This is a genomic window from Methylococcales bacterium, assembly GCA_030949405.1.
In the GTDB taxonomy this organism is placed as follows: domain Bacteria; phylum Pseudomonadota; class Gammaproteobacteria; order Methylococcales; family Methylomonadaceae; genus WTBX01.
Genome location: JAUZSN010000002.1, coordinates 2822526 through 2880196, shown reverse-complemented (window position 1 = coordinate 2880196; position 57671 = coordinate 2822526). Strand labels below are relative to the sequence as shown.

Below are 57671 nucleotides of genomic sequence, written 5' to 3'. Positions count from 1 at the left end.
ATGTTGAAAAACAAGGCTGGAAAACAGAGCTTATTGCTGAAAACCGAGGCGATCATGGCGGGTTTAAAGAAATTGTCTTACGCATTTCAGGACAAAATGTTTATTCACAATTTAAATTTGAATCAGGAACCCATCGCGTTCAACGTGTCCCAGAAACTGAATCGCAAGGTCGTGTTCATACGTCTGCTTGTACGGTCGCTGTGATGCCTGAAGCAGAATCTATTGATGCCATTGAAATTAATTCAGGGGATTTGCGGGTTGATACTTTTAGAGCGTCGGGTTCTGGGGGGCAGCATGTCAATAAAACAGATTCGGCGATTCGGTTAACGCATTTACCTACAGGGGTGGTGGTTGAGTGTCAAGATGAACGCTCGCAACATAAAAACCGTGCGCGAGCGATGGCGTTATTGCAATCTCGATTACTTGCGGCTGAACAAGAAAAGCAGGATACAGAACAATCTGAAAAGCGTAAATTACAAGTCGGTTCAGGGGATCGTTCTGAAAAAATTCGTACCTATAACTACCCTCAAGGGCGGCTTTCGGATCATCGTATTAATTTAACCTTGTATAAATTAGACGATATTATGCAAGGCGCGTTAGACCAAGTTATTGGCCCTTTAATTCATGAGCATCAAGCCGAACTATTAACCCAATTAGGTGAGAGTTAATGCCCTGTATTGATGGCGCATTAACCACAGCGACATTAAAACTTAAAGCAACGTCGGACTCGGCGGTATTGGATGCCGAGGTTTTATTAGCCTTTGTTCTTAAAAAAGAGCGGTGTTATTTACGTGCATGGTCAGAAAAAAAATTAAATGACGCTCAAATTTTTGATTTTGAACAGATGTTAAATCAACGTATTAAAGGCATTCCTATTGCCTATTTAATCGGCGAGCGGGAATTTTGGTCACGGGAATTTAAAGTCACGCCTGATGTATTAATTCCCCGCCCTGATACTGAGCTTCTCATTGAACTGAGTTTAGCGTTGATTCCTGAGGATCGACCCTATCAGCTCTTAGATTTAGGCACAGGTTCAGGTGTTATTGCCATTACCTTGGCGGCAGAACGTCCTAATATTACGGTTATAGCAACGGACATTAGTTTGGCCTCATTGAAAATAGCGAAAGAAAATGCCCAGCGTTATCATTTAAGTAATCTCTATTTTCAACAAAGCCGATGGTTTGATACGATAAAACCGAACTTATTTGATTTAATTGTCAGTAATCCGCCATATATTGCTGAAAATGATCCTCATCTACAGCAAGGTGATTTACGCTTTGAACCCCAACATGCGTTAATTGCAAAAAATAATGGCTTGGATGATCTTTCAATCATTGCCGCATCGGCTTTAACATATTTAAAGGCGAACGGAACCTTGATGTGTGAACATGGTAGCCAACAACAAAAGGCTGTTCAGGGTATTTTCCAACAATTTTTTTACGAATCCATTCAAACACATACCGATTTATCGCACTTACCTAGGGTCACGTCAGGACAAAAAAAATGCGGTTAAGGTAAGCATTGTATTCTATGATATTGATTCCGTATTACTTAAATTATTATTAATTTAGCCCTTGAATCCAACGCACTCGTTAGTTTGGTTTAAGTTAATTATTAACGATTAAAAGGATAAAGTAATGATAGAAATTAGGCCAGAGACAGAGAATAATCTATTAGTCATTCAGATGACTGAAAAAGTAACGACGCAAGATTATAAAGAAATTTTAATTCCACGGTTTGAACAACACCTACAAACACATAAAAAAATCAGCACGGTCGTTTATTTACCTTCCGATTTTCAGGGTTGGGAATTAGGCGCAATGTGGTTGGATGCTAAGTTTGGTTTTCAACATAAAAATGAGTTTGATAAAATTGCGATTGTAGGTAATCAACGATGGATTAGAGGGCTTGTTAAAATGGCCGCCTGCTTAATTTCAGGGGTCGTTAAGCTGTATGGTGAGACGGAACTTAAGACCGCCATTGAATGGGCTAAAGACTAACTTAACTGGCATTCTTCATTTAGTTCAAAAGTAGTTTACACATTATTCTTAAAAAATAATGCGGAGTAAAGCCGCGTTAACTATTTTCGTAACTCGCCAACAGCTAACGCGACTGGGTTCCGATTTAAAGGCTACGAACCTATGACGAGACACTATGGAGCGAGGCTTAACCTTAAGTTGGTAGCCGATTTAAACTGTAAACCAAAAAATGAAGGGCGTCACTTAATCATAGAAAAAACAGCTTTTTAAAAACTAAATTTATTTTAGACCTAATTTTTAGGGGAATGTGAAAAAATAAATAGAGCGGCTAAATAATAAAAATAGTCTATGACGTGCATTAAATTTTACTTTTAAGGGAGTATCGTATGAAACGACGGGATTTTATCAAAACAGCGAGTCTTGGTGGGTTAGCAACAAGCGCAAACTTACTTGTACCATCCATTGCTGAGGCTAAAGCGGAATTTAAATGGAAAATGGTCACGGCTTGGCCTAAAAACTTTCCAGGTTTAGGAACCAATGCTAATTTATTAGCCAAAATGATTACGGAAATGAGTAATGGACGCATTTCTATCAAAGTTTATGGGGCAAACGAACTGGTTCCCGCCTTTGAAGTCTTTGATGCGGTTTCGAGTGGAACGGCTGAAATGGGTCATGCGGGGGCTTATTATTGGAAAGGTAAATCAGAAGCGGTTCAGTTTTTCTCAGGGATGCCTTTTGGTTTAAATGCCCAAGAAATGAATGCTTGGCTGTATTATGGCGGCGGTATGGAATTATGGCGCGAAGCTTATAAACCTTTTGGTATTATTCCAGCGGCAACAGGTAATACAGGCGCTCAAATGGCGGGCTGGTTTAACCGTGAAATTAAGACAATGGAGGATTTAAAAGGTCTAAAAATGCGAATGCCTAGCTTGGGGGGTGAAGTCTTACGCCGTGCAGGTGGAACGACCGTTAATATTCCAGGTGGGGAATTATTTACCGCGTTACAATCAGGGACATTAGATGCGGCCGAATGGGTGGGGCCTTATAATGATTTAGCCTTTGGTTTTCATAAGGCGGCAAAATATTATTATTATCCTGGTTGGCACGAACCCAGTTCAACGATTGAAGCGATGATGAATGAAAAAGCCTTTCTAACGCTGCCTAAAGATTTACAACAAATAGTGTTAGTGGCGTGTAAAGCCGCTAATATAGATATGCTTTCAGAATACACCGCACGTAATTATCAAGCCTTAGATACGTTAATTAATAAACATAAAATCAAGGTTTTGCCATTACCGAAGGCGGTTTTGAAAAATTTAAAAGCGTTGTCTGAAGAGGTGGTTTTAGAATTGGCCGCAAAAGACCCGTTATCGAAAAAAATCTATACCTCAGTGAGTCAGTTTCAAACTCAGGTTTCTAAATGGAGTAAAATTTCTGAGCAGGCTTCTTTTCAATCACGCGACTTATAACGGATTGTTTTAATCTTTACTCCTAAATCCATATTTTACGCCTTATTTACAAAAAATCATGTCCTCCTTTCAATATCTAGTGGGTATAGACCTCGGCACAACACATACTGTCGTTGCCTATACTCAAGCGACTAAATCGTCTAAAGACATTCATATCTTTGAAATTGAACAACTTGTTGCTTTAGGGCAAGTTGATGCTAAGAAACTTCTGCCTTCCGTTCGTTATCATCCTGCAAAAGGGGAGTTATCCGCCAGTGATATTAGTTTTTCACCCGCAGGTGAAGAGGCGATTATTGGTGAGGCGGCTCGTTTATTGGGTGCAAAAACACAAGGTCGCTTTGTCACCAGTGCAAAAAGTTGGTTATCACACCCTTCTGTGGATCATACCGCCGAAATTTTACCGTGGGGAAGTGATGAAGAAACCCCTAAAGTCTCGCCTTTAAACGCGAGTGCGAGTTATTTGGCTCATATTCGAAGTGTTTGGCGGCATAAATTTCCCCACGCGCCTTTAGAAGACCAATCTATTGTAATTACCGTTCCTGCGTCTTTTGATGAAATCGCTCGTTCGTTGACGGTGGAAGCGGCTCACAGTGCAGGTTTACATAACATTCGCCTTTTAGAAGAACCTCAAGCGGTTTGCTACGATTGGTTACGTCGCCATAGCTCGGATCTTCAACAGGCATTAAAAAAAGTCCATTTATTATTAGTTTGTGATGTCGGCGGGGGAACAACGGATTTAACGTTAATTAAAGTAGAGAAGGGTGAAAATGAACCTAAATTAACCCGTATTGGAGTGGGCGATCACTTAATGCTCGGAGGCGATAATATTGATTTAGCCTTAGCTCATTTGGCCGAAAGTCGTTTAGTCGCCACGGATAAAAAGCTTTCAGCCGCCGATTTATCTCAACTATTAGAGCAATGTCGTTTAGCGAAAGAAAAATTATTAGCCGATGATGCCCCTGAATCATTTAGTGTTACGTTATTAGGCGGCGGGTCCCGTTTAATCGGAGGATCACGGTCTGCAAAATTAGAACGTGAAGAAGTTAAAGCGATTGCCTTAGATGGATTTTTCCCTCTGTCGGCGTTAAAGGATTTGCCCGATAGAAAGCGCAGTGGTGTTGTTGAATTTGGACTGCCTTATGCCGCAGAACCTGCGGTCAGTAAACATATTGCTGCCTTTTTAAAGCTTCATTGTCAAGCGGCTAAGGAGGCGTTAGCGACAGAAGATTATGTACCTGATGCCTTGCTGCTTAATGGCGGTGTTTTTCGTAGTCAACCGATTACCCAGCGTGTTGTTGAATTATTAACGTCATGGAAAGATAAAAAACCGATACTCTTAGAAAATAAACACCCTGAATTATCCGTTGCTTTTGGCGCAGTCAGTTACGCCATTGCACGCCGTGATAAAAAAATTAAAATTGGGGGCGGGGCCGCTCGAAGTTATTTTTTACGGGTGGATACCGAGACAGGGGATAAACAACAAGGTATTTGTATCTTACCTCGCGGTAGTGAAGAGGGGGATGAAATTAAGCTTGAACATAGAGAGTTTGCATTACGCTTAGGTCAACCCGTCCAGTTTCACCTTGCCTCAACAACAGGGGATAAAGCCTATAAAGCAGGGGATGTCACGGATATTGATAACGATTATTTTCATTCATTACCCCCCTTAGCAGTCGCTTTTGATGATCTTAGTCATTCTAATGTTGAAATGAATGTCGAGCTGGTTGCCACTCAAACGGAAGTAGGTACCCTAAAAATTCAATGTATTTCCACCGCAGATAACAGTCAATGCTGGGATGTTGAATTTCAAATTCGTAAAAAATCTAAAAAATCCTCTCAGACTGAATTACCGGCTCATTACTTTGAAGCTGAAGAAAAAATTCGGGCTGTTTTTGGAACGCGTTCGAAACAAATTAATCCGAAGGCGGTTAAAAGTTTACGCGTCGAGTTAGAAAAACAACTTAATTTGTCGCGTAATGAATGGAATACTCCCTTACTTCGTGCTTTTTTTAGTTGTCTCTTAGAGGGCGTTAAATACCGTCGGCGTTCAGAAAATCATGAACGAGTGTGGTTAAGTTTAATCGGCTTTTGTTTACGTCCTGGTTTTGGTGTGCCGCTGGATGATTGGCGTGTGGAACAAGTTTGGAAGATCTATCCCCAAGGCCTTCAATTTGTTAATGAATCTCAAAATTGGAGTGAATGGTGGACCTTATGGCGACGTATTTCAGGTGGGTTATCAGAAGAAGCCCAAGCGACTATTTTTAATGATTTGAGTCGGTTTTTAAATCCTGCCTCCGCTCGACAGGGAGGGATTGAAAAACAACTGAAAAAACGTAGTTATGAAGATATGGTGAGACTTGCGGCGGTCTTAGAACGCTTACCCGTGGATAAAAAAACGCAAGCAGGTGAATGGTTTTTAAAGCGATTACAAAAAGGCAGTGAACCCCGACAAACATGGTGGGCTTTGGGTCGTATGGGGTCGCGTATTCCTTTTCATGGGAGTAGCCATAATGTTATTTCCTCGGCAACAGCCGCCGCATGGTTAATTCAACTGATGCAACAAGATTGGAAAAAAAATCCACAAGCAAGTTTTGCCGCCACTTTAATCAGTCGAAAAAGTGGTGATCGGGTCAGAGATATTGATGATGATTTACGCGCTAAAGTGATTGCTCAACTGAAATCAAGTAAAGCCCCTGTTTCATGGGTTTCAATGGTTGAGGAGTTTAAACAGTTGGATGAAAAAGAAGAGAAACAAATTTTTGGTGAAGCGTTGCCACCTGGGTTAAAGTTATTATAACGGCTTTGTGTTTTTAGTTGGGTTTAACGTAATTAAAAAGTAGGGGGCATGGCACTTTGTTTATGCCCCCTATTTTTTAATTTACGCAGGAATACTCATGCCTTTTTGAACCGCAGCCCGTTGGCTCACCAGCGTATGCCAGCGTTTCAGGTTAGGGTAGCTTTCAAGCAACGTTAAGTCGTTAATTGTTGGAAAAATAGCGATGTCGGCGATACTGTAATCAGCCCCTGCAATAAATTCATTATCAGCTAATTGAACATCAAAGTTTTTATACAATTCAAAAATACGTTGATTTAAAAATTGTGCCGCGGCTGGTTGAACAGGATCACAACGCTTGCTTAAGAAAAAGCTATCAAACATCGTGGGTGAAATATCAGTCGCATGAAAAAATAACCATTCCATTACTTTTGCTCTAGCCGCTGTTTCTTGCGGTAAAAATTTCCCACTTTTTTCAGCTAAATAAAGTAAAATTGCCGCAGATTGAGTCACAATTAAGCCTTCGCCTTCCTCATTATCCACAATAGCAGGAATCCGGCCTGAAGGGTTAATTTCTAAATAACTCGCTTTTTTCTGTTCGCCTTGGGCTAAGTCAATTTTATGGACTTGATACTCAAGCCCTGTTTCTTCCAACATGATGGCGGCGCGTTTACCATTCCACGTTGCGGAAGTATAGAAATCAATCATTATTTTCTCCGAAGAGTAAGAGTTATAACAAACCATTCAGTTTGTCAGTAAAAACATTAGCAGAAGCTAATGCGGATTATTAATTTTTAACACGCTAAGCGACCTTAGATGAGATGACGTTTATCTAACATGCTTCGTTTTAAAGCGTTTAGGTTTTAAAGCGCGGCGTGTATTGAGCTTTTGTTTTTTAAAGGTTCCTTTCGGTTGAAAAGAAGGCACAAGATGGTGTTTTCCATTCCCAATTAAATTCGCCTTTCCCATTGATTTTAACGCCTCACGCAATAAAGGCCAGTTTTCAGGATCATGATAACGTAGAAACGCTTTATGCAGCCGCCGTTGTTTGATTCCCTTGGGAATATTAATATTTCCCTGTGTGCGGTTAATTTTATGTAAGGTATCTTTACCTGAATGATACATTGCGGTTGCAATTGACATCGGTGAGGGTAAAAAAGCCTGAACTTGATCGGCCTTAAACCCATGACGCTTTAACCATAACGCTAAATTCATCATGTCTTTATCGCTTGTCCCAGGATGAGCGGCAATAAAATAAGGAATCAAATACTGTTCTTTATTGGCTTCGTTTGAAAATTTATCAAAAAGGGTTTTAAAACGATCATAAGTCCCCATTCCTGGCTTCATCATTTTTGATAAAGGCTCTGATTCGGTATGTTCGGGCGCAATTTTTAAATACCCGCCGACATGATGGGTGACGAGTTCTTTTATGTATTCAGGTGACTCAACCGCTAAATCATAACGCAAACCCGAGGCAATAAATATTTTTTTAATCCCTTTTAATTTACGAGCGCGTTGATAAAGTTTAATTAACGGCGCGTGATCGGTATTTAAATTAGAACAAATGCCTGGATAAACACAGGAAGGCTTACGACAAGAGGCTTCTATTTTGGGATCTTTACAGGCAAGGCGATACATATTTGCTGTTGGCCCCCCTAAATCCGAAATATGGCCTGTGAAATTAGGGGAGGTATCACGAATAGCCTCAATTTCTTTAATAATTGAATCTTCTGAACGACTTTGAATAATTCGCCCTTCATGTTCCGTGATTGAGCAAAAGGTACAGCCTCCAAAACAGCCTCGCATAATATTAACGGAATGCTGAATCATTTCAAAGGCGGGAATATTCGCTTTTTGATAATGACTATGCGGCAAGCGAGAGTACGGTAAATCAAATACCCCATCCATTTCTTCCGTGGACAGTGGAATCGGTGGCGGGTTTACCCAAATATGTCGTGAACCATGCTGTTGAATGAGCGGTAAGGCGTTACCTGGGTTTGTTTCGCCATGCATAACGCGTGACGCATGGGCATATAAAATAGCATCATTTTTTAAGGCTTCGTAGGCAGGTAAACGAATAACGGTTTTATCTCGCTTATCGGGCGTTATTTGTTTTGAAAAATAAATCACCTGTTCATTGTTAGCCGACTTATCGGGCTTAGTGTCACAACTGGGTTCTGCTTGATAAGGGTCTATAGGCGGATTAATTTTTGCAGGTTTATCAATTTCTGTGGAGTCTTTAGTGAGCCAGCCAACAGGGACTTGTTTAACAAAATGAACCGTGCCACGAATCCCCTTTAAATCCGTTATTTTTTCACCTTTCCCTAGCCGTTGAGCCAGTTCAACAATTTGACGTTCTGCATTCCCATAAACTAATAAATCGGCTTTAGAATCCATTAAGACCGATTTACGTACATTATCAGACCAATAATCATAATGGGCAATACGACGTAAACTGGCCTCAATGCCGCCGATAATAATAGGTACATTTTTATAGGCTTCTCGACAACGGTGTGAATAAACATTCACCGCCCGATCAGGACGTTTCCCACCTTCGCCATTTTGAGTATAAGCATCATTAGAGCGAATTTTTTTATCAGCGGTATAACGATTCACCATTGAATCCATATTTCCCCCTGTGACCCCAAAAAATAACTTAGGACAGCCCAGTTGTTTAAAATCCTCCGCACTTTTCCAATCAGGTTGAGAAATAATACCAACTCTAAAGCCTTGTGCTTCTAATAAACGCCCAATTAAGGCCATTCCAAAACTAGGATGATCAATATAGGCATCGCCTGTGACTAAAATAACATCACATTCATCCCAGCCTAATTGATCCATTTCATCACGACTCATGGGTAATTCAGAAGCCGTCCCCAATCGCTGCGCCCAGTATTTTCGGTAACTAAATATATTTTTAACCTTGGTCATCATAAGATAGGCCCTGTTTGAGTAAGCTGTTTTTGAATGGTGAGAGAAGGGGTTTTAAAGGGGGTGTCTTTATTGTGTTGGGGGGTTAGTTTCATCTTTATTGTTCCAAAATGTCCAAGCCTAGGGAGTCAGAAGCCTCATAATCTTGACCTGTTTTTAACCCCGTGAAATCAAATAAATCACGATCGGCTAATTGTGAGGGGGCAATGTTTTGTAAACTGCCAAATATAGATTCCAAACGACCTGGAAATTGTTTGTCCCATTGATTGAGCATCACTTTCATCGCTTGACGTTGTAGATTAGCTTGTGAACCACATAAGTTACAAGGAATAATAGGGAAGTCTTTATACGATGAAAAACGCTCAATATCCTTTTCACGGCAATAGGCTAAGGGACGAATAACGATATTTTTTTTATCATCACTTAATAATTTAGGCGGCATTGCTTTTAATTTTCCACCATAAAAAATATTAAGGAAAAAAGTTTCTAAAATATCATCCCGATGATGCCCTAGTGCAATTTTAGTCACGTTATTTTCAGCCGCATAGCCATATAAACTCCCCCGACGTAAACGCGAACAAAGACTACACGTTGTTTTTCCTTCAGGGATAATACGTTTTACAATGCTATAGGTATCGTATTCTATAATATGATAAGGCACGGACAGCGATTTTAAATAATCAGGAAGAACCTGTTCAGGAAAATCAGGTTGCTTTTGATCTAAATTTACCGCGACAATATCAAAATCAATCGGAGCGGTTTTTTGTAAATTTAAAAGAATTTCTAATAAGGTATAGGAATCTTTTCCGCCTGATAAACAGACCATGACTTTATCACCCGCTTCGATCATGCTGTAATCAGCAATGGCACTACCGACTTGATGACGTAACCGTTTTTGTAATTTATTAAGTTCAAGGCGGGATTTTTTAGCAGAGTGGGGCATAAATAAAACAAAGATAGTAAAGACAAGCGGTTAAGAATAACACAGTCATCTCATTTGACTTAACAATCACGATCAAAATTAATTGGAAATCAATTGAAATTTAAATACCCTTTATTTACTCAGTTTTTTAGTCAATGTCCTCAGATTAAAGTCCCGCCTCTGCTAAAAAATAAATTTATAACCCTTATGATTACCTTAAAATTCAATACATTGAGTTTTCGACTGCTCTTTTCGACGGGTTTGGTAATGGCGGCTTTTTTTATACTTGCCTTACTCGTTTTAGAACGGGGATTTCGTAATAGTGCTGAACAAACCTTAAAGGAAAAATTACAAATTCAAGTTTATGCCTTGTTATCGGTTGCAGAAATGAGTCCTTCTGGAAAGTTAAAAATGCCGCAACATCTCCAAGAATCTCGATTATCAAACCCCAGTTCAGGTCTTTATGCTGTCATACGACGCTCTAGCCATAAATTAATTTGGAAATCAAAATCAGCTATTGCTGTTGATGTTATGCCATTAACGGATTTTAGTGCCGGTGAAGCTGTTTTTTTAGAAGATAAACAACAACGCTTTGTCTTGCATTATGGATTTATTTGGGAGAAAAAACAGGGGCTTCCTAGAAAATATGTTATTTCGATTGCAGAGGATGGTTTTTTTGTGAGCCATCAAATTGAACGTTTTCGCTCAACACTTAGAGTCTGGTTTTTTTCAGTCGGTTTAGTGTTGGTTTTAATTCAATTTACCGTTCTACACTGGGGATTAAAACCACTTAGACGCATTGTGAGCGATTTAGCGGCTATTGAAGCGGGGGAAAAAAATAGCCTAGATGGTTACTATCCAGAAGAATTATCAGGGTTAACCTATAATTTAAATGTTTTTATTACGAATGAACGAGCGCATTTAGAGCGTTATCGTAATACATTAGCTGATTTATCACACAGCTTAAAAACGCCGTTGGCCATTTTAAACAGTAGTGTGGAAACAAATAATTTGCCTAAAAAAGTCATGCAATTTCAAATTTCAAGAATGAATGACATTATTGAATATCAATTACAAAAAGCTGCTGCTAAAGGACAAAAAAAATTAACAGGGGCGATTAATACCCATAGTATTGTTAAAAAAATTGTCACTTCTTTAGATAAAGTTTATTTTGATAAAAAAATTAGTTTTGAATTTGAAGTTAGTGGCTCACAACAGGTTTATTGTGAAGAGGGCGATATGTATGAAATTGCAGGAAATTTATTAGATAATTCAGCTAAATGGTGTCAGGGACGTATTAAGATTCGCTTATTTTCTTTAAATAAAAGGTTAACACAAGACTATTCTTTTTTATTGCAAATTGAAGATGATGGCTGTGGTATTGCCGAAGATAAGCTTTCTGAAATTTTAAAAAGAGGGGTGAGAGCCGATGAGAATATTGATGGTCATGGAATAGGAATGGCGGTTGTTTATGAGTTAATTGAATTATTGGGGGGAGAGTTATTAGGCGGAAGGAGTGACTCTTTAGGGGGGGTGAGGTGGCAAGTTTATTTTCCTTAGTTTCATTGGGCTGAGATCGCTTTAAACGACTTATTTTAAATGAGAATAATCACGCTTTGTTTGAAAATAAATGAGTAAAATCATTTTATGACAGGCAATAAAAAAGGCTTAGCAAAAAAATTGCTAAGCCTTTTAAATTATGGAGCTGATGATGGGACTCGAACCCGCGACCGGTTGATTACAAATCAACTGCTCTACCAACTGAGCTACATCAGCAAAGATTGACCATTATACTGATTTTTTTTCATTTGAAAAGTGTTTTTTTATTTATTTTTAAAATAACTTTATTTTTAAGGTTCTTTTAAAAATAAAATTCCATAAAAAAGGGCTTGATAACCAAAGCTACCAAGCCCTTTTCTAACACTACAACTTAGAGCTGAATAGAAGATGTTGAGCTAGAAACTTTTTGTTTTGAGCCATCTGGGTCATCCATACATCCTGATAAACCAACAATCATTAATGTCATTGCTAAGAGCGATAATACTTTTTTCATAATGTTCTCCAAAAGGTTTTTATATTTATTATTAAATGTACTGTGTTAAGCACAGGGTAATTTATATCATGGCTGATGGGAAAGATGCAATCATAAAATTAATTTTAAAGTGAATTGATGTCTTTAGGTGCTGTTATTTTAATCTCTCCTTGATGCCATTTAGCCGTTCCTATTGTTTTCCATTTCCCCGATAAATTATTGTTTAATAAGTTCTTAACCCAAATAGAAGGGGCTTGTATTTTTTTTAATTTAAGATTAAAAACAACCGTATTCAGCTCAAGTTCAGATTTTACTCCCCAGAAAGCGGTGACTTTCATAATAAATTTATGCAAGCGTTGACGGTCTATATTGGGGGTTATTGCGATGTTTGCCCACATAGAATGGACTCGCCCCCAATTAGGCGCGGCTAATCGGCCTTCTGGCGTTACAAAGGGTAGCCAGTGTTCGTTCCCTTTCTCATCTAGGTAGGTAATCGCCAAAATATGATTATAGCCCTCAAAATGGTCATGTAGATAGAGTGCGTGGGGGGTGATACCAACAAAACTCTGACTAATCATAATTAACGAGTTACTAATACCCGCTAAGGTATGGGTTATCGGGGATTTTTTAAGATCAACGTTAAAGCGATAAAGTAACCCATAATGAATTGAACTGTTAAGTTGCAAAATAAACAGAATAATTAATACTTTGGTGACCACACGAAGGCGTTTTTTTAACAATCGTAAATCATCGACACTAAACAAACGATCATAAAGCATGGGCGTTATCGTTGTTAAAGGGATTTCACATGTTTCATCACAGCGAACTCTTAAGCGAGAATCTGCAATTTGACGGTATTTTTTATGGGCTATTTTAAAAACGTGAGGCTGTTTAAGTAAGTAACCTAAGCCGCATAAATATCGCATGTGAATAAAAATTTGAGCATACGTTGCAACCCCTGCATACCGTTGATTGTTATTATCAACCGCATAAAGATCGGTTAATAGTGTTTTTGAGTCGATGGAGTCCAGTGCGGAACAGTGAGCTGCAAAACTTTGCGCCCCCTTAAAATCAATCGTATTTAAAAGATCAAAATGATTCAAAATTAAAATAGTTCGATTGCACAAAGGGCATTGCTCATCATAAAAAACCTGTAAGGACGGTTGTTTTGATTGGAGCCATTCTGCGATGTGTCGATAATAGGAAAAAGGGAGGACTAGGACGTAAAAAATGAGCATACCTAACCCAAACGGGTAGATATTGAAACTAAGGGTGATCCCAAAGTGTAAACCGAAACCGATTAAAAAATAAAGGAGTCGTAGCTTTTTAAATGAAAATAAAAAAATAAAACTAAATTGAAAAACAAGGATCGTATAGCCAATCGTTTTTTGTAGCCATTCAATATTAAGTAACCATGACATGTTAAGGGCAGAAACGTAATAAGGCAAGGATGAGGGCAGCCACGCGCCTAAGCCATTGCGCCAATGTTCTGCAAATAGTTTATGAATAGCCGAATCAACGTATAAAAACCCCAAACAGATAATAATGGGTAAATAATAAGCTAACGCACTGACAACGGGTTTTTTATAGTTTGAATAATGAACAAAAGGCGTTTGTAATTTTTGGCGTAAGGAGTCAATGGCAAAGGCTTTATCAAGTGGCATAAAAATCAAAAAGAAATTTGCCCCAATCATAAACAGATCAAAACCGCCATCAAAATCACGTTGCATTGGGGTGAAATGTACAAATATCACCCAAAAAATATAGTTAGTAATGATCGAAAATTGGCAACGATAGCCAATGATAATAAAACTAGCAATAATAGCCCAAAGACATAAAAAGAAAGGAATCATTGGAAATTCAACGTCTATATAGGGAATAGGGTCAAAAATTAAATGATTGAAATATAATAAAAAAAGGATTTCTTGGAGGGTGACAAGACCAAATAAAAGTCGAAATAGACCAATCCCAGAAGCTGGGGCATTAGTTTGGTGTGTTTTAAGGAGTTTGGAGAACAATAATTTATACATTTTCTATCGCTAACGCGCTGGAGAAAATTATAAATTATAGGGTATTTAGGAAAAGGATAGAATCTTTAAAATAAAGACCGTTACCAATAATATATTGACAACGGTCTCGATATAGCTCGAAAAAGCTAGATCTTACTCTTCTTCTTCTGGCTCTGCAAAGACCCACTTTACGAAGAAATAGCCTGCGGTAATAACGACAAGTGCTCCGACCATACCTTCTGGCTCTTTTAACATTTCTGTTATGTCTAAGATCGCTCCCATGAGTGTCCTACCTTATATTTTTGTTGTAATATGAATAAATGCGCCATTTTATTGGCACTCGAAGGGCTTATGTTACTTTAGAGAGTCCTAATGTCAAGTTAAATTACACTAAAACCTTACTGTATATATAGATTTAAAGCATTTTTAAAATAAAAAATAGTAAGGGATAACCTATCTTTTCGCAGCATTTTTTAAGCTTTATACTTTCAATTCTGAATCATCGCAATATAAGTGTTTGTTAAATGGGCGTACGTAGATTAAACTTAGCGTTTAAGATAAGAGAGTTAAGAATTAGGCTCTATGACTATGTGTTAAACAAATAGGGGGCGTATAAATACAGTCCACCCAAAAAACACACATTAAAATTTAGCGTAACTTTGTTTAACTTTACAGAGGTAACCGTTGAAAATTCAATAGTGTGAGTAGATTTAGTAGTGTGTCTACAGATTATTTTAAACGTTTAGTAGGGGTACTTATTTTAATTTAGGTGCTTTAGATTGATATATTTTTATAACAAAAATAACAAGAGGTAAAGAAAATGGTTTTTGGTGGAATAATCTCTATTTTGATAGCGATATGGATTTTTAGAACGGCAAGGGATGCAAAAACAGGTAACACATTTTATTGGGTTGCAGGAAGTGTGGTCTTATTTTTAGTCGTACAAACGATTATGATTTATTTCAATGCAATGATTATTGAAATTTTTGATGGTGACGTAAGTACTGAATATGATAATGCAGGCGGTCTTAATTCAAGAGATAATAGTGATACAGCAGGACTGCAATCAGGAACAGGCGGAACTTTAATTGGTATTATATTTGAGTTATTACCGTTCATGGTTTCTTTTTTCGTCATTGCGGTACTTAGATTATTGGTTATGTTAAAACAACCTTTTGGGTTTATGTCTTTATTTGGTGGTATTAAAGAAACATTTGTGGGTATTGGTGATAGTTTTAAAATCAGTGACGAGGCGGCAGTGAAAGTCCCTCCATCTGAAAATGAAGATACAAAAGAATAAGTGATTATTTTTTTAAATTCAAAGCCCAAGTGTTTAGCTTGGGCTTTTTTGCTTAAGAACTCGTGATAAAATTAACAATAGACTTGTTCTTCTAAATAAAATATATTAAAATCAATTGCTTATATATACTTGATAACACTCACAATCAGTTGATACAGCCTAATAAATAAACTTTAAATTAAATTATTAAAAATAATAAATAAGCTTTATAATAAATTTCTATAAAAAATAAAAATCAAAGTATAACATGAAAATAAAAGAAATTTTACCAAGAATTTATGATGATAGACAGTTAAGAGCTTTAACAGGATTAAAAACAGAACATTTTATTTTACTATTATCTCTATTTGAAAAGACCCTTATTGAAGATCAAAAAGAAAAACATGAAAATAAAGAAAGAAAATACGGTAGTGGTTTAGATAGCACATTAAAAACACCCGCAGACAAATTATTATTTATATTAAATTATATGAAGTGTTATTCTACTTTCGATCACTTAGGGTTTTCTTTTAATATGAATAAATCATGCGCCCATACTCATGTATACAAATTATTTCCAATTTTAATAAAGACGTTAGATATATTTAATGTTTTACCTGCAACAAGTTTTTCAACCCCTGAAGAAATGCAGCAGGCTTTTGGCGGAGTTCAAACATTGATAATAGATACTACAGAGCGTGCTGTACAACGCCCTAGTGACTATGAAGAACAAAATGAATTTTACAAAACAGCATACAATTAAAAATACCACTATAGCTTCTTTAGGTCATTTAATTTTATATATTGGGGTTAGTTTTCCAGGTAAAAATCATGATTATGGAATGTTTAAAAAAGAATTTAATCCAGAATTAAATTGGTTTAGTAATTTTAATATATTTATTGATTTAGGTTATTTGGGGTTTAATAATGAATATAAAACTAATTCGGTAAATATTCCTCATAAAAAACCAAATAAATCTAAGCATAATCCAAACCCAACATTAACAGAAAATCAAAAAAAAGAAAACAAAGATATGAGTCGTGAAAGAGTCATTGTTGAGCATGTAATCGGTGGAATGAAAAGATATAGATGCCTAGTTGACAAGTTTAGAAATAAAAAAGAAGGTGTAAAAGATTTATTTTCTTTTTTAGCGGCTATCCTATGGAATTTTAACATGATATATTAACTTCTTCTTAAAGAACAAGTCTAATAGCAATTAAGCTGATAATAAAAAAAATAGTCGTTATAATTCCTACAAAAATATAGCTTGATAGCTTACCATTCGTAAAATCCTGTTCTTGATTGGTTTTACTTTGCACCCCAATAAACGCAGCAAGAACGCTTTTAACCACTTGAAAAAAAGTAGATGTTGACATAACTAGTCTCTCCTCATTCAATAATTTTAGAAAATTATAATATATCCTGCTTAAGCCTTTAAGCAACATTTAACTTATCTCCTTACATTCTATAGAGCTTGTACCTTATGACTACTCACGAATTATTAAAAGATCAATTATCCAAACGCATCCTATTTTTAGATGGCGCAATGGGCACAATGATTCAAAGTTATCAGCTCGAAGAAGCCGATTATCGAGGCACACGCTTTAAAGACTGGGACAGTGATCTAAAGGGTAATAATGATTTATTATCCTTAACCCAGCCTGATATCATCAAGGACATTCATATCGCCTATTTAGATGCAGGCGCAGATATTGTTGAAACCAATACCTTTAATTCAACCACGATTGCGATGGCGGATTATTCAATGGCCTCGTTAGCGTATGAAATTAATTTTGAATCGGCACGTTTGGCAAAAGAAGCCTGTGCAGAAGTCACCGCAAAAAATCCCGCCAAACCGCGTTTTGTTGCAGGCGTTTTAGGGCCGACTAATCGTACCGCATCCATGTCGCCCGAAGTGAATGATCCAGGTTTTAGAAATATTCATTTTGATGATTTAGTCATCGCCTACACTGAAGCGGTGAAAGGATTGATTGAAGGCGGCGCGGATATTATTCTAATTGAAACCGTTTTTGATACCCTTAATGCGAAAGCGGCTATTTTTGCCGTCGATCAATTTTTTGAAACCTGCGGGGAAAAATACCCCGTGATGATTTCAGGCACGATTACCGATGCTTCAGGGCGAACTTTATCAGGACAAACCGCCGCTGCATTTTGGTATTCTTTACGACATATTAACCCCATTTCAATCGGTTTTAACTGTGCTTTAGGGGCAACCGAATTACGTCAATATATTGAAGAATTATCGACGATTGCGGATACCTATATTTCAGCGCACCCGAATGCAGGCTTACCCAATGAATTTGGTGAATATGATGAAACTCCTGAACAAATGGCGGCTGAAATTGGCGATTGGGCCGCCAATGGATATTTAAATATTATTGGTGGTTGTTGTGGTACATCCCCTGCCACCATTACTGCGATTGTTAACGCCGTTGAAAAACATCCGCCACGAAAAATTCCAAATTTAGAAAAGCAATGCCATTTAGCAGGCTTAGAGCCGATGAGCATTACGAAAGATAGCTTATTCATTAATATTGGTGAACGCACTAATATTACAGGTTCAGCGCGATTTAAACGCTTAATTATTGCAGAAGACTATGAAACTGCTTTAGAGGTTGCCCGCGACCAAGTGGCCAATGGCGCGCAAATTATCGACATCAACATGGATGAAGGCATGTTAGATTCTAAAGCGGCGATGGTCCGCTTTTTACATTTAATTGCCGCCGAACCTGATATTGCCAAAGTGCCGATTATGTTGGATTCATCTAAATGGGATATTTTAGAAGCGGGTTTAAAATGTATTCAAGGCAAAGGCGTGGTTAATTCCATTTCAATCAAAGAAGGCGAGGCTAATTTTATTAAGCAAGCCAACTTAATTCGTCGCTATGGGGCGGCGGCGATTGTGATGGCCTTTGATGAACAAGGTCAAGCGGATACCAAAGCTCGCAAAATAGAAATTTGTACACGGGCTTATAAAATATTAACCGAACAAGTGGGTTTTCCGCCTGAAGATATTATTTTTGACCCGAATGTTTTTGCCATAGCCACTGGCATTGATGAGCATAATAATTACGGCGTTGATTTTATTGAAGCCACGAAAGAAATTAAAAAAACCTTACCCCACGCCATGATTTCAGGCGGGGTTTCTAATGTCTCGTTTTCTTTTCGAGGCAATAACGCCGTTCGTGAAGCGATTCATGCGGTCTTTTTATATCATGCCATTCATGTCGGTATGGACATGGGGATTGTGAATGCGGGACAACTGGCTATCTATGCTGATATTCCCACGGATTTACGTGATGCCGTTGAAGATGTGGTGTTAAATCGTCATGGAGAAGGAACTGAAAAATTATTAGAGTTGGCTGATAAATACCGAGGTGATGGCACGAGTGCCTCTAAAAAAGAAGATTTAGAATGGAGAACGTGGGAAGTTAATAAACGTTTGGAACACGCGCTGGTAAAAGGCATTGCCGATTATGTCGAAGAAGATGCCGAAGCCGCCCGCTTAGTCTCGGAAAAAACCTTACATGTTATCGAAGGCGCATTGATGGATGGCATGAATGTGGTTGGGGATTTATTTGGCGCGGGTAAAATGTTTTTACCGCAGGTGGTTAAATCTGCACGGGTGATGAAAAAAGCAGTCGCGTATTTAATGCCGTATATGGAAGCTGAAAAAGACGGTAAAATTCGCAGTAATGGCAAGATTTTAATGGCCACGGTAAAAGGTGATGTGCATGATATTGGTAAAAATATTGTCGGCGTGGTTTTGCAGTGTAATAACTATGAAGTGATTGATCTAGGAGTCATGGTTGCCGCTGATACGATTTTGAAAGCCGCGCGTGAACATAAGGTTGATATTATTGGTTTAAGTGGTTTAATTACGCCGTCATTAGATGAAATGGTGCATGTGGCGAAAGAAATGCAGCGTCAGGGGTTTACTGTTCCGTTGTTAATTGGCGGAGCAACCACGTCTAAAGCGCATACGGCGGTTAAAATTGAACCGAATTATAAGGGATCAAGTATTTACGTCACCGATGCGTCGCGCAGTGTTGGTGTGGTGAGTAAGTTATTAAGTGATACTTTAAAAGACGGTTATGTTGATCAGATTCGTAGTGATTATGACAAGGTTCGAGAGCGTCATAAAGGGCGTAAAGCGGCGATTAAACAGCATAATTTAACGGCAGCCAGAGAAAATAAACATAAAATTAACGCCACTGAAATTGTGAAACCTGCTTTTTTAGGGGAAAAAGTTTTTGATAACGTGTCGTTAGCAACGTTAGCTGAGTATATTGACTGGAGTCCATTTTTTCAAACGTGGGAATTATCAGGTCGCTATCCGAAAATTTTAACCGATGAATTAGTCGGTAAAGAAGCGCAAAATTTATTTAATGATGCGCAAGCGATGTTAAAACAAATTATTTCTGAAAAGTGGTTAACCGCACGGGCGGTGATTGGTTTTTTCCCAGCCAATAGTCAAGGGGATGATATTCTTATTTATACGGATGAAAGTCGAGATGAAGTTTCAGAGACGCTTCATCATTTGCGTCAACAAAATATTAAAGCCCCTGGACAAGCAAATTTTTGTTTAGCGGATTTTGTTGCGCCCGTTGAGACCCATAAGACCGATTATATGGGAGGCTTTGCGGTCACCACAGGTATTGGTATTGAAGCTAAGTTAACCGAGTTTGAATTAGATTATGATGATTATAGTTCGATTATGTTGAAAGCGTTGGCGGATAGGTTAGCCGAGGCTTTTGCGGAATATATGCACCAGCAGGTTAGAAAAGATCATTGGGGCTATGCTGATGATGAAACGCATAGTAATGAGGATTTAATTGGGGAATCTTATCGCGGTATTCGTCCTGCACCCGGTTATCCTGCGTGTCCAGATCATACTGAAAAAGAAAAATTATTTGAGTTATTAAATGTAACCACAAATACAAGTATAGAATTGACAGAATCGTATGCCATGTACCCGACAGCCGCAGTCAGTGGTTGGTATTTTGCTCATCCAGAGTCACGGTATTTTAATGTAGGTAAGATTGCAGAAGATCAGTTAAGTGATTATGCGCGTCGTAAAGGCATGACGGAAGACGTAGCCAAGCGTTGGTTAGCGGCACATTTGCATCATTAATTTATACGCCTTCAATCTTAGGATAAAAAATGCACACGTTTAAGAATTTTAAAAACTTTGCTGATGTTGAGATTGATTTATCCAAACCGATGACGCTGTTGATTGGGCGAAATGGGTCAGGGAAGTCTAATTTGATTGAGGGTGTGCAATTATCTGTTTGGCTAATGAATAATGTCGAGCCTTATGAAATTACCGATATTGAGCGAGGTAATAAATTTGAAGTTCGAGGAGGAATACAGGGTTGCTTTCGTCAAGGACATCATACATTTGAAATTGGCTTTAAAGATGAAATTGATAGTAAAAATGTTCGCTATGTTATTCAGGTTAATTTAAAACCTGAGATTTCTCAAGAATCGAGTTTTAAACCAATTGATAATGTAATAAAGGGCATATCAAGCTATTTAGCTGAATACGACCATGTTTTTTTTTATGATTTTTACCCACAACTCATGCGTCAATATTCGCTGACAGGATTAAAGCAACTCAGTAAAAATGGGGCAAATATTTCATCGGTGTTATATCATCTACAAAAAAATACGCCCGATATACTGCAAAGTATTTTAGAACGCATTAAAGAGCTTCCTGAAGAATCTTTTGTTAGTTTTGAATTTATAACAACGTCTGATGATAGTGATGTGTTATTTGCTTTAAAATATCCTAATGGGGAAGTGATTAATGCCAAATTATTATCCGATGGTACGCTTCGCGCTTTAGCTATTCTTACAGCCTTAGAAACTGTCTTCGAGGGTTCACGAGTTATTATTGAAGAAATTGACAATGGTATTCATGCATCAAGAACTCAGGTTTTACTTAATGCAATTTGGGAAACCAGTCATCGTCGAAATCTAAAAACTCTGATTACCACTCACAATTCAGCAACTTTAGATGGCTTAGAAGGTGAACAATTAAGTTCTGTGGTTATTTGTCATTATGATAAAGAGACTCAATCGGCAAAATTAACCCCATTTTTTGAATTACCTCATGTTGAGGTTTTATTACAAAAAGGTAACTTAGGCGGATTAGTCACCCGAAATGTTATAGAGCAATACTTAGATCCAAAGTTTGAAGAAAAACGACAAGAAAAAATGCAAAGTTGGTTGGAGTCTATCGAATGAGCCAGCGAATGTTTGTCATTGATACCAGTTATTTATTGGAATTATTTAAAGTCGGTAAAGATTGGGACGAAGACGCTCATACAAAGATTAAAGAAAAATTTTCAGAAGAGCAACAGGCAGGAAGTCAGTTTTATTTTCCTATTCCTGTTTTATTTGAATTTGCGAATCATATTGCCGATGCCAAAAATCGTTCAACCGTCATTAAAAATTTTAACGGTTTAATCGAACAATGTTTAGATGATGAACTGCCCTTTTTTATTACCCCTTGTAGTAATGCGGATTCAGTTTCAGATTTTATTAAGGATTTATGTCGTGTTATCAATCGGTTTAGTGACGAGTTTGTACAACAGCAACTTGGTTTAACGGATGTAAGCATTATTACTGAATGTGAGCATTTAAAAAAACAATATAAAGTATCAAATTGTAAAATTCATATTTGGACACGACATCAAGCATTAAAAGCGCGTGAACAAGATTCTGAACTTAATGCGTTTGTCCTATAAAAATTATCTCGAACAGTTAAAATAAATTCATGACTAAAATAATCGCGATTAGTAATCAAAAAGGAGGGGTCGGTAAAACTACAACAGCCGTAAAATTAGCCGCTTCTTTAGCATTTGAAAAAAAGAAAGTTTTACTTATAGATTTTGACCCACAAGGCAGTGCTTCAATGGCGTGTGGTGTAGATAAAAACGAAATAAACTACAGCAGTTGTGATTTATTATTAAACGACACGCCTATTTCTAAAATTATCATTACTAATGAGGAACTTGGTTTTTCGGTTATTGCGGGAAATGCTGATTTAACGGATGCAGAAGTCGAGTTAATGAATGTAAAAAATAAAGAACATCGTTTAGCTGACGCGCTCTTACCGATTAAAAATAAATATGATTATATTCTGATTGATTGCCCTCCTTCCTTAAATAGGTTAACTCTCAATGCTATGGTTGCCGCGAAAAGTGTTTTGATTCCGATGCAATGTGAATATTATGCGTTGGAAGGCTTAACCGCATTAATAAGTACCATTAGAACGATTAAAGAAACAATTAATCCTAAGTTACATTTGGAAGGCGTTTTGCGGACAATGTTTGATAACCACAGTCATTTAACACAAAATGTTTCGGCGCAATTAATTGAATATTTTGCTGATAAAGTATTTACGACAACCATTCCTAGAAATATTTGTTTAGTCCAAGCTCCTAGTCATGGGCTTCCTGCTTTAACGTATGATAAAAGTTCACAGGTTACATCAGCCTATCTTGAATTAGCCGTTGAATTAATTAAAAAAGAGAATAACGTTGGCAAGCTGTACAATTAGATAAAAAAGCAATCATGACGATTACATTGATTGAAAACATTCAACGTGAAGATTTAAACCCTTAAGACGCCGCTGCCGCTTTAAAAATTACGGGAGGCCTCTTTATGGTCACATTAACTATTAACCGATACTTTAAATGCCAAGGTGGCTATTTAACATAAAAAATGACACAAAATTTTAGTCATTAGTGATGCAAGCCTTGATGAATGAGATGGAATTTTAGAAAATTTTAATATAACGCCTTAAAAATACCTTATTGCTACCCTATATATGACAAATAAAATAACACCGACCGATAAAATAGAAAATATTCCTGCCGAAATTGATATAGATGGCGCGCAAAATATTAATAAAATTCGTGATATTCTTTTTGGTGCAGAAATGCGTAAAAATAATAGCCGTTTTAGTTCGTTAGAAGTCAACCTAAGCAAGGAATCTGCGCATTTACGAGACGATATGGAACAGCGAATGTCGTCCTTAGAAAACCTGATTCAACGCGAATTTGAAACCTTAAGTGATAAGCTGGATCTTGAGAAAAAAGAACGTCAAAAAAGTTTATCTTCTATGGAAAGTTCGTTGAAAAAAGCGGATGATTTATTGAATCAACGTTTAGATGAATTAGAAAATAAAAGTTTGGATGAGATTCGTAAACTTCGTAATCAAGAGCATGAAAACGTTAAAGGGTTACGTCAGAACTTGCATCAATTACGTGAAGAAACGAATGCTTTAATTGAAAAAGAGTTGGATATTTTGCGAAAAACTAAAATTGATAAAGCCAGCATTGCTTCATTATTTGCTAGTGATAATCTTTAAATTTGTCCTGTGACTGAACAAAACGATGCGAAAATTAAAGAGGAGGAGCTTCCTTTTAATTATCGTATTGAACAAAAAAGTTATGATGTTTTAAAAAATCTGCTAACCTCTGAAGAGGATCATAGGCTTGAGGCGTTAGAATTTTATTTTAAAACCCCTAAAGCACTTGCTAAAAAAATTGCGTTAGCCTTACCCAAAGCAATACGACAAGCGGATAATGAATCATTACGAGATTCCTTAGATGAAGCACTCCATGATACGGTACAAACCTGTTTAATTGAATCGGTTCACCGAGAACCTGAGCTTTATGTGGACGCGCTTTATCCTGTTATTCTGCCGATGATTAAAAAATCAATTGCAGAAGCGTTTAAAGAGGTGATGCAATCTTTAAACTCAGCGATTGAACAAGGGTTATCGATTAATCGTTTCAGTTGGCATTTTCAGGCATGGCGAACAGGAATGCCTTATCGTGAAATCGTTTTACGAAATACATTAGCCTATCGGGTTGAACAAGCTTTTTTAATTCATCGGGAAACGGGTTTATTGTTACGTCATGTGTCTAATGAAGGGATTGATGAAATACGCGATAGTGATGCGGTTTCTGCAATGCTTACCGCTATTCAAGATTTTACCCAAGATTCATTTTCGGTTAATCAAACCGAAAAATTAGATACGGTGGAGATAGGGGATTACACGGTTTATTTAGATCGCGGAGCTTATGCCATGCTTGCTTGCGTGATTCAAGGTATTCCACCTTATTCATTAAGAGATCATTTTGAGACTATTTTAGGCAATATTCACCAACAACACATTCGTTTATTAACTAAATTTGAAGGGGATAGTGAGCCTCTTGAAGTGATTGATGCGGACTTACAAAAATGTTTATTATCTGAACAAAAACAAGGGGATGAAAAATCATCTGTTTCAGGACGTTATATTTTAATTCCGCTCTTATTGATTTTTATAGTCATCGGTTATTGGAGCTATGATAACTGGAAATTTGAACAGCGGCGTGAAAATTATTTACAGTTATTGCAAAAACAACACGGTATTATCGTTACCTATAATGCACTTCAAAATGGAGAGTTATTGATAAAAGGACTCTATGACCCCTTAATTATTCATCCTGATAAACTGCTTGAAAAATCAAGTTTACAAACGGATGAAGTCACCACTGACTGGCAGGCTTATCATTCATTAGCCCCTGCTATTGTTGAGCAACGTTTAAAACAAACGTTACACGCTCCGCCTTTAGTGAATGTACATTTAGACGATACCTTATTAACCTTAACAGGTGTTGCCGATAAAACATGGATTAATAATTTAACCACGATTACCCCCGTTTTAAGTGGCGTAACGGCGATTGATTACCAACAATTACAAAATTACCCGTACTTTATTACACAACAATTGAAGGTTCCTGAAACGGTTAATGTCTTTTTTAATCAAGGCGCGTTAAAATTAGAAGGTATCTCCTCCATTGCATGGCGGAATACCTTAGAGGAAAACATAGCAAAACTGAGTTTTATTACAGATTACAACGTGGATAAACTGGATATTATTGAAGAAAAACAACTTAAAATGTTGACTGAAAAACTTGAAAACCAAGCTATTTATTTTACGGATGGGGCTAAGCTCACTGAAAAACAATCTAAAGATTTACTTAACTCCGTTAACCTAATAATAGAAATGGGTAGCTTAAGTAATCAATTAGATCAAACCATGTATCTTGTGATTACAGGTCATACGGATGGATTAAATTCGACAAAATACAATACAGCCTTAGGACAAAAACGGGCTGAAAAAATTATTAACTATTTAAAACAACATTCAATATCTATTGAAATGATTATTGCTAGTGAGTTATCACAATCACGGCGAGGCAATAAATTACAACGTAAAGTTGATTTTGCGGTCATTTTTACTCAGGAAAAACAAACGAAAAAATGAAAATACTACAGAAAAAAATTTGTGTCCTTGGTGATTTTGGTGTGGGTAAAACCAGTCTAGTCGGACGTTTTGTGAAAAATGAATTTTCGGAAAAATATCTAACCACCGTCGGTGTAAAAATGGATACCAAATTAGTAACGCTGAATGACGCATTAAAAGTTAAACTTATTATTTGGGATATTGCAGGTGAAAATGCCTTTAAAAAAATATCTCAAACTTACTTACGCGGGGCAGCGGGTTTTTTATTAGTCATTGATGGGACTCGACTGAGTACTTTAGAAGCCGCTTTAGATATTAAGCATAATATTTTGCAATTATTAGGGGATATTCCTTTTGTGGCTTTAATTAATAAAGTGGATATAAAAGAACAATGGGAAATCAATAATGAACACTTATCTCGCTTAAATGCCGATGAAACTCAAATTTTTTTCACCAGTGCTAAAAGTGGTGAACAAGTCGAAGAAGCCTTTAACTTACTAAGTAACGCATTAGCCTTATGAAGAACTTACCCTTATCTATACAAAATTATTTATCCAGTTTATGGTTAGGGGCAGGTAAATTTGCCTACATAACTTTTGATTGTCAAGGACATATAAAAAGTTGGCATTCTGATATTGAACATTATGGTTTAAAAAATTTACATCTGAGTGATAATATCAGCGAAAAGTTAATTTTTTTAGAAGGCTGGTTTTCTTGTGATGAGAATGATGATGTTTTTATTTTAGATTTTGTTAATTTTGAAGACGGGGTGGTTGCTGATATTCATATTTTGCCCGCAAAAGATGAAACCTATATCCTTTTTATTGATGTCAGTGAAAAATTTCAACAGCGTCAGGCGTTACAACAAGAACGCCATAATATTGAGTTGTTAAATCTGCAACAATCTAAAAATATTGAATTATTACGGCAAACACAGCAAGAACTCGAAGCCCGAAAAAAACAGGCTGAAATGGCAAATGAGTCTAAAACTAAATTATTATCGTATATCACCCATGATTTACGCACCCCACTGTCGGCTATTTTAGGCTTCGCTCAATTTTTAGAAGCGGGTATTTTTGGCGAGCTTAACCAAAAACAACGGGATTGTGTTAATAATATGTTAGGTGCGGGAACGCATATGACTGGGTTAATTAATGAAATTTTAGAAGTCGCTCGACTTGAAAATGGAAATATAGAACTTTCTACGGAGTCAGTTGCTGTTGATGAAATCACCCAAGACTGTTTAAATTTATTAGAGCCTATTGCTCAAAAACAATCCATTAAACTTATTAACCGTATTCAACATCCTGTAAAAATTCAGGTGGATCGTAAGTGTTTTAAACAGATTCTAATTAATCTAATTAATAATGCGATTAAATATAATCGAAAAAATGGCTGTATTATTGTTCGTTATAAAATTGTAAATGAAAAATTACGAATTTGTATTAAAGATACGGGAATTGGAATTACAGAGGATAAAATAGATCATATTTTTCAGCCTTTCGTTAGATCCTTAGACTCAGAGCAAGAAAAACTAATAGAAGGCGATGGCATTGGGTTAAGTGGTTGTAAACGATTAATCGGGTTAATGTCAGGGTCATTAAGTGTGCGAAGTGAACTCAATATAGGCAGTGTTTTTTATGTTGATTTTCCTTTAAGTTTTCATTGTTATGGTAGGAATAATTATTATACCCCCCAGCGATTAATTTATTTTTATGATGACATTATTCATTTTGAATTATTATGTAACCTTCTAACACCCTATCCAAGTTATGAACTGATTGGCTACCGTCATGGTGAAGATATGGGGTCATTGACGATTGATAATGAAATAACATTCATGTTAATTGATATTGATAACAACGATGTTGCTGGTAAATTAAGACAATTACAGCTATTAGAAAAACACATTAAACCCAAAGCAACACTGGCTGTTTTTGAAAAGCATACAGATGCGTTTGCAATCAAATACGTTTTAGAGCAAACCTATATTGAGGATTATCTTATTCGACCGTTTGATTTTAATCAGCTATTAGATATTCTTGAGCCTTAGTGATGTAAAGTACACATCGCTAAGGCTTATGGGTGACAATGGAATGATTAGCTTTCAATTCCTAAGGTATGCGCCATGTCATGTAAGGTACAAATGAGTAAAACGCCTGTTAGAATTAAGGCAATTTGTTGTAAGGAGGTTTTTATATCGGTTTTCTTATGCAAGGAAGGAATCAAATCAGCCACCGCGATATAAATAAAACTTGAGGCGGCTAGGGCTAAAAAGTAAGGTAATTTATCATGTAAATTTTCCAAACTAAAATAGGCTAAAAGTCCACCAACCACGGTTCCAAGGCTGGCTAACACATTATAAATAATGGCTTTTTTTTTGCTGTAACCACTTTCTAATAAAATAGCAAAGTCACCCACTTCCTGTGGAATTTCATGGGCGGCAACAGCAAGACTGGTCACAATCCCTAACTGCACATCGGTTAAAAAAGCGGCGGCAATTAAAACCCCATCCACAAAATTGTGAATGGCATCCCCAATAATAATTAATGTCCCCGCAGCTTGATGGTCTTTTACTTCATGACTTTCATGACCTTCATTATGAGCGTCACACTCCCCATGATGACAATGCCGCCAAATTAATAATTTTTCTAAAATAAAAAAGCTTAAAATTCCGACTAAAATCGTTGCAGATAAACTTTGAAATTCTGAGGGTTTGAGTTCTTCAAACGCATGAGGAATTAACCCCCAAAAAGCAACCGCTAATAAGGCTCCAATCGAAAAACTAATGCCATGCGGTAAAATACGATTACGTTGCTTATCAGGTAAGAGTAAAAATAAGCTAGCCGCCATAACACTTAAAACGCCTCCTAATGCCGTAAAAATAATAATAAGTAATAAAGTATTCATTTAGTCTTTCCAAATTAAAGTAGCCATACGTCCTGTTTGTTGATCTCGACGGTAGGAATAAAAGCGAGTTGAATCGCAAACGGTACAAAAATGACCGCCATCAATAGCATTAACCCCTTTTAATGCTAAATCAATGCGGGCTAATTGATAAATATCGGCTAAATATTTTTGAGAGGATTTTCGCGTAAATGCGGAACTAAACTGCTTATTTTTAGCCACAAATAAGGTATAGACATCAAGGCCGACTTCAAAACAGCAAGGGCCAATCGCTGCCCCTAACCAGACAGAGACCTGTGTTGTTTGCATTGAATCAAGGGTTTTTTCAATAATGCCCGCTAATAAACCTCGCCAACCCGCATGAATGGCGGCAATTTTATGCCCCTCGTTTGAGCAAAGGAGTATAGGCAGGCAGTCTGCCGTTAAAACCGCACAGACTTTATTTTTTATGGCGGTAAAACTAGCATCCGCATTAGGATTCAGATCAATCGCACCCGCATCAATAACCTGAGTTCCATGAGTTTGATTCAACCAAATAGGCTCACTGGGTAGATTTAATAGCGTTTTAATACGGTTTCTATTGAGGATGACATCCTCCAACGCATCATTGACATGAGTCGCTGGGTTTAAAGACGTATAAGGAGCTGAACTCACCCCGCCTTGACGTAAGGTCATCGCGGCATGAATCGTTGGCGGAAGTCCCCAGTCAGGGATTAAATAACTAGGGTTGTTCATTTTCTGTGAGCGCATCTAATAACGCTTGCATATCATCAGGTAAGGCTTGTTCCCATTCCATATAGTCATTGGTAACGGGATGAATTAACCCTAATTTTACCGCATGTAACGCTTGTCGCTTAAAGGCTCTTAACTGTTTTTCTAAATTTTCACAACAATTAGCAGGGAGTCTAAAATTCCCGCCATACAGAGGATCGCCCACGAGAGGGTAATGTAAATGCTCCATGTGAACGCGAATTTGATGGGTTCGTCCCGTTTCCAGTTTAACGCGAATAAAACTATGGCGTTCAAAACGCTGTACAAGACGGTAATGTGTGACTGCTTCTTTGCCCCCATCTCTAACCGTATAGCGAATTCTATCACGCGGGTGTCGCCCAATAGGTTCATTAACCCGACCACCTGCGGTCATCCAGCCCCGCGCAATGGCTAAATATTCACGTTCAATCGTGCGTGCTTGTAATTGATCGCTTAAACTGTGATGGGCTTTTAATGTTTTAGCCACCATCAGTAAACCACTGGTATCTTTATCTATCCGATGAATAATACCCGCTCTGGGTAAAACATTAAGCTGACTATTATGATAAAGTAACGCATTTTGCAAGGTTCCCGTCCAATTCCCCGCACCAGGATGAACCACAAGACCCGCGGGTTTATTGACAATTAAGAGGCTATCATCTTCAAAAATAATGGATAACGGAATATTTTCAGCTTCACAGGTTAAAATAGTTTCAGGTTCGGCATCTAAACAGATTTGTTCGCCCCCATCTATTTTTGCCCGCCCTTTTAGAGATTGCCCATTCACGGTAACACGTCCCGCTTTTATCCACGTTTGGAGTTTACTCCGTGAATAATCTGAAAAAACTGAAGAAAGGACTTGATCTAAACGCATCCCTGCCATTTCGTCGGGAATCGTTGCTGTTAATATCGCCATGATTATCTCTATAATTTAAGTTATACTCGTACATCAATTTTCAATTTTGCCTAAATGAATAAAGTAGGTGAAAAAAGTCTTTAATCTTACAACGTGTTGTTACTAATATGCGATTTATTTTCGTAAAAATTTTATTTATTTGCTGTTTCATTCTGAGTTTACAAGGCTGTGAAACCCTTAAAGGTTTGGCATCGGAGCGATCCGACTATTCAGATGAATATGTTGATTGGGGGGCAACAAAATTCTATGAAGAAGCGAAAAAAGCAATGGCAGCCGAAAGCTACTCGCGTGCTATTGAACTTTATCAAGCCTTAGAAAGTCGTTATCCTTTTGGTGAATACGCCGCACAAACGCAATTAGATATTGCCTTTGCGTATTATAAAAATGAGGATGCCGAAGCCGCACTTGCTGCCGTTGAACGATTTATAAAAATTAATCCTCGAAGCCCGAGTGCTGATTATGCCTATTACTTAAAAGGTTTGATTAGTTTTAATCGTAATTTAGGATTCCTATATCGTTATGTGCCGACTGATAGCACCCAGCGTGACCCGAGTAAATATAAGGAATCCTACGCGCATTTTGAAGAATTATTAACCCGTTTTCCGACCAGTCAATATGTCGCTGATGCAAAACAGCGGATGATTGCGTTACGCGACTATTTAGCGCGTTATGAGCTGCATGTAGCAAAATTCTATATGAAACGTAAAGCCTATATGGCGGCCATTAATAGGGCAGGGGTTATTGTTGAAGAGTGCCAATCTAAATATCCTGCCCCGTGTACTTCGGCGACCCCTTATGCGTTGCAAATTATGGAAGAAAGTTACACCAAGCTAGGGTTAGATGATTTAGCCAGTGATAGTCGGCGTGTTTATGAACAAAACTATCCCAAGGGTGCGCCTATTGATATTGATGCCAATGAAACATTTGTTGAAGATGTTTGGGATTTTATGGGATTAGATCAAGACTAACCGCCTTAAAAAAACCGTTGCTAACGACATGAAAATACAGCCCCCCTTACTTTTTGTCATCTTAGGTTTATTAGCGTGGGCATGGCTATCAGAAACGTGGGAAGCGGCGGTCTTATTGCTGAGTATTATTCTTTTTAGCCAATGGGGGTCTTTGCGCTGGGAAATTACCCCGCATCAATTTTATCGGTGGGGAGATCTATCATCAACCTTAGTGATCTCAATGGTTGTTTATGTTTATTTGATTGATGTCCCTCAAAACCAGCCTATTTTTAGTGTTTTAAAATGGCTACCTGTTTTATTTGCACCGACCTTATTTGCCCAGCTTTTTAGCCAGCAACAACAACTTCCCCTTGGTACCTTATTTTATTCGATGCGAAAGCGTCCTAATAAAATGATTGATTATCGAATGCCTTACGCGAGCGTAACCCTGTTAAGTGTAGGGGCGGCAAATTATCAAGGTCAGGGTTATTATTTAATGATCGTGATCTTTTTTATGGCGATGTTATGGGAAGGGCGTACGCAAAAAAAATCTAAAATGATTTGGCTGGCCCTCATTATGATCGCCATCATGGGGGGGTATTTAGGCCATCGAGGGTTTAAACACTTTCATTATTGGCTAGAAGATAAAACAGTGGAATGGTTTAGTACATGGGGTAGCAATCCGTTTAAAGGACAAACAGCGATTGGTGACTTAGGCTCGCTTAAATTATCGGATAAAATTGAATTTAGAGTGAAATCTGATCACCCGCTGTTATTACTTCAAGCCAGTTATGATGTTTATTTAGGAAAAAATTGGGTCACGTCACGGCGTGTTTTTAGTTTTGAGAACCCCGTTAAAAACCCTAATCAGCATCCGTTAAAAAAAATTGAAATCACTCAAGAGTTTAACCGTAAAAAAATTCTAGCCTTACCCGATGGCAGTGTTGATATTCAAGGACTCAGTGGTGCTATTTTAGAATATACCGAACTGGGTACGGTGAAACTCAGCAGTGCGCCCAACGTCGGAAATTATCAAGTTTTTTATACGGGTATACGCAATGATCCCCCGCATGATTATGATCTGAAAGTTCCAAAACAGCATGAGGTCGATTTACGCCGCTTTAATAAAAATTTAAAATTAGAGGGATTAAATGCCCAAAAAATGGCGGATAAAATTAAAGAAAACTTTCATAATAATTTTTATTACAGTCTTTATTTAGGTGATGAAAGTGATAGTAACCTCGCGCTTAAAACCTTTATGTTTGATCGTAAAGCAGGGCATTGTGAATATTTTGCCGTGGCAACGGTTTTATTATTAAGGCAAGCGGGTATTCCTGCTCGATTAGCCAATGGTTATGTGGTTGATGAATATAATAGTGGTGAGCAACGTTACATTGTTCGTCGTCGTCATGCTCATGCGTGGGCAATTGCGTATATAGACGGGGTATGGCAAGCGGTGGATTCAACCCCGTCTCAATGGTTAGCGATGGAGTCAACTAATGCCAGTTGGCTGCAACCTATCAATGACAGCCTTTCCAAACTCATTTTAATGTTTAAACAATGGCGAATTCGACGTATAGAAGATGAAAGTACGCCTTTATGGTGGGGGGGCGTTGTTTTATTATTGATTTACCTTCTTTTTCGTATTTATAGTGCTAGGCGACAATTAACCCGTCAAAAAATCGTCGTCGATAATACCTCCTCTCGTCATCAAGGATTGGATTCAGAATTTTATTTAATTGAAGCCCACTTAAAAGATACGCCTGATGCGCGAGATGAGAATGAAAGTTATCCCCAATGGATTAACCGTACGCATTTACTCGAATTAAAACCGCTCGCCTTATTACATTATCAACTTCGTTTTGACCCGTTAGGATTAACCGTTAAGCATCGCAAAGACTTACAACAGGCGGTTAGCTCATGGCTAAATGCCCCAAAATAACGCGCTTATTAAATAAAGGGATAAAAACCAAAGATTCAGACATAAAGGCTCTTAAATTTTCCACTCAACCAGATACATCGGGAACTTTTGATAGTGCATCAGAACCTTATCGTATTGAAGTTAACTCAGGGAATGGGCTTTATTATCTTAAAAAATTATTGAGAAGTCATACGGACACCTTAATATATTTAGCCAGTCTGCCCATTATTATCAAGATGGTAATCAGCCACCCGTTATTAAAAAGAGTAGTTTTTTTTCTGGTACTTTAGTTGTCTTTAGACTAAACCGAGATTACACTTCTACTCTACAAGATGCGTTACGAGAGATTCGTGAGGAAACTTAAAAACTCGACAGATTTTTTATCCAATATACAATTTGAATAATAACAAAATCATCGGAGTTTAAACTTAATAGGAGATAGCACAATATGATTATAAAATTAACCGAACAAGCTGATTCTTTTTTATCAGGTGCAGAATCTGCATTAGAAATTAGAAAAAACCAACTAACACCTGCCATTAAAAAGGGGGAAATCATTGAAATTGATTTTTCAAATATTAGAGGCACAAGTCAGTCATGGATGAATACGTTTTTAATGGGAACATTGCTTGAATGCGGTCTTGATAGTTTAAAATACCTAAAATTTCAACATTGTAATGACTTAGTAAAAGAAATGATTACTTTTGCCGTTCAAAAAGCAAAGCAACGGTCTTTACAGGATGCGTAACTATCACTTAATTCGGCTACCAACTTTAGGCGGGATATTTAAAAATAATTTAACTCTGGAGAAAAGGTAATGAAAAAAATCTTGTATTAGCGATTTTATTGCTCGCATTTAATCTTTACAAACGTGTCAGCCACAAGCGTTTATGAAGTCAAAAATAATTACCCAGCCGATGCAAAAATCTGTGTCAAAGGTGAAACTTATGATGATGGTGATTTCGTTTACACTTGCAATGAGAATGGCGTTTTATGTGCCAGTTATTGCATAGTGAAAAACACTGCTGATGGCGGCTATATAGCTTTAACTAAAGATGAGCGCATTACTTATGACCAAACGGGAGCTTTGCGCTGCGAACTAGACGGAAGTAATCTGGTTCAAGTCTTTAAAGATGTTTCTGCGGTCACGATGAATGAAAGCAAGCCTAGAGATGCAAGCTGTAAATAACAAACATATTTGGATATGAAGCTAAGACGGGACAATGAATCTTTTATTTCACCACGAAGAAGTTGATTTTGCTACCGTCCCGTCTTAAGTTGGTAACCCGATAGATAAATGTATAAAAACCTTAGCAATTTATTAATTACACAAATAAAACTCACTTAGGTAAAAAATTAGGCTTTACAAATGTTAACTCAAATTATTCTATTCATACTGTTATCAATTTTTATCATCGCTTTTTCTTGGAAGCCATTACATAATCCTCGCGCTCACGGATTTTACCGTTTTTTCGCTTTTGAAAGTATTCTCATCTTAATATTAATGAATGATCCATTTTGGCATCTAAATCCACTTTCAATATTACAGATTATTTCTTGGGTGCTGTTATCTTGTTCGATATTATTTGCAATTCAAGGTTATTATTTGCTTAGAACGAGAGGCGGTGAAATTCAACCTCGAGTCAAAAACACCGAAAACATCGGCTTTGAAAATACCACTCAATTGGTCATAACGGGAATTTACCATTATATAAGGCATCCAATGTACGCCTCCTTAATGCTATTAACTTGGGGGGGGCTTTTTTAAAACATATCACTCTTTACACAAGCCTTATCGCACTCATTGCAACTGCTTTTTTAGTTGCTACCGCAAAGTCAGAGGAGTTTGAAAACCTAACATTTTTTGGAACTAGCTATCAAGATTATATGAAAAAAACTAAAATGTTTATTCCATATTTTTTTTAATGAATAACGGGAATCAGAGTCAATGCCTAACCCGACCTACATGGCTGAATGAGGTCTTGAGTACAATTTAAATTTATAAGGAAAAATATGCATATTCATATTTTAGGTATTTGTGGAACATTTATGGGGGGATTAGCTCTCATTGCACGGGAACTAGGCCACCAAGTGAGCGGGTCGGATGAAAATGTTTATCCTCCCATGAGTACTCAGCTAGAAGAACAAGGAGTTAGCTTAATACAGGGCTATCAGGCAAGTAACTTAGACATTGAACCTGACTTAATTATCATTGGTAATGCGTTATCACGCGGAAATGCCGAAGTTGAAGCGGTTTTAAATAAAAATTTACCCTATATTTCAGGGGCGCAATGGTTATCGGAACATGTATTACAAAAAAAATGGGTGCTCGCGGTTGCGGGAACGCATGGAAAAACGACAACGACCAGTATGTTGGCGTGGGTATTAGAGCATCAAGGCTTTCAACCTGGTTTTTTAATTGGGGGGGTTGCGCTTAATTTTAGTATTTCAGCGCGTTTAGGGCAATCAGATTTTTTTATCATTGAAGCCGATGAATATGATTGTGCTTTTTTTGATAAACGCTCAAAATTTGTCCATTATCGTCCACGAACGTTAGTGATTAATAATCTGGAATATGACCATGCGGATATTTTTCCTGATTTAGCGGCAATTCAACGTCAATTTCATCACTTATTACGAACTGTTCCGAGTGATGGACTCGTTATTGCGCCAGAAAATAATAAAGATATTGAAACGGTTTTAAAAATGGGGTCTTGGACACCGATTAGTTATACAGGGATTAATCAGGACAGTGAATGGGATGCGCAGTTAATTAAAGCGGATGGAACCGCGTTTGAAGTATTTTTTAAAGGTAAATCTCAAGGGATTGTTCAGTGGACATTAACGGGTAATCATAACGTTTATAACGCCTTATCGGCGATTGTATCGGCTCGTCATATTGGTATTTTACCGAGGGATGCAATTATTGCGTTAGGTAAATTTAAAAATGTAAAGCGGCGTATGGAAGTTATTGCCAAAATTAAAGGAGTGACGCTTTATGATGATTTTGCCCATCATCCTACTGCGATTAAAACAACGCTGGCGGGCTTACGGAATCAAGTGGGGGATAAACAAATAATTGCTCTTGTTGACCCCCGTTCTAATACGATGAAAATGGGGATTCATAATAAGACGTTAGCAGGGTCATTAAAGGCCGCCGATATTGCTATTATTTATCAACCTGATGCCTTAGATTGGACTTTATCCACGTTGGAAAAAGGGACTCAAATTATTAAAATCTGTAAAACATTGGATGAAGTTATTCGTTGTGTTATGGATCATATTTCATCGGAAAGTTATTGTGTTTTAATGAGTAATGGAAGCTTTGGTGGGCTTCATCAGCGGTTACAAACTGAATTGAGTCTTTAATGCAGAGAAGGGGATATTCTCTAGTTCATTTGTGTGGTTGATCAGAACTTAAAAACGTGATCCCGTCCAAAGCTAGAAATTGGAAGCAAGTAGCCCGTATGAAGCTTGCGCAATACGGGAAACTCGGCATTAACGCTTTATATAAAACGATAATATTTATGGGCATAATTAAAATACCGTGCCGAAACCCCGTATTTCGCTTCACTCCATACGGGCTACGAATTATGGCTCAACCTGCACTCAGAAAAATGATAACCTCCCAAGCTAGAACTTAGAAGCAAATAATAACGATAACCATTGCTATTTGCATTCCAAGTAATTGTTTTTAAAAAGATAGTTTTAAGGGTTGCATTTCAATAAAATATAAACAATAATAATTATGTGGTAAATAACTATTTAATAATTAATGAGGAAAAATAATGGCTTTAATTACTTGGAATGTTGAACAACATGGAACAAATGTTAATTTTGCAGATGATGAGCATAAAATATTGTTTGATAAGTTGAATAAGTTATATGATTTAGCCATAGGAGGTTCTGCTCGTGGTGAAATTGGCGCACAGCTTGATGATTTGATTGCCTATGTTGTGGATCATTTTGCTCATGAAGAAAAAGAAATGGAAGCAAAAGGGTATGGCGCATTAGCCGCTCATAAAGCGCAACATGATGCTTTAGTCGGTATTTGTGCGGACTTACAAGAAAAATTTCATGCAGGTGAGGCGGATGTTACCGAAGAAGCAGGACAAATGGTAAAAAGCTGGTTAGACTCTCATATTCCTGCTTTCGATATGCCTTATGCTGATGCTTTAAATAGTTAACGGTCATTTTATTCCGTATTAAAGGCTTGTGAAGCATGTTTTCACAAGCCTTTTTTATTGGCTTGGTGAAAAGTACTCTAGCTTACCTACGCATCATAGGTTAAAATTACGCGGTTAATTTTTAAATAATTATAAATAGAAAATAGCAATCCGTGTTTTGCTATTTTAACAACTCAAAATATAACGTAGATTACCTTAATACTGTTACTTCTTAAATCCTAAAAAATTATAGAAAGCTCATTGCATAATTTAAAGTTAAGGGCCTAAACTAAAAAATGGGTCTCTTTAGAATCGCGACTTGAGTCATGGAAATGTGTTTATATTTTACACATCGCCTATGACTAATATCATGATTTCAAAGTGCTTTTTTATAAATGAGTTCATCGTAGATGTATAGGTATATTAGTTTATAACTACAAACTGGGAGGCTACTCCGTGAAGAAAACAAAGCAACTATTCGCATACTTGACCCTAATGACACTGAGTCTAGGGTCAGCTGATGCGAGTGATTACACCCTAAACTTAACGAAAGGGGTCACAAAAGTCAGTAATGACATCTATGATTTACACATGTTGATTTTATGGATTTGTGTAATCATCGGCATGGGCGTGTTTGGCGCTATGTTTTATTCGATTTACCATCATCGTAAATCAAAAGGACATAAAGCAGAGCAGTTTCATGAAAATACAACCATTGAAATTATTTGGACGATCATACCGACGTTAATTTTAGTTGGCATGGCGATTCCTGCCACCAAGACGATGTTAGAAATGGACGATGTCACCGAATCTGATATGTCTATTAAGGTAACAGGTTGGCAATGGAAATGGGAATATGAATACATGGATAATGATATTCATTTCTTTAGTAGTTTGGATGAAAAAAGTAACCAAGCACGTCAATTAAGGTCGGGTATTGATCCTCGTTCTATTCCTCATTACCTTTTGAATGTTGATAAGCCGTTAGTTATTCCAATTAAAAAGAAAATTCGCTTTTTGTTTACCGCTGCTGATGTGATTCATTCATGGTGGGTTCCTGATTTAGGTTGGAAAAAAGATACCATTCCAGGATTTATTAATGAGTCATGGACGTATGTTGAAAAAGCAGGCACTTATCGGGGGCAATGTACTGAATTGTGTGGTAAAGATCATGCGTTTATGCCTATCGTTGTTATTGCAATGGAGCAGGCCGATTATGATGTCTGGGTAAACGAGCAACAAGAAATTGCCAACGCCGAAAAGAATTCAGCGGACAAAGAATGGACTCAAGAAGAATTATTTGCTAAAGGTGAAAGCATCTATGCTAATAATTGTGCCTCATGCCACATGGCTGATGGGACAGGCATGGCGGGAACTTTTCCTGCAATCAAAGAAAGCCCTATTGTTACTGGGGATATTGATGTTCAAATTAATATGGTAATGAATGGTCAAGGGATGATGCCCGCCTTTGGAACCATGTTAAGTGCGGTTGATTTTGCCGCTGTAGTCACGTATACGCGTAATGGTTTGGGTAACTCGGTTGGCGATTTTGTACAACCCTCTAAAATTAAATCGCTGCAATCAGCTTTACCTGAAGATGACGATGATGATTAAGCAAACGCTTGCCGTTCTAATCTTTTTAAACTATTAAGAGGTAACTATTATGTCTGCTGTCGCAGCTGAAAATGAACACACTCATGATGATCATGCTCATGGGCCTGCTAAGGGTATTATGAGATGGATTGTCACTACTAATCATAAAGATATAGGGACGCTTTATTTAGTTTTTGCACTCGTCATGTTTTTTGTCGGTGGAACAATGGCCTTGATTATTCGTGCTGAATTGTTTGAGCCAGGAATGCAGTTTGTTGATCCGCAATTTTTTAACTCAATGACGACCATGCACGCCTTAGTGATGGTCTTTGGTGCGGTTATGCCCGCCTTCGTGGGCTTTGCTAATTGGATGATTCCAATGATGATTGGTGCGCCTGATATGGCGTTACCCCGCATGAATAACATGAGTTTTTGGATGTTGGTTGCCGGGGTTTTATTACTCGCTAGCACTTTGTTTATGGAAGGAGGAGCCCCTGCATCGGGTTGGACATTTTATCCGCCCTTAGTTTTACAAACAGGGAATGCCTTACCCTTTGCTGTTTTTTCAATTCATTTATTAGGAATTTCATCGATTATGGGGGCCATTAATATTATTGCCACTATTTTCAATATGCGCGCGCCTAAAATGACCTTAATGAAAATGCCCTTATTTGTTTGGACATGGTTAATTACAGCCTTCTTGTTAATTGCCATTATGCCCGTCTTTGCAGGCGCGGTAACCATGCTATTAACGGATCGGTTTTTTGATACCAGCTTTTTTGATGCCGCAGGCGGGGGTGATCCCGTTTTATACCAACATATTTTTTGGTTCTTCGGACATCCTGAAGTTTATGTAATGATTTTGCCAACGTTTGGTATTGCCTCAACCATTATTCCAGTCTTTGCACGTAAGCCTTTATTTGGTTACGCCTCAATGGTTTATGCAACGGGCGCGATTGCGTTTCTTTCGTTCATCGTTTGGGCGCATCACATGTTTACAGTTGGAATGCCGATCACAGGTGAGCTTTTTTTCATGTATGCGACCATGTTAATTGCAATTCCAACAGGGGTGAAAGTCTTTAACTGGACGGCAACCATGTGGAAAGGGGCAATGACTTTTGAAGCTCCGATGTTATTTTCGATCGCCTTTGTCGTTTTATTTACCATGGGTGGGTTTACAGGCTTAATGATGTCAATTGCGCCTGTTGATTTTCAATATCATGATACTTATTTTATTGTCGCGCATTTTCATTACACCTTAGTCCCTGCCTCTGTTTTTATTTTAATGGCGGGCGGCTATTTTTGGTTGCCTAAGTGGACAGGTAACATGTATGACGAAAAATTAGCGACCTTGCATTTTTGGTTATCGGCTATTTCAGTCAACATTTTATTCTTTCCACAGCACTTTTTAGGGCTTGCGGGAATGCCACGTCGAATTCCTGATTATGCGGTACAGTTTTCAGATTGGAATATGGTTTCAAGTATCGGTGCCTTTATTTTTGGTTTTAGCCAACTGATGTTTGTTTATATCGTGATTAAAACCATTAGAGGGAAAGATTGCGAAAAAGCCAGTGATGAAGTTTGGGAAGAGGCCAGTAAGCATGGTTTGGAATGGCGTTTACCTTCGCCTGTGCCTTATCATACGTTCTCAACGCCTCCAGAAGAGATTCCTTCTGAGCATCTTTAACGGTTTATCGTTTATAACTATTAACAAATTTCGTCCTTTTCTAAAGGGCGAAATATTGGCTTAAAAAATGGATACAAAAAAGAAAAATATTTTAACCGCTGTTTTATTAATTGCCGTTGCCGCAACGATTTATGTCTTTGCTGTTATTAAGGCTGTTTCAGGATGAGTGAGGATATCGCCAAAAAAAATAGTCGTTTAGCTCGTAAATTATTTATCATTGCGCTGGCTATGTTTGGTTTTGGTTATGCGTTAGTTCCGCTTTATGATGTTTTTTGTGACATCACAGGAATTAATGGCAAAACGAATAAAACCGCGATTGTAGAAACCGCCTATAAAATAGATAAAACACGCGAAATTACCGTAGAATTTATTACCGCACTTAACGAATCAGCCCCGATTATTTTTAAATCGGAATTGAAGAAAATAAAAGTGAACCCAGGGCAGTATTATACCGTCAATTTTTATGCTGAAAATAAAACGGATAAGCCGATGGTGGCTAGAGCCATTCCTAGTATTACGCCAGGGCCTGCGGCAGAATATTTTATAAAAACAGAATGTTTTTGTTTTTCAGAGCAGACGTTTAAACCTAATGAAGGTAAAAACATGCCTGTTCGATTTGTAATTAATCCTGAATTACCAAATAGATATAAAACGATTACATTAGCCTATACTTTTTTTGATAATACTGAAAAATCAGTAAAAAAATAACAATAGAGGACACTTATGTCTACAAATAATGAATATTATATTCCACATCAGGCGACATGGCCTATTGTTGGAGTCGTAGGGTTATTAACCCTATTAGCGGGATTTGCCAATTACCTGAATGGATCATCTATTGGTTCGGGAATGATGATTGTTGGGTTATTGATTTTCATTGTCATGTTAGCGGGTTGGTTTACGTTACAGGCAAATGAAAGTGAATCAGGGATGTATAATCATGGTGTGGGAATTTCCTACCGCATGGGAATGATGTGGTTTATTTTTTCTGAGATTATGTTTTTTGCGGTGTTTTTTGGAACACTATGGTACACACGTAACCTATCCGTACCTTGGTTAGCAGATGAGGTCACAGGGGCTAATTTATGGCCTTCTTTTGAAGCCGTTTGGCCAACAAATGGACCGGGTAATGTCGGCGGTGAGTTTGAGCCTATGGGCGCATTTGGATTACCGTTTCTAAATACAGCGTTATTATTAACCAGTGGCTGGACTTGTACTAAAGCTCATCATGGTTTATTAGCTAAAAATCGTGATGTCCTTATTAAATACTTAGCTGCAACCGTTGGTTTAGGTTTTTTGTTCGTCATTTGTCAAGCAGTTGAATATCATGAAGCCTATACAGATATGGGATTAACCCTAGGTTCAGGTATTTATGGTTCTACTTTTTTCATGTTGACAGGTTTCCACGGATTCCATGTTTGCGTGGGGGCTATTATGCTCGCGGTTGTCTTATTTCGTAGTTGGAAGGGACATTTCACGCCAGAAAATCATTTCTTTTTTGAAGCGGCGGCATGGTATTGGCATTTTGTTGATGTGGTCTGGTTGGGTTTATTTATTTTTGTTTATTTAGTCTAAATAAATTTAGAATGAAGATTAAAAAGCGTAATCGTTAGGTTACGCTTTTTTTTTATCTAAAAAAGAGCTATTTCTATGACTATCTATCGTATTGAGCGTTTATCATTTGAATTTTCTCTATGGTATGATAAACCGATTATTAACAGTGTATTCATGATTGTATAAAATGAAAAAAATAAACGTTTTATTTATCTGTATGGGAAATATTTGCCGTTCGCCGACCGCAGAAGGGGTCTTTTCCCATCTAATCGAACAGCAGCAGCTATCAGCCCATTTTCAAGTCAATTCAGCAGGCACTCATGCTTATCATATCGGTGAACAGCCTGATCTTCGCTCACAAAAAACAGCAAAAGAACGCGGACTGGATCTTTCTCAACAACTGGCTCGAAAAGTAATCTATGGTGATTTTGAAGATTACGATTACTTATTAGCGATGGATAAATCGAATTACACCACACTAATGAACGCCTGCCCTGAGAAATTTAAATCTAAAATACATTATTTTTTAGATTACGCCCCTGAGTTAAGATGCCGTGACGTTCCCGATCCTTACTATGGGGGAGAAAATGGGTTTGATAATGTATTTGATATGATCGAGGCCGCGTCAAAAGGTTTTTTACACTCTTTAAAAACAACGGAAAAATTAACATGAAAAAAATTATAACGTTTATTCAGCTTACGGTTTTAACGGGCTTATTTTTAGTCTCACCCGCTCATGCCGCAGATGAAAATAAAGTCCTTACCCATGTTATTGTCGTGTGGTTAAATGACGCAGGTGATGAAAAAGCACGGAATACTTTTGTTAAAGCCAGTAAAAAATTAAATAATTTGCCTGGCATTATTTATCGTAACGTATCGGTTGTTGAAAAAAGTGATCGTTCAATTGTTGATGATACGTTTGATGTTTTAATTACGGTGACCTTTAAAAACAAAGCGGCCTTACAAGCGTATTTAGATCATCCAAAACATAAAGCGGCAGTTAAAGTTTTTAAAACGATGGCAAATCGTATTGTTATTTATAACTCTATTGGCTCATAGAGAATCCTTATGGCAATTATAAGTAATACGGTTAATTACCTGGATGATGAACTTTTATTAGAAGGTTTTTTTGCCTACGATAATACGATTAAAGGGATTCGCCCAACCGTTTTAATCTGTCATGCGTGGGGTGGGCGTGATGATTTTGTGTGTGATAAAGCAGAAAAATTAGCCAAGATGGGTTATTTTGCCTTTGCCGTTGATATGTATGGGCAAGGTATCTTAGGAAAAAGTACCGAAGAAAATGCCCAATTAATGCAACCGTTGATGGAGGCGAGAGAACGATTACAGCAACGAATGCAAGCAGCTTTACGCGCAGTCACTCATACGCCGTGGGCGGATGAAAAGAATATAGCCGCTATTGGTTTTTGTTTTGGTGGTTTATGTGTTTTGGATTTAGCCAGAACAGGGGCAGATATAAAAGGGGTGGTTTCATTTCATGGATTATTATTAGCCCCTGATAACCTTAAGCAGCAGCCCATTAAAGCAAAAGTGCTTGTTTTACACGGTCATGATGATCCGATGATTTCCCCTGAATTACTTTCCTCGCTTCAACAGGAATTAACCGAAAAAGGCGCGGACTGGCAACTGCATAGTTATAGTCATACCTCACACGCCTTTACCAACCCTAATGCGAATGACCCTGATTTTGGAACTGTTTACCAGCCTAACTCAGATAGACGCTCATGGGTAGCGATGCAAAATTTTTTAAGCGAAATTTTTGCCTAAGCTGTATTTACTTTAAATTTCAGGGTGCGGGGAAGTCTTCCTGCATCCTGTTTTTATAAGAATAATAATAAAGAAAGTGACGAATTTTTAGTCATTAGACGGACTTAAAAACGATCGATTTTAAGCTCTATTTTTTAAACCGCCTTCAAATTTTGAAGATTCAATCACAGTTTGTCTATTTCCTCTCAGTTAGCCCCCTTTATTAATCTAAACTAAAGCGATTAATTAAATAAAACCTAATAGGTGGGACGATGTCTAAAATCAAAAAATACTCCGAAGCGGATTTAACCTTGCTTTACGATTTAAAATGCTTTGTCGGTAATGATAAAAGTCCCTTGTTAACCGAATGGCTAGAACACACAAATCCTGTTGCGCTAAATTCAGGGGAACAATATCTTTTTAATTTAATCTTTTTTGATGCCCAAGAAAAAATAAAATGTTGGGATAGAGCGGAATTAAAAATGAAATTTATTGCATTCGTTTTAAAACTAGGTCATTTAATTGATATTCCCCCGTATCATACCTACTTTGAGTATACGGTAGAAGCCACGGTAAACAACCAGTTTTTAAAAATAAAAACAGATTTTATGATTGCAAAAGGAATTTTAAATCAACCACAAAACCCTTATTTTTATTTTCAAATATGGAAAAAATATCGTAATCCTACGGGGGATCCCATAGCGCAATTGTTAACGGCTTTTTTAATTTCCCAAGAAATCAACCAAACTAAACAGCCTTTATATGGTTGTGCTGTCACAGGACGATTTTGGGAGTTTATCATCATGATTGACAAAAATTATTATCTGTCTAAAAGTTATGACTGTACGAATGAAGATGATTTAATGGCTATTATCGTTATTTTACGACAGTGTAAATATTTTTTAAATTAAGCCTAAAAAAGTAACGGTGTTATCGTTAAAAGGGTTAGGCTTCCTCATTTTTAAAACTATTAATTTCAAATCCCTCTAAGGGAATAATTTTTTGCTCATTACATTCAATACCCGCCTCTTTTAAGGCTTGCCGCATACACTGCATTTGTTTATCGGTTTGATGAATATGGTCGAGCATTTTATTAATCGCTTCAACGACAGGGTCAGGCATATTAAGGGTTTCACCGTACGCATCAAAGCCAATTTTAGTCGCTGTTTTTTCACGTAAACTTTGTGGATTTTTGATGCGGGCAGGAATTCCTGTTGCCGTGGTATCCGCAGGAATTGACTTAACAACCACCGCATTTGAGCCGATACGCGCATTATGACCGACCTGAATAGGCCCTAAAATTTTAGCCCCCGCCCCAATGACGACATTATTGCCTAACGTAGGGTGGCGTTTTCCTTTTTTCCAACTCGTTCCCCCTAACGTTACCCCATGATATAGCGTACAATCATCCCCAATAATCGCCGTTTCACCAATCACAATTCCCATGCCATGATCAATAAAAAAACGTTGACCAATTTTTGCCGCAGGATGAATTTCAACCCCTGTAATCCAGCGTGAAAAATGGGAAATAAAACGGGCTAACCATTTAAAACCCTGTTGCCATAAATAATGACTGAGCCGATGAATAAGAATGGCATGAAAACCTGGGTAGCAGGTACAGACTTCAAAAACAGAATGTGCGGCGGGGTCGCGTTCAAATATATAAGCCACTTCTGATTTTAATTTAGCGAACATCCGACTGATCCTTATTATGATTTTGGGAAAAGCGTAAAATACCGCGTAAAATATCCAGCTCTTTGGTATCTAATTGCACACGGTTATAAATTCGGCGTAATCGTCGCATCAGTGAACGGGCTTTAGGCGGTTGTAAAAAATCAATATCAACTAACGTTTGCTGCAAATGTTGATAAAATAATTCCATTTGATTTGCGCTGGCTAACGGTTGATCGCCTTTATCACCAACCCAATCTGGGGCGGTATTTTGGGTTGTTGCGATAAATAACTCATAACAAACGACCTGAACGGCGGCGGCAAGATTTAACGAACTGTAATTTTCATTGCACGGAATACGTAACAAATAATGACATAAATCTAGCTCATGGTTTTTAAGCCCTGAGTTTTCACGTCCAAAAATAAGGGCAATATTATTATCTTTGGGTTGTTGTTGGCATTTTTCAGCATTTTCACGCGGATCAAGCTCAGGCCAGCTAATAGTTCGCGCTCTGGCACTGCAACCGATTACTAATTGACAGTCACTAATGGCCGCCGTTAAATCATTATAAATAACGGCATTGGCAAGGAGATCATCTGCGCCTGACGCTCTTGCGGTCGCGTCGGCATGAGGGAAATTTTTAGGGGTAACGAGGCGGAGTTGCGAAAGCGACATGTTTTTCATCGCACGGGCAACGCCGCCTATATTACCTGCGTGTGACGTTTCTACGAGAATAATTTTAATATTATTTAACAAAGAAGGATGCTCTTTTTGAAAAAAGAACAAATTTTAACAAAAGATTTGTTACCCTAGTGATATTTTATTACTCTTACTTAAAACGATTAACCTATGAACCCAATGCTTAACATTGCCATTCGAGCGGCAAGAAATGCAGGAGACATCATTCAGCGTGCCTCTGAAAACGTCAATCAACTTAAAATCAATTTTAAAACTAAAAATGATTATGTGACCGAAGTTGATCGTCTGGCAGAACAAGAAATCATAAAAACCATTCAGACCTCTTTCCCTGAGCATGGTTTTTTAGCAGAGGAAAGTGGCGAGCATAAAGGTAATGATTACGTTTGGATTATCGACCCATTGGATGGAACCACTAATTTTTTACATGGCTTTCCTGTTTATGCGATTTCTATCGCCTTACAATATAAAAATAAATTGGAATGTGCGGTTGTTTACGATCCACTCAGAGATGAGTTATTTACGGCTGAACGAGGCGGAGGCGCGATGCTAAATAGTCGTAAAATTCGAGTGACCCAGCCGAGTAATCTTAAAGGAACGTTAATTGGAACGGGCTTTCCGTTTAAATCAAAGAAAAATTTACCCGCTTATTTGGGGATGTTTTCAGATTTAGTGGGGGATACCGCAGGCATACGACGTGCAGGCTCGGCGGCTTTAGATTTAGCCTATGTTGCAGCAGGTCGGTTAGACGGCTTTTGGGAAATTGGCTTACAACCGTGGGATATGGCGGCGGGGGTTTTATTAATTCAAGAAGCGGGCGGCGTAGCAACGGATTTTTCGTTTAAAGAATATTATTTAAAATCGGGAAATTTAATTGTAGGCAGCCCGAAAGTTCATCAATTAATGTACAAAGCGATTGAGCCGCATTTGACGGACGATTTATTATAAAATTACTGTTTATCTAACAATTGATATGTTATTCGGTATCCTTTATTTAGCTCAAAAGTAGTTTAGACTTTATTCTTAAAAATAGAGTGTGGAGTAAAATAGCTTTAGCTATTTTCGTGACACGCCAACAGCTAAAGCTATTGGACTCCGATTTAAACTGTAAACTGAAAAATGAAGGATGTCAGTTATTCCCCCCTTATTTTTAAACCATCCAAAAGGTATTCACCATGAGTTTTACTGATTTTATGAGCAATGTTAAAGATAAAATGTCCGATTTAAAAACAGCGGCATTAAAATTTAAAAATAAAGAGTTTCTTAATGCCTCAATGGCAGGGGCGGCTTTAATCGCCTTAGCGGATGGTGAAATTAGCGCGTCTGAAAAACAAAAAATGGTTAAATTTATTGAAAACCATGATGCCTTATCTATTTTCACCACCTCGGATGTAATAACCGCTTTTCAAACTTTTGTCTCTCAGGTTGAATTTGATAAAGACATAGGGGAAGCAAAAGCTTATGAGGCGTTAGGTAAATTAAAAACCAATGAAGAAGCCTCACGATTAGTGATGCGAATGATTATTTCAATTGCGGCGGCGGATGGAAATTTTGATGCTGATGAAAAAGAAGTTGCGATAAAAATTGCCCGTGAATTAAATTTAAATACCAAGGATTTTGATTTATAAAACACCCCACAGAGTAGAAGGCAACTTAACTTAATAACTTTAACCAAATAAGGAATGCGCCCTTATGGCAAACTATAAAATTATAGAACATCAATACGACACCATTATTGTTGGTGCGGGGGGCGCAGGTTTACGTGCGACCTTAGGTATGGCGGAAAAAGGTTTAAAAACGGCTTGTATTTCTAAAGTTTTCCCAACACGGAGTCATACGGTTGCCGCTCAAGGTGGAATTAGTGCCGCTTTAGGTAATGCGGGGGAAGATGATTGGCGTTGGCACATGTACGATACCGTTAAAGGCTCAGATTGGTTAGGCGATCAAGACGCGATTGAATATATGTGTCGTGAAGCGATTCCCGCTATACTGGAACTGGAGCAATATGGCGTTCCTTTTTCGCGTACCGAAGATGGAAAAATTTATCAACGCGCTTTTGGAGGAATGACGACCCACTTTGGTGAAGGCATTGCTCAACGAACCTGTGCCGCCGCCGATGTTACCGGTCATGCTATTTTACATACCTTATATCAACAATCCTTAAAGCATAAAGCCGAGTTTTTTATTGAGTACATCGTCTTAGATTTGGTGATGGAAAATGGCGAATGCAAAGGTGTTTTAGCGTGGTGCTTAGAGGATGGCTCATTACATTTATTTAGAGCGCATGTGACGGTCTTAGCCACAGGTGGCTATGGGCGTTGTTTCTTTTCATGTACCTCTGCACATACAGTCACAGGGGATGGTAATGCAATGGTGTTGCGGGCTGGGTTAGCATTACAAGATATGGAATTTATCCAATTTCATCCAACAGGTATTTATGGGGCAGGGTGTTTAATTACCGAAGGCGTGCGAGGGGAAGGGGGGTATTTAACCAATTCAGAAGGGGAACGTTTTATGGAACGTTATGCCCCCAATGCAAAAGATTTAGCCTCGCGTGATGTCGTCAGTCGTGCCATTACCTTAGAAATTCAAGAAGGACGAGGTGTAGGGGAACATAAAGACCATGCCCTGCTTCATATTGAACATTTAGACCCTGAAATTATCAAAGAACGTCTGCCAGGGATTTCAGAAACGGCGCGTATTTTTGCAGGGATTGATGTCACAAAAGAGCCGATTCCAATCTTACCAACCGTGCATTACAACATGGGCGGTATTCCCACAAATTATAAAGCCGAAGTCGTGACGTTAAATGATGACGGGAATCCTGAAGCGGTTGTCCCAGGTTTAATGGCTATTGGTGAAGCGGCTTGTGTTTCCGTTCATGGCGCCAACCGTTTGGGTTCAAATTCGTTATTAGATTTAGTGGTCTTTGGTCGTGCGGCAGCGATTCGCTGTTCTGAAATTATCAAATCCAGAACCCCCCATTCGCCTTTAAAAGAAGGGGCGTATGACGTTGCTTTGAATCGCTTTGATACCATTCGCCATGCACAAGGGTCACAAAAAACGGCGGATATTCGTTTAGCGATGCAACAAACGATGCAAACTCATGCCTCAGTATTTAGAACGGGTGACGTTTTACAAAAAGGGATTGCTGAATTAAAAATGGTGCGGGATTTATTTAATGATGTTCAGGTAAGTGATTCGTCCTTAATTTGGAATACTGATTTAGTCGAAACCTTAGAACTCGATAATTTATTAGCGCAAGCAACCGTCACCATTGCAAGTGCGGCTAATCGCACAGAAAGTCGGGGCGGACATTCGCGTGAAGACTACCCTGAACGTGATGACAGTAATTGGTTAGAGCATACCTTAGTCTGGTTAGATGGCGTTGATGTCTCGATTGATTATCGCCCTGTTCACATGCACACGTTAACAGATGACGTTGAATCCATTCCACCTAAAACGAGGGTTTACTAATGGTTGAATTTGCACTCCCCAAAAATTCAAGATTAATTAAAGGGCATGAATTTCCAGTTCCTGAGAATGCAACACAGGTTAAACGGTTTGAAGTCTATCGCTGGGATCCTGACACCGATGAAAATCCGCGTGTGGATAGCTATCATCTGGATTTAGACCGGTGTGGCCCGATGGTTTTAGATGCTATTTTAAAAATTAAAAATGAAATAGATGCGGGATTGACCTTTCGTCGTTCTTGTCGGGAGGGCGTTTGTGGCTCGTGTGCGATGAATGTTAATGGTAAAAATACCCTTGTGTGTACCAAAGCCATTAGCGATTATGAAGGCACGATTAAGATTTTTCCTTTACCTCATTTAGATGTGGTTAAAGATTTAGTCGCGGACATGACCAATTTTTATGCTCAATACGCCTCCATTAAACCGTGGATAGAAACGCAGACCCCCGCGCCTGCGGATAGTGAACGTTTGCAAAGCAAGGAAGATCGTAAAAAATTAGATGGGTTGTATGAATGTGTTTTATGCGCGTGTTGTTCAACCAGTTGTCCGAGTTATTGGTGGAACAGTGACCGTTATTTAGGCCCTGCGACCTTATTGCAAGCGTATCGTTGGTTGGTGGACAGTCGGGATGAAAATACCGGTGAACGGTTAGATGAATTAGAAGACCCGTTTAAACTTTATCGTTGCCATACCATTATGAATTGTACTGATACTTGCCCTAAAGGTTTAAACCCAGCAAAATCAATTGCAGAAATTAAAAAAATGTTATTAATTAGGCAAGAAGGGTAAAATTTGGAAAGCCGTTTTCATAACGGCTATAATTGTGATATAAGGATAAATATGGAATCGTATTCAACATGGGAAGCTTTGTTGGTCAGTGTGATGGGATTAGCCTTTATTTTTTGGATGAAACCGGGCATAAAAGAAAGTTTAAAACAAAGTGAAGAAGCGCAGTCAGATTGGCTGGGCTTATTAGTTCCGATTGGGTTTGTGATTATATTTGTAATTTTTTTAGTGAGTATGGTTTAGACAATGAGTGATAATTATTTAGACGAAGACGGTGAGGAACAATTTTATGCGATTCGTCCTAATAAAACTGAAATAAAACGCGATATTGCGGTTATTTTAAAAATGGCTGAAGCAATGACAACTTTATCATTACCCCAGTTAAAGGAATTTGATTTACCTGACAATGTTTTTAAAGCGATTGCGATGATGACGAAAATGCCGCATAAAGCAGCCCGTAAGCGTGAGATGAAATATGTTGCCGCCCAATTTAGGAAAATTGAATTAGAACCTATTCAAGAAAAACTAGCCCGGTTACAAAGCTCAAGTGTTCACGCGGTAAGAGAACATCATCAAGCAGAGCAGTGGCGAGATAAGTTAATCAGTGGTGATAATTCTATTTTAACCCAATTTTTAACCCAATATCCCAGCGCAGATAGTCAGCAATTAAGACAATTACAACGTAATGCTAAAAAAGAGTTAGCGGCTGAAAAACCCCCTAAAACCGCGCGTGCGTTATATAAATATATCAAAGTGTTGTTACAAATGGGCTAATATAAAATGAAACCTAGGAAGTGTTGAAAACTTCTTAGGTTTATTTTCATCAAACTAAAAAGTCCCTAAATCTTAGTTTTTAATGGCCGTCATGACTGCGTTAACCTCAGTCCGTTGCGATAATTGAATATCACTAAACCCAGCGGTAGCAAGTTGCTTAAGAGCGACACTTTCACGCATCACTCTATTTTCAGATTCATCCGCAAATAAGTGAAGAATCCAATGCTCTAGTAAGTCTAATTTATTTGCAGCCGTTAACACGTTAAAATAACCTTTGATTTCCCCTTGTAATAGGGCCGTATGCGCTGAAATATCATCGAGGCCATAGCGGTCACCATTAACAAATTGTCCGCCCTGTTTAAGAATGCGAAAGGCTTCTTGAATAAATAGATCTCGGTAACTATGTTCAAAATTATGCAATGTATAGGCCGACGCGATCATATCAACACTGTTATCAGGGATTGCTTGAAGGGCTGTTATCGCATCGGCTTCTATAAACTTAATTTTTCCTTGTTCAGCCCATGCGCTTAAGTTTTTTTTAGCCTGTTGTTGCATGGTGGCTGCATTATCAATACTGGTGATGAGCAAATCATCCGTTGCCAGTAAAATAGAGAGACTGGTAATGCCTGTACCGCCGCCAATTTCTACAATGTTGAGTGTGTTGTTAACCGTTTTAGCGTAATTTTTTACAGATTCCCCGACTAAATGACTCATCTGTGCGGCCAGTGGACAAATAAGTTTAATCATTTGATAATGTTCACCTAAAATACCTGTAAAAACATTCTCATCGGCTTCTAAAGGGGTCATAATGATACCTTTTGTTGACGTTTTTTTTCAAAAGCGGCTAACTGTTCAGCGGTTGCTGTGGTTTGAAACTTATCTTTCCATTCACTGTAAGGCATTCCATAAACCATTTCACGGGCTTGATCGTAACTGAGTTCAATATTTTGATCCTCAGCGGCGGCTACATACCATTTGGCTAAACAATTTCGACAAAAATCCGCTAAAATCATTAACTCAATATTTTGAACCTCAGAATGTGATTGTAAATGCTTAACTAAACGCCGAAAAGCGGCGGCTTCTAATTCAGTTTGTGTTGTCTTATCCATAATATTTATCTAAAAATGAACATTTTAGCAGAAACCACGGTCCGACCTTATACATTCCAGTGCAAAAAAATTACACTCGATATTTGAAATTTTATAAGGTAAACCCCATACTTAAAGGTATTCCATTATTATTTTTCTACATTATGAAACAACTTCTTGAATTTATTCCTATTATTTTATTTTTTATTGCGTATAAATTTTATGACATCTATAGTGCAACAGCGGTCGTTATGGGAGCGACCCTCTTATTAGTTGTTTTTAATTGGATTAAATACCGAAAAGTTGAAACCATGCAATGGGTTACTTTAGGGCTTATCATTGTCATGGGCGGTGCTACGCTTTATTTGCAAGATGAGCAATTCATAAAATGGAAACTAACGATTATTGAGTGGTTGTTCGGGGCTACTTTTTTAGGCAGTCAATTTTTGGGCAAGCAACCGATTGTACAACGGATGATGGGCTCCGCCCTTGAACTACCTGATGTTATCTGGAAACGCTTAAACTTAATGTGGGCCTTCTTTTTTACAAGCGTAGGATTTATTAATCTCTATGTGATGCACAATTACACGACCGATGATTGGGTCACCTTTAAAACCTTTGGTGTTCCTGCTTTAATGGTTGTTTTTATTATTTTACAAATGATATTTTTATATAAATACCTTCCCGATACTGAAACTGAGGAATAATTTGTGCTATACGCAATTATGAGTAATGACGTAGAAAATAGTCTGTCAAAAAGACAAGCGGTACGTCCCGCGCATTTACAACGTTTGCAAGATTTACAAGATCAAGGACGATTATTATTAGCAGGTCCTCATCCAACCATTGAGAGTGAAACCCCTGGTGATGCAGGTTTTAATGGTAGTTTAGTGATTGCTGAATTTGAAACAGGGGATGATGCAAGAGCATGGGCCGATGCGGATCCTTACGCACTGTCTGGTGTTTATTCCCTTGTTACCGTTAAACCTTTTAAGCAGGTCTTTCCACAATGATAACTGATTTAATTAAACAAAAACTGAGTAATGCTTTAACCCCTGAATTACTTGAAGTAATTGACAACAGTGCCGCTCATGCAGGTCATGCAGGTACGCAAAAAGGGGGAGGACATTATCATTTAACGGTTGTAAGTCAAGGGTTTGAAAATAAATCCTTAGTTCAACGCCATCAATTAATTTATCAAGCCTTAGGTGATATGATGAAACAAGATATTCATGCTCTAGGTATTAACGCTTTAACGCCTTCTGAAAATTTACCCAAATAATCGAAATCAATGAAAAAAATAATTCCCCTATTGTTAGTCAGTAGCACGTTTCTCGTAGCCTGTGATGAAGCACCTAAAACAAATATTCCTGTTGTGAGTAAAGAAAATGCAATTGCATTGGTCAATGGAACTTACATCAGTAAAAAAACACTAGAAAGTTTAGAGAAAGATATTCAAGAACGAAGTCATGGACAAAAATTCCCTAAAGAAAAATTAGTTGAAGAACTGATTCAGCGTGAATTATTGGTTCAAGATGCGAAACAAAAAAAGTTAGAGCAAACCGCTGAAATTTCAGAGCGGATTGAAATGGCAACGCGTTCTTTACTTTCTCAAGCCACGGTACAAAATTACATCAAATCAAATCCTGTTACCGATGCCGAAATAAAAGCTAAATACGATGAAGAAGTGGCTAAAAGTTCAGGTGATGAATATAAAGCCCGTCATATCTTGCTTAAGGACGAAGCTCAAGCTAAAAAAATAATTGAAAAATTAACGGCTGGCGGTGATTTTAAAGCCTTAGCGATAAAACATTCCACAGGCCCATCAGGCCCTCAAGGCGGTGATTTAGGCTGGTTTGTTGATGGACAAATGGTTGCGGCTTTTTCTAAAGCGGTGATTGCGTTAGAAAATGGAGCTTTTACAAAAGAAGCGATTAAAACGCAGTTTGGCTGGCATATTATTTTACGTGAAGATTCTCGGAAACAAACGCCTCCGCCTTTTGATACGATTAAAGAGCAGTTACGCCCCGCTTTACAACAGAAAAAAATTCAGGATATGTTGAAGTCGTTGCGTGAAAAAGCAAAAGTTGAAATTTTAGTTTCTATTGAGGAGCCTGAAATTAAAGCCCCTGACGTGGCTGCTAACCCCGCAGAAATTAAAAAAATTGAAAAACAAGCTAAAAATATAGAGGCTGCCGAAGCGGTTGATGTGGGTGCAAAAGCAGATGAGGCTAAAACAGCCGTTGTTGCTGAACCTGTGCCTGCAACGGATGAAAACAAAGAAGCCCCTAAAGTAGACGAGAAGAAATAATTTTATCGTCTCTATTTTGGAGAGCCATCGCCCTGATGGCTCTCTATAAAAAATCCCATTCAAAAAGACACGCGGCTTGTCCTTGATAAACGCCCTGTTTATCGTGTAAATTCCAAACAATCGCCTTATTAATTTGAAAACGCTTTCCGGTGCTTGAAATTCTAATGCCTTGATAATCCTTAATAAATCCTTTTTCAGTGACCTGTGCCATTAATTTTTCTCTGGCGGTAAAATTAACCGTTTCAACAGAGGCACGGGAGGGTAATTGAATTAATTGATCCCATGTTAATTCAAATAATGCTAACCCTTGTTGGTTTGAATAATTAAAAAGAGGGTCGTTCGCTGTGTTGTGTGAAAGTACTGCAAACGGGGCCTGAAATAAGGTTTCAGCAAAATTAGACGCATCCGAATTACATAAGGGATAGCCTAAATAGTGTTGAAAGCTGCTGTTTAACAGCACGGCATGATCGGTTAAAAACTGATTTTCAACTGTAGGTGGATTGAGGAAAGTCATGGTAATATTTAGGGTTTTAAATTTATAGTTTAACTATTATGACGCAAAATCTTAACTGGCAACCTTTAAAAAATAAAGACGAACTCGCGATAACCGCCGCAAAACGGATTGCAGCGGCAGCAAAACAAGCCATTGCTGAACGAGGTTGCTTTAAATTGGTTCTTGCTGGGGGAAGTACCCCTGAAAATGCTTATCGTTTGTTGATTGATCTTGAAACCGATTGGCAACACTGGCAGGTTTACTATGGCGATGAACGTTGCTTACCTGCCGATCATCCTGATAGAAACAGCAAAATGGCGACGGATGTTTTTTTACAGTACACCTCAATTCCCAACGCACAGATTCACCCAATGCCAACAGAATTAGGTGGCGAACAAGCGGCGCGTGATTATCAGGCTATTGTTAAGCAAGCCCTACCATTTGATTTGGTTTTATTAGGCATGGGCGAAGATGGGCATACCGCCAGTTTATTTCCTGGTCATGAACATGATGAACACGCCTTAGTCCATGCTGTTTATGAGGCCCCAAAGCCTCCTGCTGAAAGAGTGTCGTTAAGTGCGAAGGCGTTAAGTGAGAGCCGAGCGGTTTTATTTTTAATTTCAGCGGCGAATAAGCAACAGGCTTTAGAGGCTTGGCAACGAGGCGATAATTTACCCGTTGCGTTGATTCAACCGAAAACATCGGTGACTGTTTTATTAGCGGACTAAATTCAAATGAAAACGCACACCTTTAAAGAATGGGATTTAGACAAACTGGAGGATACCTTTGGGTTAACGCAAGTATGGGAATCTAATTTAATGACGGAATGGCAAACTAAGTCGATTGAAATTGAACAGGCTGACCAAGTAATTTTATTAAGACTGCAAAAGTCATTGATTCGAGGCGGACGTTCGTGGAATGAAGTGGAATTAGAAAACAAATTCATCAGTCCTTTGATTATGTTAGCGGATATTGATGACGATCAAATCGCTTATTTTTTGGAACGCCCGTTAACGCATATTCTGGGTGATTATCAATTATCAGGCATTGTAGATGGGATGATTGCCACGGGTGTCCGCAATCCTCATCAGCCTTATTTTTGTTTGCATGAGTATAAACGAAGTATCGAAAATCAAGGCACGCCTGATGGGCAGGTTTTGGTGGCGATGTTGGTTGCACGTGAATTAAATAAAAATAAAATGCCTATTTATGGCTTATTTGTGGTGGGTTTAGTTTGGAATTTTATTATTTTAAAGGGAAATGAATATTGTATTAGTAACGCCTATGTCGCGGATAATAAGGCTATTTTTTCAATTTTTAAAATGATTAAAGCCTTAAAAAAAATAATTGAAGCTGAATTAAATAAATCAACGTAAGTACGATTCAGCCTTGAACACGTATATCAGGGGTTTAGTTTTATGGCACTGGGGTGGCGAATTAATAAACGATAGTCTTTTTTATTTTTTCGCACCCAGCCCCGCGCTTCAATTGTTTTTCCAACATAGGTATTTAAGTCCTCAAATACGTCAGAATCCCGTGCTATTTTTAAGGCGAAGTGAGGGGAAAGGTATAAATAGTTATATTTTCTCGCTTGTTTTAAACGGGTGACTTTACCTTGAATCCGTTGCCAGCCTTTATGTTGACTGGAATCAAAATCCTTGACCTGTTTAGGTTGATACGCAGGCATTCCCCAAATCCCTAATTTTTTTGATTCGGCGTGTTGTTGCGCGGCCACTAAGGCATCAACATAGTTTAAATTAGGCGGATAAATAGTAACCGATGCCCAGCCTTTTTCAACCAGTGCGACATTAATATTGATTTTTTTATCGGTAAAAACATAAGCTAAGGTTCGATCATAGTGATCTTTTTTTTCAACATCATAACGCAGCTTCAGCTTGGTGTTGGCGAGTTGTTTGATTAACCATTGTTTCGCTTCTTCCCCCCCTGCCTCTGCAATTTTATCGCCTCGACCGACTTCGGGGGTATTAATCCCTAATAAGCGTACTTTCACTCCGCCTTCTAGGTGAATCGTATCGCCATCAATAATTTTTTTAATCTGATAATAACGAGGCGCGGTCTTAATAGAAAGGATGACCGCCTCATCCTGTTTGCGATCAGAAAAATGTTTTTTGCCTGCCTCATCTTTCCAATAATAAATTTCAGCCGAACTCAACATAGGGATCATAGCTAAAAATAATAGCCCGATGGGTTTTAAATAAGCAGGGGATATTTTCATTTAGTGACGATGCTCGGAGTCATCATAACGATTTTCATCATAGCGATTATTTTTTCGGTAGCGTTTAGATTGTTTACGGTCATTATTATCATGGCTTTGATAGCGTTTAGTTTGTTTTCGATTATGATTGTTATTATCATGGCTTTGATAGCGTTTAGTTTGTTTTCGATTATGATTGTTATTATTATAGTCTTGATAGCGTTTAGTTT

At 37.9% G+C, this 57671-nt stretch carries 61 protein-coding genes and 1 tRNA gene (2 of these 62 cut by a window edge); 44 read left to right on the top strand and 18 right to left on the bottom strand.

The features are described 5' to 3' along the window. The 5 genes from prfA to Q9M50_14750 all read left to right on the top strand — a co-directional run. A protein-coding gene (gene prfA / locus Q9M50_14770; protein MDQ7091876.1) for a peptide chain release factor 1 crosses the window boundary here: on the top strand, positions 1-668 show its 3' portion. 418 nt of this gene lie to the left of the window's left edge; 668 of the gene's 1086 nt are visible here — the last part of the coding sequence; the start codon falls outside the window, past its left edge; its stop codon occupies positions 666-668. Then, complete coding sequence (prmC, locus tag Q9M50_14765) at positions 668-1513, top strand: peptide chain release factor N(5)-glutamine methyltransferase (GenBank protein MDQ7091875.1); 846 nt, start codon at positions 668-670, stop codon at positions 1511-1513. Before prfA ends, prmC begins: the two co-directional genes overlap by 1 nt. A 124-nt stretch (positions 1514-1637) precedes the next feature. After that, positions 1638-2000, top strand: coding sequence for an STAS/SEC14 domain-containing protein (locus Q9M50_14760; protein ID MDQ7091874.1), 363 nt, complete (start codon positions 1638-1640; stop codon positions 1998-2000). A 365-nt stretch (positions 2001-2365) separates the two neighbouring features. Beyond that, on the top strand, positions 2366-3448 hold the full coding sequence (locus Q9M50_14755) for a TRAP transporter substrate-binding protein (GenBank protein MDQ7091873.1): 1083 nt from the start codon (positions 2366-2368) through the stop codon (positions 3446-3448). 58 nt (positions 3449-3506) lie between these two features. Continuing rightward, positions 3507-6245 (top strand): Hsp70 family protein, encoded by a 2739-nt coding sequence (locus Q9M50_14750; GenBank protein ID MDQ7091872.1) that lies wholly within the window; start codon positions 3507-3509, stop codon positions 6243-6245. A gap of 81 nt (positions 6246-6326) precedes the next feature. Here the strand turns inward: Q9M50_14750 and Q9M50_14745 are convergent, their stop codons facing one another. The 3 genes from Q9M50_14745 to ttcA all read right to left on the bottom strand — a co-directional run bounded on the left by Q9M50_14745 (position 6327) and on the right by ttcA (position 10095). Further along, entirely contained in the window at positions 6327-6929 is a 603-nt protein-coding gene (locus Q9M50_14745; GenBank protein ID MDQ7091871.1) for a glutathione S-transferase N-terminal domain-containing protein, read from the bottom strand. Positions 6930-7049: 120 nt separating this feature from the next. Beyond that, positions 7050-9152 (bottom strand): YgiQ family radical SAM protein, encoded by a 2103-nt coding sequence (locus tag Q9M50_14740; protein ID MDQ7091870.1) that lies wholly within the window; start codon positions 9150-9152, stop codon positions 7050-7052. A gap of 97 nt (positions 9153-9249) precedes the next feature. Next, positions 9250-10095 carry a tRNA 2-thiocytidine(32) synthetase TtcA gene (gene ttcA, locus Q9M50_14735; protein MDQ7091869.1) on the bottom strand — a complete coding sequence of 282 codons (846 nt, stop codon included), beginning with the start codon at positions 10093-10095 and terminating at the stop codon, positions 9250-9252. Between the two features lie 186 nt (positions 10096-10281). Here ttcA and Q9M50_14730 point away from each other — a divergent pair, with 186 nt between their 5' ends. Then, on the top strand, positions 10282-11634 hold the full coding sequence (locus tag Q9M50_14730; protein ID MDQ7091868.1) for an ATP-binding protein: 1353 nt from the start codon (positions 10282-10284) through the stop codon (positions 11632-11634). A 140-nt stretch (positions 11635-11774) separates the two neighbouring features. Here the strand turns inward: Q9M50_14730 and Q9M50_14725 are convergent. The 4 genes from Q9M50_14725 to Q9M50_14710 all read right to left on the bottom strand — a co-directional run bounded on the left by Q9M50_14725 (position 11775) and on the right by Q9M50_14710 (position 14397). After that, positions 11775-11850 (bottom strand) — tRNA-Thr (locus Q9M50_14725). Between the two features lie 154 nt (positions 11851-12004). After that, on the bottom strand, positions 12005-12127 hold the full coding sequence (locus tag Q9M50_14720) for a hypothetical protein (GenBank protein MDQ7091867.1): 123 nt from the start codon (positions 12125-12127) through the stop codon (positions 12005-12007). 104 nt (positions 12128-12231) lie between these two features. Further along, positions 12232-14136, bottom strand: coding sequence for a DCC1-like thiol-disulfide oxidoreductase family protein (locus Q9M50_14715; GenBank protein ID MDQ7091866.1), 1905 nt, complete (start codon positions 14134-14136; stop codon positions 12232-12234). Positions 14137-14268: 132 nt separating this feature from the next. Next, complete coding sequence (locus Q9M50_14710) at positions 14269-14397, bottom strand: hypothetical protein (GenBank protein MDQ7091865.1); 129 nt, start codon at positions 14395-14397, stop codon at positions 14269-14271. Between the two features lie 538 nt (positions 14398-14935). Between Q9M50_14710 and Q9M50_14705 the strand changes: the two genes are divergently transcribed. The 3 genes from Q9M50_14705 to Q9M50_14695 all read left to right on the top strand — a co-directional run bounded on the left by Q9M50_14705 (position 14936) and on the right by Q9M50_14695 (position 16581). Then, entirely contained in the window at positions 14936-15415 is a 480-nt protein-coding gene (locus Q9M50_14705; protein ID MDQ7091864.1) for a hypothetical protein, read from the top strand. A 247-nt stretch (positions 15416-15662) separates the two neighbouring features. Then, on the top strand, positions 15663-16157 hold the full coding sequence (locus Q9M50_14700; GenBank protein ID MDQ7091863.1) for a transposase family protein: 495 nt from the start codon (positions 15663-15665) through the stop codon (positions 16155-16157). Then, on the top strand, positions 16129-16581 hold the full coding sequence (locus Q9M50_14695) for a transposase family protein (protein MDQ7091862.1): 453 nt from the start codon (positions 16129-16131) through the stop codon (positions 16579-16581). Before Q9M50_14700 ends, Q9M50_14695 begins: the two co-directional genes overlap by 29 nt. Before the next feature lie 7 nt (positions 16582-16588). On the opposite strand, the gene Q9M50_14690 is transcribed toward Q9M50_14695, so the two are convergent. After that, complete coding sequence (locus Q9M50_14690; protein MDQ7091861.1) at positions 16589-16771, bottom strand: DUF2970 domain-containing protein; 183 nt, start codon at positions 16769-16771, stop codon at positions 16589-16591. Positions 16772-16878: 107 nt separating this feature from the next. Here Q9M50_14690 and metH point away from each other — a divergent pair, with 107 nt between their 5' ends. The 8 genes from metH to Q9M50_14650 all read left to right on the top strand — a co-directional run bounded on the left by metH (position 16879) and on the right by Q9M50_14650 (position 27778). After that, positions 16879-20550 (top strand): methionine synthase, encoded by a 3672-nt coding sequence (gene metH, locus Q9M50_14685; protein MDQ7091860.1) that lies wholly within the window; start codon positions 16879-16881, stop codon positions 20548-20550. A gap of 29 nt (positions 20551-20579) precedes the next feature. Then, entirely contained in the window at positions 20580-21665 is a 1086-nt protein-coding gene (locus tag Q9M50_14680; GenBank protein ID MDQ7091859.1) for an AAA family ATPase, read from the top strand. Further along, positions 21662-22168, top strand: coding sequence for a hypothetical protein (locus Q9M50_14675; protein MDQ7091858.1), 507 nt, complete (start codon positions 21662-21664; stop codon positions 22166-22168). The genes Q9M50_14680 and Q9M50_14675 overlap by 4 nt, the downstream gene beginning before the upstream one ends. 29 nt (positions 22169-22197) lie before the next feature. Next, positions 22198-22983 (top strand): AAA family ATPase, encoded by a 786-nt coding sequence (locus Q9M50_14670; GenBank protein MDQ7091857.1) that lies wholly within the window; start codon positions 22198-22200, stop codon positions 22981-22983. Positions 22984-23253: 270 nt separating this feature from the next. Next, the gene (locus tag Q9M50_14665; GenBank protein MDQ7091856.1) at positions 23254-23796 is read left to right on the top strand and encodes a hypothetical protein; all 543 of its coding nucleotides are present in this window, start codon (positions 23254-23256) and stop codon (positions 23794-23796) included. Between the two features lie 9 nt (positions 23797-23805). Next, a complete protein-coding gene (locus Q9M50_14660; protein MDQ7091855.1) occupies positions 23806-25746 on the top strand; it encodes an OmpA family protein in 1941 nt (646 codons plus the stop codon). Next, positions 25743-26246 carry a Rab family GTPase gene (locus tag Q9M50_14655; protein ID MDQ7091854.1) on the top strand — a complete coding sequence of 168 codons (504 nt, stop codon included), beginning with the start codon at positions 25743-25745 and terminating at the stop codon, positions 26244-26246. Before Q9M50_14660 ends, Q9M50_14655 begins: the two co-directional genes overlap by 4 nt. Next, complete coding sequence (locus Q9M50_14650) at positions 26243-27778, top strand: HAMP domain-containing sensor histidine kinase (protein MDQ7091853.1); 1536 nt, start codon at positions 26243-26245, stop codon at positions 27776-27778. Before Q9M50_14655 ends, Q9M50_14650 begins: the two co-directional genes overlap by 4 nt. Before the next feature lie 47 nt (positions 27779-27825). On the opposite strand, the gene Q9M50_14645 is transcribed toward Q9M50_14650, so the two are convergent. Genes Q9M50_14645 through rluD form a run of 3 tightly spaced genes read right to left on the bottom strand, consistent with a single transcriptional unit; the run spans position 27826 to position 30298 of the window. Beyond that, positions 27826-28635, bottom strand: coding sequence for a ZIP family metal transporter (locus Q9M50_14645; protein ID MDQ7091852.1), 810 nt, complete (start codon positions 28633-28635; stop codon positions 27826-27828). After that, entirely contained in the window at positions 28636-29382 is a 747-nt protein-coding gene (gene pgeF, locus Q9M50_14640) for a peptidoglycan editing factor PgeF (protein ID MDQ7091851.1), read from the bottom strand. Beyond that, the gene (gene rluD, locus Q9M50_14635) at positions 29354-30298 is read right to left on the bottom strand and encodes a 23S rRNA pseudouridine(1911/1915/1917) synthase RluD (protein ID MDQ7091850.1); all 945 of its coding nucleotides are present in this window, start codon (positions 30296-30298) and stop codon (positions 29354-29356) included. The genes pgeF and rluD overlap by 29 nt, the downstream gene beginning before the upstream one ends. A 107-nt stretch (positions 30299-30405) precedes the next feature. Here rluD and Q9M50_14630 point away from each other — a divergent pair, with 107 nt between their 5' ends. The 15 genes from Q9M50_14630 (at position 30406) to Q9M50_14560 (ending at position 44844) form a co-directional block, all read left to right on the top strand. After that, positions 30406-31266: an outer membrane protein assembly factor BamD gene (locus Q9M50_14630; GenBank protein ID MDQ7091849.1), complete on the top strand. Its 861-nt coding sequence runs from the start codon at positions 30406-30408 to the stop codon at positions 31264-31266. Positions 31267-31294: 28 nt separating this feature from the next. Then, on the top strand, positions 31295-33187 hold the full coding sequence (locus tag Q9M50_14625; GenBank protein MDQ7091848.1) for a transglutaminase family protein: 1893 nt from the start codon (positions 31295-31297) through the stop codon (positions 33185-33187). A gap of 427 nt (positions 33188-33614) precedes the next feature. Then, a complete protein-coding gene (locus tag Q9M50_14620) occupies positions 33615-33914 on the top strand; it encodes a DUF4325 domain-containing protein (protein ID MDQ7091847.1) in 300 nt (99 codons plus the stop codon). A gap of 123 nt (positions 33915-34037) precedes the next feature. Further along, positions 34038-34355: a hypothetical protein gene (locus tag Q9M50_14615; protein MDQ7091846.1), complete on the top strand. Its 318-nt coding sequence runs from the start codon at positions 34038-34040 to the stop codon at positions 34353-34355. Positions 34356-34535: 180 nt separating this feature from the next. Next, the gene (locus Q9M50_14610) at positions 34536-34934 is read left to right on the top strand and encodes a methyltransferase (protein MDQ7091845.1); all 399 of its coding nucleotides are present in this window, start codon (positions 34536-34538) and stop codon (positions 34932-34934) included. Positions 34935-35179: 245 nt separating this feature from the next. Continuing rightward, positions 35180-36535 carry a UDP-N-acetylmuramate:L-alanyl-gamma-D-glutamyl-meso-diaminopimelate ligase gene (gene mpl / locus Q9M50_14605; GenBank protein MDQ7091844.1) on the top strand — a complete coding sequence of 452 codons (1356 nt, stop codon included), beginning with the start codon at positions 35180-35182 and terminating at the stop codon, positions 36533-36535. A gap of 419 nt (positions 36536-36954) precedes the next feature. Next, complete coding sequence (locus Q9M50_14600) at positions 36955-37353, top strand: bacteriohemerythrin (protein ID MDQ7091843.1); 399 nt, start codon at positions 36955-36957, stop codon at positions 37351-37353. A gap of 474 nt (positions 37354-37827) precedes the next feature. Further along, positions 37828-38946, top strand: a complete 1119-nt coding sequence (gene coxB, locus Q9M50_14595; GenBank protein ID MDQ7091842.1) for a cytochrome c oxidase subunit II — start codon at positions 37828-37830, stop codon at positions 38944-38946. Positions 38947-38995: 49 nt separating this feature from the next. Next, positions 38996-40612: a cytochrome c oxidase subunit I gene (gene ctaD, locus Q9M50_14590; protein ID MDQ7091841.1), complete on the top strand. Its 1617-nt coding sequence runs from the start codon at positions 38996-38998 to the stop codon at positions 40610-40612. A 162-nt stretch (positions 40613-40774) separates the two neighbouring features. After that, entirely contained in the window at positions 40775-41320 is a 546-nt protein-coding gene (locus tag Q9M50_14585) for a cytochrome c oxidase assembly protein (GenBank protein ID MDQ7091840.1), read from the top strand. 15 nt (positions 41321-41335) lie between these two features. Then, positions 41336-42187: a cytochrome c oxidase subunit 3 gene (locus Q9M50_14580; GenBank protein ID MDQ7091839.1), complete on the top strand. Its 852-nt coding sequence runs from the start codon at positions 41336-41338 to the stop codon at positions 42185-42187. Between the two features lie 166 nt (positions 42188-42353). Continuing rightward, positions 42354-42839 carry a low molecular weight protein-tyrosine-phosphatase gene (locus Q9M50_14575; GenBank protein ID MDQ7091838.1) on the top strand — a complete coding sequence of 162 codons (486 nt, stop codon included), beginning with the start codon at positions 42354-42356 and terminating at the stop codon, positions 42837-42839. Further along, positions 42836-43225, top strand: coding sequence for a Dabb family protein (locus Q9M50_14570; GenBank protein MDQ7091837.1), 390 nt, complete (start codon positions 42836-42838; stop codon positions 43223-43225). The genes Q9M50_14575 and Q9M50_14570 overlap by 4 nt, the downstream gene beginning before the upstream one ends. A 9-nt stretch (positions 43226-43234) precedes the next feature. Then, the gene (locus Q9M50_14565; protein ID MDQ7091836.1) at positions 43235-43954 is read left to right on the top strand and encodes a dienelactone hydrolase family protein; all 720 of its coding nucleotides are present in this window, start codon (positions 43235-43237) and stop codon (positions 43952-43954) included. Between the two features lie 251 nt (positions 43955-44205). Continuing rightward, positions 44206-44844, top strand: a complete 639-nt coding sequence (locus Q9M50_14560) for a hypothetical protein (protein ID MDQ7091835.1) — start codon at positions 44206-44208, stop codon at positions 44842-44844. Between the two features lie 34 nt (positions 44845-44878). Here Q9M50_14560 and cysE read toward each other — a convergent pair whose 3' ends face one another. Both cysE and Q9M50_14550 read right to left on the bottom strand, forming a co-directional pair. Continuing rightward, complete coding sequence (gene cysE / locus Q9M50_14555; protein ID MDQ7091834.1) at positions 44879-45628, bottom strand: serine O-acetyltransferase; 750 nt, start codon at positions 45626-45628, stop codon at positions 44879-44881. Beyond that, positions 45618-46361 (bottom strand): RNA methyltransferase, encoded by a 744-nt coding sequence (locus Q9M50_14550; GenBank protein MDQ7091833.1) that lies wholly within the window; start codon positions 46359-46361, stop codon positions 45618-45620. Before Q9M50_14550 ends, cysE begins: the two co-directional genes overlap by 11 nt. A gap of 93 nt (positions 46362-46454) precedes the next feature. Here Q9M50_14550 and Q9M50_14545 point away from each other — a divergent pair, with 93 nt between their 5' ends. From Q9M50_14545 to yjgA, 6 genes are all read left to right on the top strand, one after another. After that, complete coding sequence (locus Q9M50_14545) at positions 46455-47249, top strand: inositol monophosphatase family protein (protein ID MDQ7091832.1); 795 nt, start codon at positions 46455-46457, stop codon at positions 47247-47249. Positions 47250-47476: 227 nt separating this feature from the next. Further along, positions 47477-47929, top strand: coding sequence for a TerB family tellurite resistance protein (locus tag Q9M50_14540; protein ID MDQ7091831.1), 453 nt, complete (start codon positions 47477-47479; stop codon positions 47927-47929). Positions 47930-47993: 64 nt separating this feature from the next. Continuing rightward, a complete protein-coding gene (sdhA, locus tag Q9M50_14535) occupies positions 47994-49778 on the top strand; it encodes a succinate dehydrogenase flavoprotein subunit (GenBank protein ID MDQ7091830.1) in 1785 nt (594 codons plus the stop codon). Continuing rightward, entirely contained in the window at positions 49778-50563 is a 786-nt protein-coding gene (locus tag Q9M50_14530; GenBank protein MDQ7091829.1) for a succinate dehydrogenase iron-sulfur subunit, read from the top strand. Before sdhA ends, Q9M50_14530 begins: the two co-directional genes overlap by 1 nt. Positions 50564-50614: 51 nt before the next feature. After that, complete coding sequence (locus tag Q9M50_14525; protein ID MDQ7091828.1) at positions 50615-50803, top strand: hypothetical protein; 189 nt, start codon at positions 50615-50617, stop codon at positions 50801-50803. 3 nt (positions 50804-50806) lie between these two features. Then, positions 50807-51334, top strand: a complete 528-nt coding sequence (yjgA, locus tag Q9M50_14520; GenBank protein ID MDQ7091827.1) for a ribosome biogenesis factor YjgA — start codon at positions 50807-50809, stop codon at positions 51332-51334. A 72-nt stretch (positions 51335-51406) separates the two neighbouring features. On the opposite strand, the gene Q9M50_14515 is transcribed toward yjgA, so the two are convergent. Together Q9M50_14515 and Q9M50_14510 are read right to left on the bottom strand one after the other, a co-directional pair. Then, positions 51407-52141, bottom strand: coding sequence for a class I SAM-dependent methyltransferase (locus tag Q9M50_14515; GenBank protein ID MDQ7091826.1), 735 nt, complete (start codon positions 52139-52141; stop codon positions 51407-51409). Continuing rightward, positions 52138-52443, bottom strand: a complete 306-nt coding sequence (locus Q9M50_14510) for a DUF1244 domain-containing protein (protein ID MDQ7091825.1) — start codon at positions 52441-52443, stop codon at positions 52138-52140. The genes Q9M50_14515 and Q9M50_14510 overlap by 4 nt, the downstream gene beginning before the upstream one ends. A 143-nt stretch (positions 52444-52586) precedes the next feature. On the opposite strand from Q9M50_14510, the gene Q9M50_14505 reads away from it, so the two are divergent. From Q9M50_14505 to Q9M50_14490, 4 genes are all read left to right on the top strand, one after another. Continuing rightward, positions 52587-53129, top strand: coding sequence for a septation protein A (locus Q9M50_14505; protein ID MDQ7091824.1), 543 nt, complete (start codon positions 52587-52589; stop codon positions 53127-53129). A 3-nt stretch (positions 53130-53132) separates the two neighbouring features. Then, positions 53133-53435 (top strand): YciI family protein, encoded by a 303-nt coding sequence (locus Q9M50_14500; protein ID MDQ7091823.1) that lies wholly within the window; start codon positions 53133-53135, stop codon positions 53433-53435. Continuing rightward, positions 53432-53704 (top strand): BolA family protein, encoded by a 273-nt coding sequence (locus Q9M50_14495; GenBank protein ID MDQ7091822.1) that lies wholly within the window; start codon positions 53432-53434, stop codon positions 53702-53704. The genes Q9M50_14500 and Q9M50_14495 overlap by 4 nt, the downstream gene beginning before the upstream one ends. Before the next feature lie 306 nt (positions 53705-54010). Beyond that, positions 54011-54733, top strand: coding sequence for a peptidylprolyl isomerase (locus Q9M50_14490; GenBank protein ID MDQ7091821.1), 723 nt, complete (start codon positions 54011-54013; stop codon positions 54731-54733). 43 nt (positions 54734-54776) lie between these two features. Here the strand turns inward: Q9M50_14490 and Q9M50_14485 are convergent, their stop codons facing one another. After that, positions 54777-55247 carry an MEKHLA domain-containing protein gene (locus tag Q9M50_14485; GenBank protein ID MDQ7091820.1) on the bottom strand — a complete coding sequence of 157 codons (471 nt, stop codon included), beginning with the start codon at positions 55245-55247 and terminating at the stop codon, positions 54777-54779. A gap of 38 nt (positions 55248-55285) precedes the next feature. Between Q9M50_14485 and pgl the strand changes: the two genes are divergently transcribed. Beyond that, positions 55286-55954, top strand: coding sequence for a 6-phosphogluconolactonase (gene pgl, locus Q9M50_14480; GenBank protein MDQ7091819.1), 669 nt, complete (start codon positions 55286-55288; stop codon positions 55952-55954). Between the two features lie 6 nt (positions 55955-55960). Beyond that, positions 55961-56602, top strand: a complete 642-nt coding sequence (locus Q9M50_14475; protein ID MDQ7091818.1) for a hypothetical protein — start codon at positions 55961-55963, stop codon at positions 56600-56602. A gap of 26 nt (positions 56603-56628) precedes the next feature. On the opposite strand, the gene Q9M50_14470 is transcribed toward Q9M50_14475, so the two are convergent. Both Q9M50_14470 and Q9M50_14465 read right to left on the bottom strand, forming a co-directional pair. Next, entirely contained in the window at positions 56629-57462 is an 834-nt protein-coding gene (locus Q9M50_14470) for a thermonuclease family protein (GenBank protein ID MDQ7091817.1), read from the bottom strand. Further along, on the bottom strand, positions 57463-57671 hold the final stretch of the coding sequence (locus tag Q9M50_14465; protein MDQ7091816.1) for a hypothetical protein. It continues 424 nt past the right edge of the window; only the last 209 of its 633 coding nucleotides appear in the window; the start codon falls outside the window, past its right edge; it ends in the stop codon at positions 57463-57465. It abuts the gene before it with no gap.

Excerpts from the sequence above, each read along its gene's own strand:
- prmC (MDQ7091875.1), top strand. The coding sequence starts at position 668 with ATGCCCTGTATTGATGGCGCATTAACCACAGCGACATTAAAACTTAAA.
- Q9M50_14760 (MDQ7091874.1), top strand. The coding sequence starts at position 1,638 with ATGATAGAAATTAGGCCAGAGACAGAGAATAATCTATTAGTCATTCAG.
- Q9M50_14755 (MDQ7091873.1), top strand. The coding sequence starts at position 2,366 with ATGAAACGACGGGATTTTATCAAAACAGCGAGTCTTGGTGGGTTAGCA.
- Q9M50_14750 (MDQ7091872.1), top strand. The coding sequence starts at position 3,507 with ATGTCCTCCTTTCAATATCTAGTGGGTATAGACCTCGGCACAACACAT.
- Q9M50_14745 (MDQ7091871.1), bottom strand. The coding sequence starts at position 6,929 with ATGATTGATTTCTATACTTCCGCAACGTGGAATGGTAAACGCGCCGCC.
- Q9M50_14740 (MDQ7091870.1), bottom strand. The coding sequence starts at position 9,152 with ATGACCAAGGTTAAAAATATATTTAGTTACCGAAAATACTGGGCGCAG.
- ttcA (MDQ7091869.1), bottom strand. The coding sequence starts at position 10,095 with ATGCCCCACTCTGCTAAAAAATCCCGCCTTGAACTTAATAAATTACAA.
- Q9M50_14730 (MDQ7091868.1), top strand. The coding sequence starts at position 10,282 with ATGATTACCTTAAAATTCAATACATTGAGTTTTCGACTGCTCTTTTCG.
- Q9M50_14720 (MDQ7091867.1), bottom strand. The coding sequence starts at position 12,127 with ATGAAAAAAGTATTATCGCTCTTAGCAATGACATTAATGATTGTTGGT.
- Q9M50_14715 (MDQ7091866.1), bottom strand. The coding sequence starts at position 14,136 with ATGTATAAATTATTGTTCTCCAAACTCCTTAAAACACACCAAACTAAT.
- Q9M50_14710 (MDQ7091865.1), bottom strand. The coding sequence starts at position 14,397 with ATGGGAGCGATCTTAGACATAACAGAAATGTTAAAAGAGCCAGAAGGT.
- Q9M50_14705 (MDQ7091864.1), top strand. The coding sequence starts at position 14,936 with ATGGTTTTTGGTGGAATAATCTCTATTTTGATAGCGATATGGATTTTT.
- Q9M50_14700 (MDQ7091863.1), top strand. The coding sequence starts at position 15,663 with ATGAAAATAAAAGAAATTTTACCAAGAATTTATGATGATAGACAGTTA.
- Q9M50_14695 (MDQ7091862.1), top strand. The coding sequence starts at position 16,129 with ATGAATTTTACAAAACAGCATACAATTAAAAATACCACTATAGCTTCT.
- Q9M50_14690 (MDQ7091861.1), bottom strand. The coding sequence starts at position 16,771 with ATGTCAACATCTACTTTTTTTCAAGTGGTTAAAAGCGTTCTTGCTGCG.
- metH (MDQ7091860.1), top strand. The coding sequence starts at position 16,879 with ATGACTACTCACGAATTATTAAAAGATCAATTATCCAAACGCATCCTA.
- Q9M50_14680 (MDQ7091859.1), top strand. The coding sequence starts at position 20,580 with ATGCACACGTTTAAGAATTTTAAAAACTTTGCTGATGTTGAGATTGAT.
- Q9M50_14675 (MDQ7091858.1), top strand. The coding sequence starts at position 21,662 with ATGAGCCAGCGAATGTTTGTCATTGATACCAGTTATTTATTGGAATTA.
- Q9M50_14670 (MDQ7091857.1), top strand. The coding sequence starts at position 22,198 with ATGACTAAAATAATCGCGATTAGTAATCAAAAAGGAGGGGTCGGTAAA.
- Q9M50_14665 (MDQ7091856.1), top strand. The coding sequence starts at position 23,254 with ATGACAAATAAAATAACACCGACCGATAAAATAGAAAATATTCCTGCC.
- Q9M50_14655 (MDQ7091854.1), top strand. The coding sequence starts at position 25,743 with ATGAAAATACTACAGAAAAAAATTTGTGTCCTTGGTGATTTTGGTGTG.
- Q9M50_14650 (MDQ7091853.1), top strand. The coding sequence starts at position 26,243 with ATGAAGAACTTACCCTTATCTATACAAAATTATTTATCCAGTTTATGG.
- Q9M50_14645 (MDQ7091852.1), bottom strand. The coding sequence starts at position 28,635 with ATGAATACTTTATTACTTATTATTATTTTTACGGCATTAGGAGGCGTT.
- pgeF (MDQ7091851.1), bottom strand. The coding sequence starts at position 29,382 with ATGCGCTCACAGAAAATGAACAACCCTAGTTATTTAATCCCTGACTGG.
- rluD (MDQ7091850.1), bottom strand. The coding sequence starts at position 30,298 with ATGGCGATATTAACAGCAACGATTCCCGACGAAATGGCAGGGATGCGT.
- Q9M50_14630 (MDQ7091849.1), top strand. The coding sequence starts at position 30,406 with ATGCGATTTATTTTCGTAAAAATTTTATTTATTTGCTGTTTCATTCTG.
- Q9M50_14625 (MDQ7091848.1), top strand. The coding sequence starts at position 31,295 with ATGAAAATACAGCCCCCCTTACTTTTTGTCATCTTAGGTTTATTAGCG.
- Q9M50_14620 (MDQ7091847.1), top strand. The coding sequence starts at position 33,615 with ATGATTATAAAATTAACCGAACAAGCTGATTCTTTTTTATCAGGTGCA.
- Q9M50_14610 (MDQ7091845.1), top strand. The coding sequence starts at position 34,536 with ATGTTAACTCAAATTATTCTATTCATACTGTTATCAATTTTTATCATC.
- mpl (MDQ7091844.1), top strand. The coding sequence starts at position 35,180 with ATGCATATTCATATTTTAGGTATTTGTGGAACATTTATGGGGGGATTA.
- Q9M50_14600 (MDQ7091843.1), top strand. The coding sequence starts at position 36,955 with ATGGCTTTAATTACTTGGAATGTTGAACAACATGGAACAAATGTTAAT.
- coxB (MDQ7091842.1), top strand. The coding sequence starts at position 37,828 with ATGACACTGAGTCTAGGGTCAGCTGATGCGAGTGATTACACCCTAAAC.
- ctaD (MDQ7091841.1), top strand. The coding sequence starts at position 38,996 with ATGTCTGCTGTCGCAGCTGAAAATGAACACACTCATGATGATCATGCT.
- Q9M50_14585 (MDQ7091840.1), top strand. The coding sequence starts at position 40,775 with ATGAGTGAGGATATCGCCAAAAAAAATAGTCGTTTAGCTCGTAAATTA.
- Q9M50_14580 (MDQ7091839.1), top strand. The coding sequence starts at position 41,336 with ATGTCTACAAATAATGAATATTATATTCCACATCAGGCGACATGGCCT.
- Q9M50_14575 (MDQ7091838.1), top strand. The coding sequence starts at position 42,354 with ATGAAAAAAATAAACGTTTTATTTATCTGTATGGGAAATATTTGCCGT.
- Q9M50_14570 (MDQ7091837.1), top strand. The coding sequence starts at position 42,836 with ATGAAAAAAATTATAACGTTTATTCAGCTTACGGTTTTAACGGGCTTA.
- Q9M50_14565 (MDQ7091836.1), top strand. The coding sequence starts at position 43,235 with ATGGCAATTATAAGTAATACGGTTAATTACCTGGATGATGAACTTTTA.
- Q9M50_14560 (MDQ7091835.1), top strand. The coding sequence starts at position 44,206 with ATGTCTAAAATCAAAAAATACTCCGAAGCGGATTTAACCTTGCTTTAC.
- cysE (MDQ7091834.1), bottom strand. The coding sequence starts at position 45,628 with ATGTTCGCTAAATTAAAATCAGAAGTGGCTTATATATTTGAACGCGAC.
- Q9M50_14545 (MDQ7091832.1), top strand. The coding sequence starts at position 46,455 with ATGAACCCAATGCTTAACATTGCCATTCGAGCGGCAAGAAATGCAGGA.
- Q9M50_14540 (MDQ7091831.1), top strand. The coding sequence starts at position 47,477 with ATGAGTTTTACTGATTTTATGAGCAATGTTAAAGATAAAATGTCCGAT.
- sdhA (MDQ7091830.1), top strand. The coding sequence starts at position 47,994 with ATGGCAAACTATAAAATTATAGAACATCAATACGACACCATTATTGTT.
- Q9M50_14530 (MDQ7091829.1), top strand. The coding sequence starts at position 49,778 with ATGGTTGAATTTGCACTCCCCAAAAATTCAAGATTAATTAAAGGGCAT.
- Q9M50_14525 (MDQ7091828.1), top strand. The coding sequence starts at position 50,615 with ATGGAATCGTATTCAACATGGGAAGCTTTGTTGGTCAGTGTGATGGGA.
- yjgA (MDQ7091827.1), top strand. The coding sequence starts at position 50,807 with ATGAGTGATAATTATTTAGACGAAGACGGTGAGGAACAATTTTATGCG.
- Q9M50_14515 (MDQ7091826.1), bottom strand. The coding sequence starts at position 52,141 with ATGACCCCTTTAGAAGCCGATGAGAATGTTTTTACAGGTATTTTAGGT.
- Q9M50_14510 (MDQ7091825.1), bottom strand. The coding sequence starts at position 52,443 with ATGGATAAGACAACACAAACTGAATTAGAAGCCGCCGCTTTTCGGCGT.
- Q9M50_14505 (MDQ7091824.1), top strand. The coding sequence starts at position 52,587 with ATGAAACAACTTCTTGAATTTATTCCTATTATTTTATTTTTTATTGCG.
- Q9M50_14495 (MDQ7091822.1), top strand. The coding sequence starts at position 53,432 with ATGATAACTGATTTAATTAAACAAAAACTGAGTAATGCTTTAACCCCT.
- Q9M50_14490 (MDQ7091821.1), top strand. The coding sequence starts at position 54,011 with ATGGCAACGCGTTCTTTACTTTCTCAAGCCACGGTACAAAATTACATC.
- Q9M50_14485 (MDQ7091820.1), bottom strand. The coding sequence starts at position 55,247 with ATGACTTTCCTCAATCCACCTACAGTTGAAAATCAGTTTTTAACCGAT.
- pgl (MDQ7091819.1), top strand. The coding sequence starts at position 55,286 with ATGACGCAAAATCTTAACTGGCAACCTTTAAAAAATAAAGACGAACTC.
- Q9M50_14475 (MDQ7091818.1), top strand. The coding sequence starts at position 55,961 with ATGAAAACGCACACCTTTAAAGAATGGGATTTAGACAAACTGGAGGAT.
- Q9M50_14470 (MDQ7091817.1), bottom strand. The coding sequence starts at position 57,462 with ATGAAAATATCCCCTGCTTATTTAAAACCCATCGGGCTATTATTTTTA.